The 57671-nt window shown below is 35.8% G+C and carries 51 protein-coding genes and 1 tRNA gene (1 of these 52 only partly in view); 33 read left to right on the top strand and 19 right to left on the bottom strand.

Going from position 1 to position 57671, the window contains the following annotated elements; genetic code table 11:
- Window positions 1-595, top strand: the 3' portion of a protein-coding gene (locus tag C1634_RS10125) for an AraC family transcriptional regulator (RefSeq protein ID WP_109738355.1). The gene continues 311 nt to the left of window position 1, outside the view; 595 of the gene's 906 nt are visible here — the last part of the coding sequence; its start codon lies beyond the left edge, outside the window; the stop codon is at window positions 593-595.
- Window positions 596-696: 101 nt separating this feature from the next.
- On the opposite strand, the gene C1634_RS10120 is transcribed toward C1634_RS10125, so the two are convergent.
- Window positions 697-1251 carry a thioredoxin family protein gene (locus C1634_RS10120; protein WP_103235496.1) on the bottom strand — a complete coding sequence of 185 codons (555 nt, stop codon included), beginning with the start codon at window positions 1249-1251 and terminating at the stop codon, window positions 697-699.
- A gap of 319 nt (window positions 1252-1570) precedes the next feature.
- On the opposite strand from C1634_RS10120, the gene C1634_RS10115 reads away from it, so the two are divergent.
- From C1634_RS10115 to C1634_RS10100, 4 genes are all read left to right on the top strand, one after another.
- The gene (locus C1634_RS10115; RefSeq protein ID WP_103235497.1) at window positions 1571-2167 is read left to right on the top strand and encodes a TetR/AcrR family transcriptional regulator; all 597 of its coding nucleotides are present in this window, start codon (window positions 1571-1573) and stop codon (window positions 2165-2167) included.
- A 365-nt stretch (window positions 2168-2532) separates the two neighbouring features.
- Window positions 2533-3693 (top strand): efflux RND transporter periplasmic adaptor subunit, encoded by a 1161-nt coding sequence (locus tag C1634_RS10110; protein WP_109738354.1) that lies wholly within the window; start codon window positions 2533-2535, stop codon window positions 3691-3693.
- 40 nt (window positions 3694-3733) lie between these two features.
- Entirely contained in the window at window positions 3734-6916 is a 3183-nt protein-coding gene (locus tag C1634_RS10105) for an efflux RND transporter permease subunit (RefSeq protein WP_103233145.1), read from the top strand.
- A 172-nt stretch (window positions 6917-7088) separates the two neighbouring features.
- Window positions 7089-8501, top strand: coding sequence for an efflux transporter outer membrane subunit (locus C1634_RS10100; RefSeq protein ID WP_103233144.1), 1413 nt, complete (start codon window positions 7089-7091; stop codon window positions 8499-8501).
- Window positions 8502-8817: 316 nt separating this feature from the next.
- Here C1634_RS10100 and miaA read toward each other — a convergent pair whose 3' ends face one another.
- Entirely contained in the window at window positions 8818-9738 is a 921-nt protein-coding gene (miaA, locus tag C1634_RS10095; protein WP_109738353.1) for a tRNA (adenosine(37)-N6)-dimethylallyltransferase MiaA, read from the bottom strand.
- A gap of 311 nt (window positions 9739-10049) precedes the next feature.
- On the opposite strand from miaA, the gene C1634_RS10090 reads away from it, so the two are divergent.
- The 4 genes from C1634_RS10090 to C1634_RS25990 all read left to right on the top strand — a co-directional run bounded on the left by C1634_RS10090 (window position 10050) and on the right by C1634_RS25990 (window position 12905).
- The gene (locus C1634_RS10090) at window positions 10050-10907 is read left to right on the top strand and encodes a YicC family protein (RefSeq protein ID WP_109738352.1); all 858 of its coding nucleotides are present in this window, start codon (window positions 10050-10052) and stop codon (window positions 10905-10907) included.
- 96 nt (window positions 10908-11003) lie between these two features.
- Entirely contained in the window at window positions 11004-11567 is a 564-nt protein-coding gene (gene gmk, locus C1634_RS10085) for a guanylate kinase (protein ID WP_103233141.1), read from the top strand.
- A gap of 104 nt (window positions 11568-11671) precedes the next feature.
- A complete protein-coding gene (gene nadA, locus C1634_RS10080; protein WP_103233140.1) occupies window positions 11672-12691 on the top strand; it encodes a quinolinate synthase NadA in 1020 nt (339 codons plus the stop codon).
- Between the two features lie 52 nt (window positions 12692-12743).
- A complete protein-coding gene (locus tag C1634_RS25990) occupies window positions 12744-12905 on the top strand; it encodes a bacteriocin-like protein (RefSeq protein WP_153816329.1) in 162 nt (53 codons plus the stop codon).
- A gap of 36 nt (window positions 12906-12941) precedes the next feature.
- Here C1634_RS25990 and C1634_RS25805 read toward each other — a convergent pair whose 3' ends face one another.
- From C1634_RS25805 to C1634_RS26560, 5 genes are all read right to left on the bottom strand, one after another.
- Window positions 12942-13151, bottom strand: coding sequence for a bacteriocin-like protein (locus tag C1634_RS25805; RefSeq protein ID WP_449397295.1), 210 nt, complete (start codon window positions 13149-13151; stop codon window positions 12942-12944).
- Between the two features lie 65 nt (window positions 13152-13216).
- Window positions 13217-13414, bottom strand: coding sequence for a hypothetical protein (locus C1634_RS10075; protein ID WP_103233139.1), 198 nt, complete (start codon window positions 13412-13414; stop codon window positions 13217-13219).
- A 63-nt stretch (window positions 13415-13477) separates the two neighbouring features.
- Entirely contained in the window at window positions 13478-13648 is a 171-nt protein-coding gene (locus C1634_RS25985; protein ID WP_153816328.1) for a bacteriocin-like protein, read from the bottom strand.
- Between the two features lie 58 nt (window positions 13649-13706).
- On the bottom strand, window positions 13707-13901 hold the full coding sequence (locus tag C1634_RS10070; RefSeq protein ID WP_103233138.1) for a bacteriocin-like protein: 195 nt from the start codon (window positions 13899-13901) through the stop codon (window positions 13707-13709).
- A 14-nt stretch (window positions 13902-13915) separates the two neighbouring features.
- Entirely contained in the window at window positions 13916-14116 is a 201-nt protein-coding gene (locus C1634_RS26560; protein ID WP_103233137.1) for a bacteriocin-like protein, read from the bottom strand.
- Window positions 14117-14451: 335 nt separating this feature from the next.
- On the opposite strand from C1634_RS26560, the gene thrA reads away from it, so the two are divergent.
- The 9 genes from thrA to C1634_RS10020 all read left to right on the top strand — a co-directional run bounded on the left by thrA (window position 14452) and on the right by C1634_RS10020 (window position 24223).
- Window positions 14452-16899: a bifunctional aspartate kinase/homoserine dehydrogenase I gene (gene thrA, locus C1634_RS10060; RefSeq protein ID WP_103233136.1), complete on the top strand. Its 2448-nt coding sequence runs from the start codon at window positions 14452-14454 to the stop codon at window positions 16897-16899.
- A gap of 10 nt (window positions 16900-16909) precedes the next feature.
- Window positions 16910-17836: a homoserine kinase gene (locus C1634_RS10055; RefSeq protein WP_109738351.1), complete on the top strand. Its 927-nt coding sequence runs from the start codon at window positions 16910-16912 to the stop codon at window positions 17834-17836.
- A gap of 16 nt (window positions 17837-17852) precedes the next feature.
- Window positions 17853-19157 (top strand): threonine synthase, encoded by a 1305-nt coding sequence (thrC, locus tag C1634_RS10050; RefSeq protein ID WP_103233147.1) that lies wholly within the window; start codon window positions 17853-17855, stop codon window positions 19155-19157.
- A gap of 4 nt (window positions 19158-19161) precedes the next feature.
- A complete protein-coding gene (gene folB / locus C1634_RS10045) occupies window positions 19162-19530 on the top strand; it encodes a dihydroneopterin aldolase (RefSeq protein WP_109738451.1) in 369 nt (122 codons plus the stop codon).
- Between the two features lie 35 nt (window positions 19531-19565).
- Window positions 19566-20930 (top strand): DUF4403 family protein, encoded by a 1365-nt coding sequence (locus C1634_RS10040; protein ID WP_103235380.1) that lies wholly within the window; start codon window positions 19566-19568, stop codon window positions 20928-20930.
- Between the two features lie 42 nt (window positions 20931-20972).
- Window positions 20973-21482, top strand: coding sequence for an RDD family protein (locus tag C1634_RS10035; protein ID WP_103235381.1), 510 nt, complete (start codon window positions 20973-20975; stop codon window positions 21480-21482).
- A gap of 58 nt (window positions 21483-21540) precedes the next feature.
- Window positions 21541-21611 (top strand) — tRNA-Cys (locus tag C1634_RS10030).
- 377 nt (window positions 21612-21988) lie between these two features.
- Window positions 21989-22258, top strand: coding sequence for a hypothetical protein (locus C1634_RS10025; RefSeq protein WP_103235382.1), 270 nt, complete (start codon window positions 21989-21991; stop codon window positions 22256-22258).
- Window positions 22259-23389: 1131 nt separating this feature from the next.
- Window positions 23390-24223, top strand: a complete 834-nt coding sequence (locus C1634_RS10020) for a glycosyltransferase family 2 protein (protein WP_103235295.1) — start codon at window positions 23390-23392, stop codon at window positions 24221-24223.
- 478 nt (window positions 24224-24701) lie between these two features.
- Here C1634_RS10020 and C1634_RS10015 read toward each other — a convergent pair whose 3' ends face one another.
- Window positions 24702-25142: a hypothetical protein gene (locus tag C1634_RS10015; RefSeq protein ID WP_103235294.1), complete on the bottom strand. Its 441-nt coding sequence runs from the start codon at window positions 25140-25142 to the stop codon at window positions 24702-24704.
- A 351-nt stretch (window positions 25143-25493) separates the two neighbouring features.
- Between C1634_RS10015 and C1634_RS10010 the strand changes: the two genes are divergently transcribed.
- The 8 genes from C1634_RS10010 to C1634_RS09975 all read left to right on the top strand — a co-directional run bounded on the left by C1634_RS10010 (window position 25494) and on the right by C1634_RS09975 (window position 34791).
- Entirely contained in the window at window positions 25494-26048 is a 555-nt protein-coding gene (locus tag C1634_RS10010) for a YMGG-like glycine zipper-containing protein (protein WP_103235293.1), read from the top strand.
- A gap of 55 nt (window positions 26049-26103) precedes the next feature.
- Complete coding sequence (locus C1634_RS10005) at window positions 26104-27738, top strand: LIC_10190 family membrane protein (RefSeq protein ID WP_165835304.1); 1635 nt, start codon at window positions 26104-26106, stop codon at window positions 27736-27738.
- A gap of 50 nt (window positions 27739-27788) precedes the next feature.
- Entirely contained in the window at window positions 27789-28859 is a 1071-nt protein-coding gene (aroC, locus tag C1634_RS10000; RefSeq protein ID WP_103232664.1) for a chorismate synthase, read from the top strand.
- A gap of 17 nt (window positions 28860-28876) precedes the next feature.
- Window positions 28877-29440 carry a thioredoxin family protein gene (locus C1634_RS09995; protein WP_103232663.1) on the top strand — a complete coding sequence of 188 codons (564 nt, stop codon included), beginning with the start codon at window positions 28877-28879 and terminating at the stop codon, window positions 29438-29440.
- A 9-nt stretch (window positions 29441-29449) separates the two neighbouring features.
- Window positions 29450-29989 (top strand): TlpA family protein disulfide reductase, encoded by a 540-nt coding sequence (locus tag C1634_RS09990; protein WP_103232662.1) that lies wholly within the window; start codon window positions 29450-29452, stop codon window positions 29987-29989.
- An 83-nt stretch (window positions 29990-30072) separates the two neighbouring features.
- Window positions 30073-30414: a YkvA family protein gene (locus C1634_RS09985; protein WP_103232661.1), complete on the top strand. Its 342-nt coding sequence runs from the start codon at window positions 30073-30075 to the stop codon at window positions 30412-30414.
- Between the two features lie 121 nt (window positions 30415-30535).
- Window positions 30536-31915, top strand: coding sequence for an orotidine-5'-phosphate decarboxylase (gene pyrF, locus C1634_RS09980; protein WP_103232660.1), 1380 nt, complete (start codon window positions 30536-30538; stop codon window positions 31913-31915).
- Window positions 31916-31968: 53 nt separating this feature from the next.
- Window positions 31969-34791 carry a gluzincin family metallopeptidase gene (locus tag C1634_RS09975; protein ID WP_228410051.1) on the top strand — a complete coding sequence of 941 codons (2823 nt, stop codon included), beginning with the start codon at window positions 31969-31971 and terminating at the stop codon, window positions 34789-34791.
- A 121-nt stretch (window positions 34792-34912) separates the two neighbouring features.
- Here C1634_RS09975 and C1634_RS09970 read toward each other — a convergent pair whose 3' ends face one another.
- The 3 genes from C1634_RS09970 to C1634_RS09960 form a co-directional block, all read right to left on the bottom strand.
- Complete coding sequence (locus C1634_RS09970; protein ID WP_103232659.1) at window positions 34913-35722, bottom strand: T9SS type A sorting domain-containing protein; 810 nt, start codon at window positions 35720-35722, stop codon at window positions 34913-34915.
- A gap of 156 nt (window positions 35723-35878) precedes the next feature.
- Entirely contained in the window at window positions 35879-36724 is an 846-nt protein-coding gene (locus C1634_RS09965) for a T9SS type A sorting domain-containing protein (protein WP_103232658.1), read from the bottom strand.
- A 97-nt stretch (window positions 36725-36821) separates the two neighbouring features.
- Window positions 36822-37607: a T9SS type A sorting domain-containing protein gene (locus C1634_RS09960; RefSeq protein WP_103232657.1), complete on the bottom strand. Its 786-nt coding sequence runs from the start codon at window positions 37605-37607 to the stop codon at window positions 36822-36824.
- A 152-nt stretch (window positions 37608-37759) separates the two neighbouring features.
- On the opposite strand from C1634_RS09960, the gene C1634_RS09955 reads away from it, so the two are divergent.
- Window positions 37760-40987, top strand: a complete 3228-nt coding sequence (locus C1634_RS09955; RefSeq protein ID WP_109738349.1) for a hypothetical protein — start codon at window positions 37760-37762, stop codon at window positions 40985-40987.
- Window positions 40988-41060: 73 nt separating this feature from the next.
- Here C1634_RS09955 and C1634_RS09950 read toward each other — a convergent pair whose 3' ends face one another.
- Window positions 41061-43031, bottom strand: coding sequence for a T9SS type A sorting domain-containing protein (locus C1634_RS09950; RefSeq protein ID WP_103232656.1), 1971 nt, complete (start codon window positions 43029-43031; stop codon window positions 41061-41063).
- A 198-nt stretch (window positions 43032-43229) separates the two neighbouring features.
- On the opposite strand from C1634_RS09950, the gene dusB reads away from it, so the two are divergent.
- A complete protein-coding gene (gene dusB, locus C1634_RS09945; protein WP_103232655.1) occupies window positions 43230-44225 on the top strand; it encodes a tRNA dihydrouridine synthase DusB in 996 nt (331 codons plus the stop codon).
- A 51-nt stretch (window positions 44226-44276) separates the two neighbouring features.
- Here dusB and deoC read toward each other — a convergent pair whose 3' ends face one another.
- The 5 genes from deoC to C1634_RS09920 form a co-directional block, all read right to left on the bottom strand.
- Window positions 44277-45020: a deoxyribose-phosphate aldolase gene (gene deoC / locus C1634_RS09940; protein ID WP_103232654.1), complete on the bottom strand. Its 744-nt coding sequence runs from the start codon at window positions 45018-45020 to the stop codon at window positions 44277-44279.
- Between the two features lie 4 nt (window positions 45021-45024).
- Window positions 45025-45495, bottom strand: a complete 471-nt coding sequence (locus tag C1634_RS09935) for an Lrp/AsnC ligand binding domain-containing protein (protein WP_103232653.1) — start codon at window positions 45493-45495, stop codon at window positions 45025-45027.
- 27 nt (window positions 45496-45522) lie between these two features.
- Window positions 45523-46458, bottom strand: a complete 936-nt coding sequence (locus C1634_RS09930) for an endonuclease/exonuclease/phosphatase family protein (RefSeq protein WP_109738348.1) — start codon at window positions 46456-46458, stop codon at window positions 45523-45525.
- A 382-nt stretch (window positions 46459-46840) separates the two neighbouring features.
- The gene (gene trmD, locus C1634_RS09925; protein ID WP_103235448.1) at window positions 46841-47512 is read right to left on the bottom strand and encodes a tRNA (guanosine(37)-N1)-methyltransferase TrmD; all 672 of its coding nucleotides are present in this window, start codon (window positions 47510-47512) and stop codon (window positions 46841-46843) included.
- Entirely contained in the window at window positions 47509-48771 is a 1263-nt protein-coding gene (locus C1634_RS09920; protein WP_109738347.1) for an NAD(P)/FAD-dependent oxidoreductase, read from the bottom strand. The genes trmD and C1634_RS09920 overlap by 4 nt, the downstream gene beginning before the upstream one ends.
- A gap of 66 nt (window positions 48772-48837) precedes the next feature.
- On the opposite strand from C1634_RS09920, the gene C1634_RS09915 reads away from it, so the two are divergent.
- Window positions 48838-49701, top strand: coding sequence for a glycoside hydrolase family 25 protein (locus tag C1634_RS09915; protein WP_185145123.1), 864 nt, complete (start codon window positions 48838-48840; stop codon window positions 49699-49701).
- Window positions 49702-49834: 133 nt separating this feature from the next.
- Here the strand turns inward: C1634_RS09915 and C1634_RS09910 are convergent, their stop codons facing one another.
- The gene (locus tag C1634_RS09910; protein ID WP_103235663.1) at window positions 49835-50347 is read right to left on the bottom strand and encodes a 5' nucleotidase, NT5C type; all 513 of its coding nucleotides are present in this window, start codon (window positions 50345-50347) and stop codon (window positions 49835-49837) included.
- A gap of 211 nt (window positions 50348-50558) precedes the next feature.
- Between C1634_RS09910 and C1634_RS09905 the strand changes: the two genes are divergently transcribed.
- Window positions 50559-52451: an ABC-F family ATP-binding cassette domain-containing protein gene (locus C1634_RS09905; protein WP_109738346.1), complete on the top strand. Its 1893-nt coding sequence runs from the start codon at window positions 50559-50561 to the stop codon at window positions 52449-52451.
- A 167-nt stretch (window positions 52452-52618) separates the two neighbouring features.
- Here the strand turns inward: C1634_RS09905 and C1634_RS09900 are convergent, their stop codons facing one another.
- On the bottom strand, window positions 52619-53674 hold the full coding sequence (locus tag C1634_RS09900; RefSeq protein ID WP_103233125.1) for a Gfo/Idh/MocA family oxidoreductase: 1056 nt from the start codon (window positions 53672-53674) through the stop codon (window positions 52619-52621).
- A 180-nt stretch (window positions 53675-53854) separates the two neighbouring features.
- Between C1634_RS09900 and C1634_RS09895 the strand changes: the two genes are divergently transcribed.
- The 3 genes from C1634_RS09895 (at window position 53855) to C1634_RS09885 (ending at window position 57589) form a co-directional block, all read left to right on the top strand.
- A complete protein-coding gene (locus C1634_RS09895; RefSeq protein WP_109738345.1) occupies window positions 53855-56128 on the top strand; it encodes a TonB-dependent siderophore receptor in 2274 nt (757 codons plus the stop codon).
- Window positions 56129-56222: 94 nt separating this feature from the next.
- Window positions 56223-56738 (top strand): hypothetical protein, encoded by a 516-nt coding sequence (locus C1634_RS09890; RefSeq protein ID WP_103233122.1) that lies wholly within the window; start codon window positions 56223-56225, stop codon window positions 56736-56738.
- A 257-nt stretch (window positions 56739-56995) separates the two neighbouring features.
- Complete coding sequence (locus C1634_RS09885) at window positions 56996-57589, top strand: hypothetical protein (RefSeq protein ID WP_103233121.1); 594 nt, start codon at window positions 56996-56998, stop codon at window positions 57587-57589.
- The last annotated feature ends 82 nt before the right edge of the window (window positions 57590-57671 follow it).

The raw sequence follows: 57671 nt of genomic DNA, 5'->3' as shown, positions 1-57671 counted from the left end.
AGCCCGATCTATCAAAAATCTGCTGGAGCTTTCAAAATATGGGATTCATTTTCATCACAAAGTAAAAAAAGTAATGCTCCCCAAATTGAAACTGATGTTGGAATCGGAAGGCTATAAAAGATATTTGCTGCTGCTGGAAATTCTTTTTGAACTTTCAAAATGTCACGATTATGATCTCTTAAATAACGAAATCATGCCTTATACCATTATTTCAAAAAATAAAACCCGGCTGGAAAACATTTTCACTTATGTAGAGCATCATTATGATAAGGAAATTGACATTGAAGAAGTCGCGAAATTAGCCAATCTCACTTTACCGGCTTTCTGTAATTTCTTTAAAAAAGCCACTCAGATTACTTTCACAGAGTTTGTGAACCGATATAGAATCAATAAGGCATGCCTGCTGATGGTACAGGACAGGTCTATTTCAGAATGCAGCTATCAATGCGGATTCAATAATGTAACGTACTTCAACAGGATGTTTAAGAAATATACAGGGAAAACGCCTTCTGAGTTTATAAAAAATTACTCTCACAATAAAGTCAATGTCGATTTGAAGGTTGAGAAAGAAGTTAAAACCAAGGTGAGTTTTTAATAGTATGTTTTAAGCTTCAAAAAAGTTCTAAAAATAAAAAAGCCACTCTAAAAAGAGCGGCTTTATAATATAATGAGTAAGAATCAGCAACTGATCATTACTTATTTCCATTTGATATTGCATCCCATGCTAGGTCTTTGAATCTCTTCCTGTGGTTCTCCAAGCAGGAGATTTTCAAATGCAATAATAAGGTCTTCACCTGTTACATCTTTATTATTTCCAGGTCTTGAATCATCCATCTGACCTCTGTATACAAGATCAAGCTTATCATCAAAGAAATAAAAGTCTGGTGTACATGCAGCTTCATAAGCTCTGGCCACCGCCTGGCTTTCATCGAATAAATAAGGGAAGTCAAATCCTCTTTCAATCTGAAATTCGATCATTTTTTCCGGAGAATCTGCCGGATATTTTTCAATATCATTGGAGTTTACAGCGATAAATTCAATTCCTCGCTCGTTATAATCTTCATACAGTTCATTGATCTTATCGATCACGTGAAGAACAAACGGGCAATGGTTGCACATAAAGATTACCAATGTTCCTTTTTCTCCTTTCAGCTCTTCCAAAGACTGAAGTTCATTCGTTTTTGATGGGTTAGGAAGTTCAAAAAACGGAGCTTTTGTTCCTAATGCCAGCATATTTGAGGGAGTATTCATATCCTTTTTTCTTTAGTGGCAAAGATAGATATTTCTTTTTATTAATAAACTGGGTTCTGAATAAGACATTTTTATTTAGTATTGTAAGGAGGTTGGAAGCTGGAGGAGGGAAGATATTACCCCCTCAAAAATAGTTATAGTCAAATTCTATTATTGCATTATTCAACCCTAAAAATAACCTCCAGCTCCCATTCTTCCAGCTTACAGCCTTTGATTTATTTTTCTTTAAATAGTCGCCCAATCTATAAAACTCATAATATCCTTTGGAAGTTATGTTAAAAAGTTTGTAGTTTTGCTAACGCTGTTAGTAAAGAATATAATGGGCCTACATGAACGTCGTCAAAGAGAAAAAGAATCTATCCGTGCAAACATTTTGCAGGCTGCATTCACTTTGGCTAAAACTGAAGGCTGGGGTTCGCTTTCTATGCGTAAGATAGCAGATGCTATTGAGTATAGTGCTCCCGTAGTATATGATTATTTTGAAAATAAAGAAGCTATTCTATTTGAAATTTCTTTAGATGGCTTTCACAAGTTGCATATAGAATTATTAAAAGCTCAGCAGAAACACAGTACCCCGGAAGAGCAGCTTGTTGCCATTGTGGATGCTTACTGGAGCTTTGCTTTTAAAAATAAGGAATATTACCAGCTTATGTTTGGTCTTGGTATGCAGTGCTGCGGAAAAGGCCAGATGAAAAAAGAATTCTCATCATTCCAGGAGCTTATCTATGAATGTACTCATGAGATTATTATGAAAAACGGATCAAATCCCGACAATGCCTGCCATATGTCTCATGCTCTGTTTTCGGCCGTTCACGGAATGATCTCAATTATGATGATGCGTACTGCTGATATCCCTTCAACGATGAACAAAACGTCTTTGGACGAAACTGTTTCGGCTTTCATTAAGTCATTATAAATTTTTTTTGAATTAAAAATTAACACCGTTAGGAAACTTAACACTGAATTAATTGAAAAATTTAGTTCAGACTAATTAAAAAACTAAAATAATTTATGTAAAATCTTACAATTTTAATAATTAAAGATAAGCATTTTTATCACATCAATTAACACTGTTAGTAAAATTAACACGAATACACCTCATTCTTATCATATATAAATCAACATTAAAAATTTTCAATTATGGAAACTATCGACCCCATTGCACATTAAAAATTCTGTAATTTTTTTTGAACTAATTATTAACACTGTTAGGAAAAAACACAGCATTTATCAAAACACATTACTTACCTCTAACACTTCATTAAAAAAATTAAACCAACAATGAAATTACCTGGAAAAACAAGGTTTATTGTACTTATTGCAAGTATAATTCTTTTACAGAGCTGCACCAAAGCCGCAGAAGGAACCAATGCCGCGCCTCCAGCTCCAGAACTTCCGGTTTATACCGTTATTACATCACCCGCCACTACATATCAGGAATTCCCAACCGCTTTGGAAGGGAAAAACAACGTAGAAATCAGATCTCAGGTAGACGGATATCTGGATAGAATCTATGTAGAAGAAGGATCTTACGTAAGAGCGGGACAACCGTTATTTAAAATAGATTCAAGAAGCTACGGCGAGCAAATGAATATGGCTCAGGCTAATCTTCAGGTTGCCAATGCCAATATCCAAAAAGCAAGAGTAGAAGTAGACAGACTTCAGCCACTGGTTGCTGCCAAAGTAGTTTCTGATGTACAGCTTAAAACAGCGAAAGCCAATTATGAAGCTGCTGTTGCTGCTGCCTCACAAGCCAAAGCCTCTGTAGGAAGCGCCAGAATCAATGTAGGATTTACAACCATTACAGCTCCTGTAAGCGGTTATATCGGAAGAATCCCTTACAAAAAGGGAAGCCTGATCTCAAGAACAGATGTAAATCCATTGACATTATTATCTGATATCAGTGAAATCTATGCGTATTTCTCTTTAAGTGAACTGGACTTTATTGCTTTCCAAAATAAATACCCGGGAGCAAGTCTGGAAGAGAAACTGAAAAATATGCCAATGGTAGATCTTGTCATTGCTGATAACAGTACATATCCTGAAAAAGGAAGATTGAGTATTGTAGATGGACAGTTTGACAAAACTACCGGAGCAATCAGTGTACGTGCTATTTTCCCTAATACAAACGGAGCTTTAAGAACAGGAAATACAGGAAGAGTACGCATGCCGCAACTGATCTCGAATGCCGTAGTGATCCCACAGGAATCTACTTTCGAAATTCAGGATAAAACCTATGTATATGTAATGGGTAAAGATCAGAAGGTAACTGGAAGACCGATCAAAATATCAGGAAAAACGGATAGCTATTATTTTATTTCTGAAGGGCTTACACCTGGAGAAAAAATAGTATTCACAGGAATTGGAAGCTTAAAAGATGGTGCATCCATCAAACCTAAAAATATTTCTTCTGACAGCTTATTAAAAGCGAAACCATTATAGTCCATTCCGAATACAGAAGACTTAAAAAAATAAACTTCTTATGTTAAAACAATTTATAGAAAGACCGGTCCTTTCAACGGTCATCTCCATAATACTCTTATTATTGGGAGCCTTGTCTCTCTTTAATTTACCGATTGCCCTCTTTCCGGATATCGCTCCACCGAGTGTTCAGGTAACGGCTTTCTATCCTGGAGCTAATGCTGAGGTTGTAGCACGTTCGGTGGCCACGCCTATTGAGGAAGCCGTGAACGGGGTTGAGAATATGACCTATATGACTTCCAACTCCAGTAATGACGGTACCATGACACTTAGTGTTTACTTCAAGCAGGGAGCCGATGCTGATAATGCTGCTGTAAACGTACAGAACCGTGTATCGAAAGCGATGAGCCAGCTGCCTCAGGAAGTGGTACAAGCCGGAATTTCGACCCAAAAGGTTCAGAACAGTATGATCATGTTCATGGGATTGACCAGTGAAAATGAAAAGCAATATGATGAATTATTCCTTCAAAATTATCTGAAGATCAATGTAATTCCACAGATACAGCGTATCCCCGGAGTGGCTCAGGCTCAGGTATTCGGAACAAGGGATTACTCCATGAGAATCTGGCTGAAACCGGATCGTCTGGCTTCTAACAATCTTTCTCCTCAGGAAGTTTTAGCAGCCATTAAAGATCACAACCTTGAAGCAGCCCCTGGCCGTCTTGGACAAGGAAGTAAGGAAACTTACGAATATATCCTTAAATACAAAGGAAAACTGAATAAGAATGAAGACTATGAAAATATCGCTATCAAAGCGAACAGCGATGGTTCTTTCTTACGATTAAAAGATGTAGCACGAGTAGAGTTTGGGTCTTATACCTATACTGCAACCAACAGAGTAGACGGAAAACCGGTTGCCGGATTTGCAATCTTACAGACTGCTGGTTCCAATGCCAATGAAATCCTGACTGAAATTGAAAATCAGGTGAAGGTGATGGAAACGACCTTACCAAAAGGAGTAAAGCCAATTATCATGTATAATTCTAAAGACTTCCTGGATGCTTCTATCCATCAGGTTGTAGAAACACTTGTTATTGCTTTCGTATTGGTATTTATTGTAGTATATATCTTCCTTCAGGATTTCAGATCTACATTGATCCCGGCTATTGCCGTACCGGTAGCGATTATCGGAACATTCTTCTTCCTTCAGTTATTTGGTTTCAGTATCAACATGCTTACGCTATTCGCATTGGTACTCGCCATTGGTATTGTAGTGGATGATGCCATTGTAGTGGTAGAAGCCGTCCATTCTAAAATGGAACAGACAGGAATGCCTGTAGAACAAGCTACCATGAACTCAATGAGCGAAATTTCAGGAGCCATCATTTCCATTACATTGGTAATGTGTGCCGTGTTTATTCCGGTTGGCTTCATGCAGGGACCTGCAGGGGTATTCTACAGACAGTTTGCTTTCACATTGGCCATTGCGATTTTAATCTCAGCAGTAAATGCATTGACATTGAGCCCTGCATTATGTGCAATGTTCTTAAATGATCCTCAGGGAGAACATGGTGAACACGGTCATAAAAAAGGTTTTGGAGCAAGATTTTTCAATGCTTTCAATGCCAGCTTCAACAGCATGACCAGAAAATATATCTATAGCCTTAAATTTTTAATTAAAAATAAATGGGTAGCTATAGGAGGCCTTGTTCTCATTACAGCAGCCAGTGTATTTCTGATCAAAAAAGCGCCGTCAGGATTTATTCCTACTGAAGACCAGGGATTCGTATTATATGCAGTGAATACTCCTCCGGGAAGTTCATTGGAAAGAACGCACAGAGCTACAGCACAAATTGATAAAATTATCAATGCTGAAAAAGCAACCAACCACCTTTGGGTAGCAGATGGAATGAATTTCATCAGTAATGCTAACGCTTCTCCATATTCCGCAGGGTTTATTAAGCTTAAAGATTATGACAAGCGTGGTGAGATGAAAGATCCTGACCAGATTGCAGCAATGCTTACAGGAAAGGTAAGCCAGGTAAAAGATGCGAATGCATTCTTCTTCAACTTCCCTACTGTACAAGGTTTCGGTAACGTTTCCGGATTTGAATTCATGCTTCAGGATAAGACGAATGGTTCTTTTGAACAGTTGGGAACAACCACTCAACAGTTCATTGGAGAGTTGATGAAAAGACCTGAAATTGCATTTGCCTTTACCACTTACGCGGCAGGAAACCCTCAGTACACCATTGATGTGGATACTGATAAGGCCAACCAGCTGGGTGTTTCTGTAACAGAGCTGATGCAGACGATGCAGATTTATTTCGGAAGTAGCTTTGTATCGGATTTTAACAGATTCGGGAAATATTACAGAGTAATGGCTCAGGCAGATATTCCTTACCGTACAGATGTCAATTCACTGGAAGGAATTTATGTGAAAAATAAATCAGGAGAAATGGTTCCTGCAAAAACATTGGTAACGTTAAAAAGATCTTTCGGTCCTGAAACGGTAACAAGAAATAACCTCTTCAATGCAGTTACCATCAACGGAACTCCAAAACCTGGATACAGTACTGGTGACGCTATCAAAGCGGTAGAAGAAGTTGCTCAACAATCATTACCAAGAGGATATGGATATGAGTGGACAGGGATTACCCGTGAAGAGATCAAAACAAGTGGACAGACTTCATTTATCTTCTTCCTAAGTATCCTATTTGTTTACTTCTTATTAGCCGCACAATATGAAAGCTATATTCTTCCGTTTGCCGTTATTCTTACCATTCCTACAGGGATTTTCGGAGTATTTGCCTTCACAGGATTAGCAGGAATAGATAACAACATTTACGTACAGGTAGGATTGATCATGCTGGTCGGGTTATTGGCCAAAAATGCCATCCTGATTGTAGAATTTGCCGTACAGAGAAGAAAAGCAGGTAAAACCTTGATAGAATCTGCACTTCAGGCATCAAGATTACGTTTGAGACCGATCTTAATGACCTCTTTTGCCTTTATCGTGGGAATGCTTCCGTTGGTATGGACACAGGGTGCTTCTTCAAAAGGAAACCACTCTATCGGTTATAGTACCGTAGGAGGAATGCTTACAGGAGTAATATTCGGGATTTTCATTATTCCGGTAATGTATGTCGTGTTCCAGTATCTGCATGAAAAAATGCCAAGCAGAAAAAAGAAAAGACTTCTGAAAAAACAAATGGAGGAAGAACTTTTAGCTGCTAGTCACTAATAAAAAAATGAATTACAAAAACTTAGAGAAATTTTAAGATCACAAAGGGTTAACTATTCTCCTACCTGTTCTTAATGGTTTAAAAAAGCTAACTATTTTCTCCTACTAAAGACAATTTTTGCATCAACAGAAACCTCTCTAAGTTTTGTATTCAATTAAAAGTTTAAAAACTATGAAAAGAGTAAAAAATATTATTCTAACATTTGCGCTGGCTATAGGCTCTGTTTCGTGTGTGTCCAAACTGGCATACACGGAACCCGAGCTTCCTCTTCCGGAAAAGTTCCAGTACACCGCAACTGCAGATACTGCCAGTATAGCCAATCTGGAGTGGAAACAGTTTTTCAGCGATCCTATTTTACAGGGATTGATTGAAAAAGGAATTAAAAATAATTATGACCTTCAGATTGCCTTAAAGCAGGTGGCTGCTTCACAGGAAAAACTGAAACAGGCAAAATATATGCAATATCCGGATGTTGGTTTCGGAGTGAGCGGACAGATTTCAAAACCTTCCAAAAACAGCATGAATGGGCAAAGCTTAAATTTATTTTTAGGACAAAGCCATGTTGAAGACTACAATGCAGCTTTCAACCTTTCATGGGAAGCTGATATTTGGGGGAAAATCAAAAACCAGCGGGAAGTTTCAAGAATGCAGTATCTTCAAACCTATGAAGGTTCAAAAGCTGTTCAAACTCAGGTGGTAGCAGCTATAGCACAGGGATATTACAACCTGTTGATGCTTGACAGACAATTGGCCATTGCAAAATCCAATCTTGAATTGAGCAGCAATACCCTGATGATTACACAAAAAATGTGGGAAAGTGGTGATAACACTTCTTTAGGGGTTCAGCAGGCAGCAGCACAGAAACAGGCAACTGAACTTCTGATTGCTCAACTTGAACAGAATATTGCCATTCAGGAAAATGCATTGAGCATTCTGACAGGAGAACTTCCTAACAAAGTAAACAGAACGATTGAAATGTCTGATACTTCATTACCTCAAAATATTACTGCAGGACTTCCGGCAGCTATGGTAAGCCGTAGACCGGATGTACGTCAGCAGGAGTTGGTTTTATTAGAATCCAATGCTATGGTAGGAGTGGCGCAGGCCAATATGTACCCGGCATTGAAGATTACAGCCAACGGTGGTGTAAATTCATTCAAAATTGATAACTGGTTTCAGATTCCGGCCTCACTGTTCGGATCAGTTTTAGGAGGAATTACCCAGCCTATTTTTCAGAAAAGACAATTGAAAACAGACCTTGCAGTAGCAAAAATTCAGAGAGAAAAAAATGTTCTGGCTTTCCGTCAATCGGTATTGAATGCTGTAGGAGAGATTTCTGATGCGTTGGTTTCCAATGAAAATTTAAAAGTTCAGGAACAAAAAGCAACAGAACAAACGACTACATTGAAAGATGGAATTAAAAGTGCACAACTTCTTTACAAAGGAGGTTCAGCCAATTACCTGGAAGTGATTACAGCACAGGGAAATTCCCTACAGGCAGAGTTGAATCTTGCTTCCATTAAAAGACAGAGATTAAGCAGCATTGTAGATCTATACAGAGCGCTAGGTGGCGGTTGGAAGTAGTAAATTAAATTATATTTGTTGAAGTGCGGTTCTTTTTAGGACCGCATTTTTTTCAATATTAAAATCTCCTCATTCATTATCTCTGTACTGTCATTCTGAATGGAACAAAGTGGAATGAAGAATCTTTAAAAACAATCAATAAGATTCTTCCTTCGTCAGAATGAAAGGAGAACCATTAAGAACATATAAGTTGTTAAGCTTAATTAAGAAAAAAAATCTGATTGATTTTTAAGACAATACTTCATAAGGCAAAGCTTTCTTAATATTCTTAACACCTTAATAGCTCCTTCATGGTTTAAAATAATTCAGGTAAAATTTACTTCTGAAACTGCTCTGCAATCCATTGAAGCAAGTCTTCAAAATCATTTTGAGAATATCCCAACTGTAAATAATGAATATCATCTGCCTTTCTATACCATGTCAACTGACGTTTTGCATACCTGCGGCTGTTTTTCTTAATTTCTGAAACCGCGAAATCAAGATCCCATTCTCCATCAAAATACTTGAACAATTCAGCATATCCTACTGTATTCAAAGCCGTCAGACTTTTAAATTGTTCAAGACCTTTCACCTCATCAAGCAGTCCATTTTCCATCATGATATCCACTCTTCGGTTGATTCTCTCATACAGTTCTTCCCTTGGAGCTTCTATTCCGATTCTGATCACATTAAAATCTCTGCCATTTTGGGAAACAGCAATATGTTCAGAATATTTTTGATCCGTTTGCCAGATGATATCTATGGCACGCAAAAGCCTGCGGTGATTGTGAATATCTACCACACTGAAATATTCGGGATCCAGTTCCTGCAAAATTTCCTGAAGTTTTTCAATACCTTCCTGCTCCATAATGGATTGAAGCTTCTCCTGGTTTTCGGTATTGGCTTCCGGCAGATCATGCAGTCCTTCTATCACCGCTTTTTCATACATCATACTTCCGCCGACAAGAATGACGGTGTCATGAGTTTTAAAAAGTTCATTCAGTTGTTGAAGGGCGTCTTCTTCGTATTGACCGATAGAATAATATTCTTCCACTGAAAGATTTCCGATAAAATGATGAGGTGCTCCAGCCAACTCTTCTTCAGAAGGTGCAGCCGTTCCTATTTTCATTTCCTTAAAAAACTGGCGGGAATCACAGGAAATAATTTCCGTATTGAAATGCTGAGCCAAATCAATAGCCAGTCTCGTTTTACCAATTCCAGTGGGTCCTACTACAGAAATCAAATTTTTCTTTTTCACAGCGCTAATTTACGAAAATGAGCTCATTTCAATTTTTATTTTTAAACACGAATTGCACAAAAGAAAAGTACCGCTTATTTTAAACCATTAAGATTTTAATGAAGAATTTGAGAATATTAAGAGGAGCTTCGCTTTTAGCATACTATTTATAAAAATCTATCAGATTTTTTTTCTTAATTAAACTTAACAACTGATATGTTCTTAATGGTTCAAAATAAATTTGAAATTAAATAATCAGATCATGTACGTTGAAGGTTCATCGTATTATATTATAGACTTAAATGTTTATCTTTGTAGAACAATAAAAAACTATGATTTTATCAATGACCGGATTCGGTAGAGCCGAAGATGTTTTTGAAGGAAAAAAAATTACAATAGATATTAAATCATTGAACAGCAAGAGCTTTGATTTAAATATCAAAATTCCTTTACGTTATAAAGAAAAAGAATTTGAAATCAGAAAAATTCTTAATGATAGAATTATCCGTGGAAAAGTAGACTGCTATGTCAATATTGAGAATCTTGAAGAGTCCAATGATGTAAAAATTAATAAAAACTTAATTGAATCTTACATCAACGAACTTAAAAACATAGCTTCAGACGGACCCAATTTCGAATATCTTAAAATGGCGGTAAGACTTCCTGATGCCATCACATCAAGACCTGATGAACTGACGGAAGGTGAATGGGAATCTTTGGCAAAAATTGTCAATAATGCCGTTGACCGATTCGAAGAATTCAGAAGGACTGAAGGCAGTATCTTACACGAAGAATTAAACAGGAATATTCAGAATATTGACAAATATCTTGGAGCAGTAATTCCTTTTGAAGAAGAAAGAATTGTCAGCGTGAAAGAGCGTTATCAGAAATCTTTGAAAGAGTTTGAAAACGTTGATGAAACACGTTTTTACCAGGAAATGGCCTATTTCACTGAAAAACTTGATATCTCTGAAGAAAAGGTAAGACTTACCCAGCACTTAAAATATTATAAAGAAGTAATGGATAATGAATCTTTCAATGGGAAAAAGCTAGGCTTTATTTCTCAGGAAATCGGAAGAGAGATCAATACTTTAGGTTCTAAAGCCAATCATTCAGAAATCCAGAAACTGGTTGTAATGATGAAAGATGACCTGGAAAAAATTAAAGAACAAACATTAAACGTATTATAAGTTGCGGGGTTCGAGATGCGAGGTAATAATTCCGAGTGCAAATACTAAGGAATCACTACCCGAAACTCACAATCCCGAAACCCGAAACCCATAGAAATGGATAAAGTAATTATATTTTCAGCACCATCAGGGAGCGGAAAAACTACATTGGTAAAGCATTCTCTGGAAACATTTCCTGAACTGAAATTTTCTATCTCATGTACCACAAGACAGCCGAGAGGAAGTGAAGTTCATACAGTAGATTATCATTTTCTGACCCCGGAAGAGTTCAGACAGAAAATTTCTGAAGAGGCTTTTGTAGAATATGAAGAAGTATATACTGATAAATATTATGGTACTTTAAAATCTGAAGTAGAAAAAATCTGGAATCAGGGAAAAGTTGTTATTTTTGATGTAGATGTAAAAGGAGGAATTTCTTTAAAAAAATATTTTGGAGAAAAAGCGCTGTCTATTTTTATAGAACCGCCTTCCATTGAAGAGTTGGAACGAAGATTGATTTCAAGAAATACAGATGATGCAGAAACCATCAAAACCCGTGTGGCAAAGGCAGAAGAAGAAATGACCTACGCCAGCGAGTTTGACAAGATTGTGATTAATGAAGATCTTGATGCAGCTAAAGAAGAAATAGAAAGTTTAATAAAAAGTTTTATCAGTAATTAATGGCTGGAAGATGGAAGCAGGAGGATGGGAGTAAAATACTACACTCAAAATCTAACTTCTAATTTCTAACCTCTAGCTTCTGATAATAAAAAATTGAGGTTGATATGAGTACCGAAACATTAGAAAAAGCTAAATCTGCAATTCCTGTCAGAGGATTTTTGGATATAAAAGATATTGCCATCCCTCAGGGAGAAGAACTGGTAAAAGCCATTCTTAAACTTAAAGAGGAAAAAAATGCTGTCATTCTTGCCCATTATTACCAACCGGGGGAGATTCAGGATATTGCTGATTTCCTGGGTGATTCTTTACAGCTGGCAAGACAGGCAAAAGAAACGAATGCTGACATGATTGTATTCTGTGGAGTACACTTCATGGCGGAAGCTGCAAAAATTTTGAACCCAACTAAAAAAGTAGTTCTTCCTGACACCATGGCCGGATGCTCTCTGGCAGACGGTTGTTCCGGAGAAGGATTAAGAAAAATGCGTGAACAGCACCCGAATGCTTTAATTGCTACTTACATCAACTGTAATGCAGAAACTAAAGCAGAAAGTGATATTATCGTAACAAGTTCAAATGCTGAAACAGTCATTGAAGCACTTCCGAAAGACAGACCTATTATTTTCGCACCGGATAAAAACCTGGGAAGATATTTATCTAAAAAAACAGGACGTGATATGATTCTTTGGGATGGAAGCTGCATTGTACACGAAGCTTTTTCAATGGAAAGAATTGCTCAGCAGCTGGCTGACAATCCGGATTCAAAAATGATTGCTCACCCTGAAAGTGAAGAAGCTGTACTGAAACTTGCTCACTTTATTGGTTCCACTTCTGCCCTATTAGATTACGTAGAAAAAGACGACTGTCAGAAGTTTATCATTGCCACTGAAGAAGGAATTCTGCACGAAATGAGAAAACGTGCTCCTCACAAGGAATTGATCCCTGCCCTGGTTTTTGATGAAAGCTGTAACTGTTCAGAATGTTTCTATATGAAGCGTAATACAATGGAAAAATTGTATTTATGTATGAAATACGAGCTTCCTGAAATTCTTATCGAAGAAGAATTAAGATTAAAAGCATTGAAACCGATTGAGGCAATGCTTGATCTTTCAAAAAGCATAAAATAATTTTTTTGTTATTCAATATTTATTATATTTAGTATTCAAACTAATAATAAATATGAAAAATCTAAAAAAATTAGACAGAAGAAGTCTTAAAAATGTAAACGGAGGCAGTGGTATATGTAACCTAAACTGCGAAATACATGAAACCTGTGGTTCAGGATGTAATGGAGAATTGATCTGCGTACCAAGAGGAATGTATATTCCCGATAACTGTTAAAAAAATAAAGCACTGTTTTCACAGTGCTTTTTTATTTTAGTCAGCAGTAATCGCAACAAAGCAATCTACACTTACCATCACACACATTCTGCAGTTTTCTGACAGATGCCAATAGGCCTCACACGAAGGATCATTGGATGAACCCGGCCCAAAAACAAGGTGGGTAGGGCAACCGTCACAACGAGAAACGCCAGCGCCTTTCACTTGTTCTAAATTCCTTCTGTTCAATTTCTTTAAATTTTTCATAGTAGTTTTAATTAAATTCTGATTTTGATATTTTTTACAACAAATTGATACTCTTTACTATTTTTCTAGCTCTCAAGAACCGGACAGCTGCCAGGAATAGATGGATCATAAGGAAAAAAGTAAAAACAAACTTTACTCCCTTTCAAATCCGTACATACTGCACAACCTCTTGGCCCGCAATCAAGGTCTACAGCACAGGTATCTCCTCCACCTCCAATAATAGCTCTTAAATTTGCTCTGTTTAGTTTTTTTGAATTTCTCATGGTCGTTTTAATTTTTAAATTAAGTTTTGATTTTTTCCATTGGATAGTACAAGCAGCCAATACTTACAGCATTGGTGCATAGCAGGTTCCTCCCGGTTTCAGCCAGCATCCCCATTTTCCTCCTCCACGGAAACATACAAATTGTTCTCCTCCACATGCTTCAATCTGAACATCAGTGAAGCCACCCTTGATACTTTTTTTATCCTCTCTTGATAGTTTTTTGATTGTTTTCATATTGTAATAATTTTAGTATTTGGTAATAAAAGAACAACACCCTTTTTGTCGTTAAAAATTAATAAGGACCGGAGCATTCAAAGCTCACCAACACCCTTCCTTTACAACATGCCGGTAATGCATTATAATCATCACATGATCTCGGCTCACCTGGTCCGTAAGGTCCGGCAGGACAATTTTCAAAACAGTTATTCACATCTCCCCCACTCACTGATTTCAGATTTTGGCGGTTTAATTTTTTTAAATTTTTCATATTATTTTTTTTGATTAGCCTTCAGGATAGATACATTGTGAACTTACGAATACACAGGATTTGCAGCGTCCCGGTAATGCATCATATTCTTCGCAAGAATGCGCAAAGTTAGGTCCTGGGCCATACCCTCCTCCAGTAGGACATCCATCACATCTGAATGCTGCTCCACTGATTTGCCCTAACTCTTTTCGAGAAATTTTCTTTAAATTTTTCATGGTTATTTCGTTATTAGTTAATCTGATAAATATAACATTTTTAATCAATTACAACAAATATATCTCCAAAAAAAGGAAATATATTTTATGATGCTAATAAGTTGGCTGTTCCAAAATAATTTGTACATTTGTTCCGTAACAATGAGTTTATTAAGAAACATATCTGATATTCCTGCCCTGAAATCACCTATTTCAGGCGGATCTTCTGTTTCTACATTCACAACTACAACAACTACCCCATAACGGGGTAAATTTTCACATATTATTTCCGGTACCTGTACTCTTTTTTTAAAAGAGGCAACATTTCCTTTTACCCAACTTCAAAAAAATAATTGATGAAAGTTTTAAAATTCGGCGGAACATCAGTCGCCCATTCTCAGAATATATTACTGGTAGAAAATATCATAAAAAGTGAATCTTTAAAAAGCAGGGTCGTTGTAATCGTATCAGCTCTTCATGGTGTTACCGACCAGCTGATCAAAGCAGCAGAAAATGCTTCCATTAAAGATGAAAGTTATATACAGATTGTTCAGAATCTTGAAGAAAAACATATCAACCTCGTCAAAGAACTGTTCTCAATTACAGAACAAAGCTCCTGGCTAAGCTTTGTTAAAAAGCATTTCAATGACATCGAAGATCTTTACAATGGAATTTTTGTTCTTGGTGAACTTACGGACAGGATCAAAGATAAAGTGGCATCCTATGGAGAATTTCTTTCTTCAAAAATTATAGCAGCAAGACTTCAGCACAAAGGATTAGATTGTGTCTGGATGAACTCTGCAGATCTGATCAAAACAGACAGCAATTTTACCAATGCAAAAGTAGATTTTGAATGCACAGAAAGTAATATCGTCAGGTTTCTTAATGAAAATCAAAATCGTATCATTGTGGGACCTGGTTTTATAGCCTGCGACGAAAAAAACAATGCAACAACATTAGGAAGAGGCGGTTCTGATTATTCAGCATCCATTATAGCGGCATCTATACAAGCAGAAGAACTTCAGATCTGGACAGATGTAAGCGGAATGATGACCGCTGATCCCCGTCTTGCTTCCAATGCTAAACCTATTGCAGAAATATCTTATCATGAAGCGATGGAACTTTCTCATTTCGGAGCTAAGGTACTTTATCCCCCTTCCATTCAGCCTGTCATGATTAAGAATATAGATTTGATCATTAAAAATACTTTTGATCCTGCCGCTCCGGGAACTTTAATTTCTCCCCATCTGAAATCATCCGATCATGAAAAACAGATTGCGGTAGGTATCTCCAATATGAACAGCGTTGCCCTGCTCACACTGGAAGGCAGTGGAATGGTAGGAATTCCGGGGATTTCTGCCAAACTTTTTCAGTGTTTGAGTCATGAAAAAATTAATGTAATCCTCATTACACAAGGATCTTCAGAACATTCTATCACCATTGCTATTGATGAGAAAGAAGCATTACGCGCTGAAAATGCAATAAATTCTTCTTTTGCCGATGATATTAATCTGAAAAGAGTATATCCTATAAAAATTGAAACCACCCTTTCCATTGTAGCGCTGGTGGGAGAAAGTATGAAAAGTAAAAGTGGTGTAAGTGCAAAAATGTTCGGATGTCTGGGAAATAACGGGATCAATATAAGAGCGATTGCACAGGGATCTTCAGAGAGAAATATCAGTATTGTTATTTCAGAAAAAGACAGCAAAAAAGCAGTGAATGTCCTTCATGAAGAGTTTTTTGAATCTGAAATTAAACAAATCCATGTCTATATCTGCGGAACTGGAAATGTAGGATCAAAACTGATCCAGCAGATTTATGACCAGAATGCTTTTTTAAAAGAAAACTTCTTGATCAATCTGAGAATTGCTGGGATTTCCAACAGCCGTCATATGCTATTTTCGGATAATGGAATATCTTATGAACAGTACCTTATATGGAATCAACAGGGCGAAAAAGCCTCTCCATCGAAATTTGCTGAGGAAATTATACGCAGGAATCTCAGAAACTCAGTTTTCGTTGATGTGACTGCAAGTTCTGACCTACCGGAAATCTATGAAAGCCTCTTAAAAAGAAGTGTTAATATCGTGGCCTGTAATAAAATTGCAGCTTCTTCAGATATAAAAAAATATAAATCTTTAAAAAACACAGCAAGAAACCACAACTGCAATTTTTATTTTGAAACCAATGTAGGAGCCGGACTTCCGGTCATAGGAACGATCAACGATCTTATCAAAAGCGGAGATAAAATTCAATCTATCCAGGCTGTTTTAAGTGGAACATTGAATTTTGTTTTTAATGAGTATGACGGCAGCAGAACATTTTCCGAAGTAGTAGCTCAGGCTCAGCAAGAAGGATATACAGAACCGGATCCAAGACTTGATCTTTCGGGAACTGATGTGGCAAGAAAAATTTTAATCCTTGCAAGAGAAGCCGGATATCCGCTTCAGTTTGAAGAGATTGAAAATATAGGTTTTCTGCCGGAAGAATGTATGCAGGGAAGCGTTGCTGACTTTTATGAAAAGCTTACAGTATATGAAGATCATTTTAAAAACTTATTGAATCATGCTAAAAATGAAGGCAAAATATTAAAATACGTCGCAGAGTTTGAAGAGGGAAAAGCAAAAGTAGGCTTACAGCATATCGCTCCGGGCAGTGATCTATTTCATCTTTATGGCAAGGACAATATCGTCATTTTTAAAACTCTCAGATATTCCGAACAGCCTTTGGTGGTCAAAGGAGCCGGAGCCGGAGCTGACGTAACGGCAAGTGGAGTTTTCGCAGATATTATTCGTTCTATTTAAAAATACAATTATGAAAAAAGTAAAATTAAAAGTACCCGCTACTGTTGCCAATCTGGTCTGTGGATTTGATATCTTAGGAATGGCAGTTCATGAGCCATACGATGAGATGGAATTCAGATTATTGGAAACCCCGGAAATTATTATAAAACATACTGACTCTTTTGGACTTCCTGAAGAACCTTCAAGGAATGTTGCCGGTATTGTCTTATTAAAAATTCAGGAATATTTTAATCTGAAAAACGGTTTTGAAGTCATTATCCATAAACATATAAAACCCGGCAGCGGGCTCGGCTCCAGCGCGGCAAGTGCCGCAGGAGCCGCTCTTGGAGCCAATCTATTATTAGGAAATAAGCTGTCAAAGGATGAAATGATTCATTTTGCCATGTTTGGTGAAGAGCTGGCTTCAGGAGTACGTCATGCAGATAATATAGCACCGTGCATCTATGGCGGAATTACATTGGTAAAATCAACGAATCCAATTGATATTATTCCCCTGAATAGTCCTGATTTATTTGTAACCGCAGTACACCCGCAGGTGGAAGTGAAAACTTCGGATGCAAGACAGATTTTAAAGAAAAATATCACATTGAAAAGTGCTGTTGAACAATGGGGAAATATAGCCGGACTGGTGGCAGGGATTCAGAAAAATGATTTTCCGTTGATTGGCAGAAGTCTCCACGATGTCATCATTGAGCCTATCCGCAGTATTCTGATTCCAAAGTTCGACGAAATTAAAGAAAAAAGTCTGCAATTGGGAGCTCTAGGAGGCGGAATATCCGGATCAGGACCTTCCATTTTCATGTTAGCAGAGAAAAAGGAAACCGCAGAAAAAATCTCCCAAATGATGAAATCAGTGTATGATGAGATTGAAATAGAAAGTCTAGTCTATGTTTCAAAAATAAATCCTGCAGGCATTGAAATCGTTGAAGAAGCTTAACCCTAAAAAAACAAAAATGAAATATTATAATTTAAAAGATTCCTTGGAAAAAGTAGATTTCAGAGAAGCAACTATAAAAGGTCAGGGAAAAGAAAAAGGATTATTTTTTCCTGAAAACATTCCTCAGTTTGACGATGAATTTATTCAAAACCTCCATCAGTATTCCAACGAAGAAATTGCGTACCAATGCATGAAAGATTTTGTGGGAGATGAAATTCCTTCAGAAATATTAAAAGAAATTGTTGCAGAAACCGTTAGTTTTGAAATTCCGCTGGTAAAAATCAGTGAGCAGATATCTATTCTGGAACTGTTTCATGGCCCTACGTTAGCCTTTAAAGATATTGGAGCGAGATTCATGAGCCGCTGCCTATCTTATTTTCTGAAAGATCAGCAAAAAAAAGTTACTGTTCTTGTCGCAACTTCGGGAGATACCGGAGGTGCTGTCGCCCATGGGTTTTATAAAACGCCGCAGATCAATGTGGTTATTCTGTATCCCAAAAACAGGGTAAGCCCGGTTCAGGAAAAACAACTGACCGCATTAGGAGAAAATATTTCTGCACTGGAAGTAAACGGCAGTTTTGATGACTGTCAGAATCTTGTAAAACAGGCTTTTTCGGATGAAGAAATCAACAGTCGATTGTTTCTTACTTCTGCCAATTCTATTAATGTTGCGAGATGGCTTCCTCAACAGATTTATTATTTGATCGCCTTAAAACAATGGATCCAGCATTATAAAGAACAGCCTGTCATCTGTGTCCCAAGTGGAAATTTTGGAAATATCTGTGCCGGGCTTCTAACACATTTCAGAGGTTTGCCGGCCAGCCATTTTATCGCAGCCTGTAATGCCAACCATGTGGTTCCTGATTATTTTAAAACCGAAAACTATCAGCCACAAAAAGCAGTTCCTACCCTATCCAATGCTATGGATGTGGGCAATCCAAGCAATTTCGTAAGGATTTTGGAGCTTTTCGGGCACCAGTTTGAAGTCTTAAAAAATAAAATATCAGCCTACTCCATTGATGATCACAAAACAATGAATACCATCACAGAAGTCTATGGGAAATACGGACATATTCTGGAGCCTCACAGTGCCGTTGCATTTGCTGCAATGGAAGAATATCTGCAAGAAAATCCTGACCAAAAAGGGTTTATTCTGGGTACTGCTCATCCGGTGAAATTCCCCGATGCAGTGGAAAAAGCAATTCATACCCAGATTAGAATTCCGGGATCATTGAATGAACTGATGAAAAAGCAGAAAAAAACTGTTGAAATAAATTCAGATTTTGAAGAATTAAGACGATTTTTGCTTGATAAAATATGAAGCAATGAGCAAAATATATCTTGAAGATGTACGAATATATGCATACCATGGTGTACTCCCTGAAGAAAACATTATCGGAACGTATTATATCCTGAACGTAGAACTTCATACCGATCTATGGAAAGCGGCAGAATCTGATGATCTGAATGATACGATAAGCTATGCAGATATCAATTATATTCTCCATAAGGAAATGAAAATAAAATCCCAACTACTGGAACATGTAGCCGGAAGAATGATTTCAAAAATTCGCGACAGCTTTCCACAGATCGATTATATAAAATTAAAAATCACGAAAACAGCCCCACCCATGGAGGGAGAAATGAAAGGCGCCAGCATTGAGCTTGAAAAAAGCTTTAAACCGGAAAATTAAAATTCTTATTTTCGTTCATTAAAAAAACATACAAATTGAAATTCGTTAAAATATTATTTTTAGTAGCAGGAATCAGCACTTTCGGGCAGAACAGCGTTGATAATCAGCTGGCAAGTTATAACTTTCCAAAGATAAAGTCCAGTATTACCATGCCTGTGACCATTCCTCTTTCGGAACTCAGTAATATGATCAATGCTTCTGTGAAAGATCTTGTTTATCAGGATGATTCTTATACAGACAACAACAATGATCAGTTTAAGGTGAAAGTCTGGAAAACCAGACCTATTCGTCTGGTAGGTGGAACCAGTCAGAATCTCTTAATTGAAGTTCCCTTAAAAATATGGGCAGAAAAAGGGATTGGTACTTTGGGCGTATATACGTATCAGAATACCACTTTTGAAACGGTAATGTCATTCAATACCACCGTTACATTTAAAAATAACTGGACCATTATCACCAATACACAACCCAACGGCTTCAGATGGGTAACCAAACCTGTTCTGGATTATGGAAGAATTCAGATTCCTATTACTTCTATCGTTGAAAAAAGCTTAAAAGAACAGCAGGAAAAATTCTGTAAAACAATAGACCAGCAAATGGCAACGCAATTGAATTTCCAGCAATATGCCTTAATGGCCTGGAATACTTTTCTGCAGCCTTTTAATATCTCGGAAGAATATAATACATGGTTGAAGGTAAGCCCCATGACGGTCAATATTACACCTTTGAAATTCTACGGAAATGAGATCAGTGCGATTCTTGGTGTGGATATTTATTCCGAAACTTTTACAGGAAGTAAGCCTGCAGCATCTTTACCGGTGACCAATGTTGCTAACTTTAATACCACTCCTACTGTTGCGGATAAGTTTATCTTACAAACCACCGCCAATATTCCTTTCACGGAAGCTAGTAATATGGCCAGAAAAACCTTTCTGAACAAGGAATTTGATATCCGTGATTCTAAAGTGAAAGTAACGGATATCAGAGTATATGGCGTTGATAACAGAGTAGTCATTGAGGCTCAGACCGATGGTTATATAAAAGGAACGTCCATTATTTCCGGAATTCCGGTGTATGATGAAATGAAACGAAAAATTGTTTTATCGGAAACCAAATTCAAACTGAAAACCACCAATATTCTGCAGAAAACAGCCTCTCTCCTATTCCAGGGGAAGATCGTAAAAATGATTGAAGAAGAATATGGTATTCCAACTCAGGAAATGGAAGAGGCTTCCAGAAAAAGTATTGAACAAGCCTTTAACAAAGAATATTATAAAGGTTTAAAGATGAACGGAAAAGTGTTCAATCTTAAGCCAAGCAAAATTCTTCTCAGTAATACAGGAATCACCGCCGTTATTGATACCAATGCTTCGTTGAAACTATTGGTGAACGGATTTTAAAATTTTAAATAAAAAACAAAACTAAAAAACTAATAACCAACCATGAGAAAATATTTAGTCGTTGTAGATCGAAACAGATCTCAGAAATGGGCAAGGTTTGCCAATCTTCTTATTGACAGACTTGTAATCGTTCTTATCTTCCTTGTTTACGGATTTATTTCATCCATAATATATGAACTTACAGGCAATTACTTTTTCGTAAATATCGCTTATAAAATGTCGGAAGTCGATAGGTTGACCGATATACTGATAACCTCTACCGTTTATTTCATCTATACCCTTCTCATCGAATATTTTACTAAAGGTCGATCTATAGGGAAGTATATTACAGGAAGTAAAGTTATTTGTATTGATGGTACCGAGCCTACTTTTAATGATTATCTTATCAGAAATATTTCCAGAATTGTCCCTTTTGATGTGCTGTCTTTCTTAGGTGAAAATGGCTGGCATGACAAATGGAGCGAAACAAGAGTTATTAACATTAAAAATTATCAGGCTGAAATTCAAGCAAAAAGCGATATAGACGATCTTGGAAAGAAACAAATTGCTTAAAAATTTTTGTTCATAAAGAAATTTTGCTATATTTGCACACCTCAAAAATGGTAAAAATGGTACTTTGGCCGAGCGGCTAGGCAGTGGTCTGCAACACCATCTACAGCGGTTCGAATCCGCTAGGTACCTCATAAGAAACCTCTAATTTATTTAGAGGTTTTTTTGTTTTCTATTTTTCCAATATCCGACAAAAAAGTGCAGGCATTTATTTCTTTTTTTAGATTACTATAAGCTAATCACCTGTATATTTTTATATTTGCGAAAAATCATATTCATATCTAAATAAAATATAACCATGTTTTTATTATTATCATCAACTCATATTATAATTTTGGCCATCATATTACTACTAATTGCCTTTTGTAGCATGTATGGCTTTTACATGTTAATAAAGACCGCAGTTAAAAAAGGGATTAAAGAATCCAAAGAAAAATAATAGTGTCCTCCGGATTTTTAAATAACGCTTTAAAATAATCGTATATTGGTAAGACTAAAATCAAATATTGATGATACACTTTACCCCTGAAGAAAAAAGCTTATTATTAGCAGCAATGCAATATGAAAAAGAAATACAAGACAGGTCAGATGATGAAGAACTTGAATATGTAGAAGAAATAGAAGAGGAAATTCAAAGAGAAAATGTTTTTATTTCAAGAAGACAAATTGACTCACTCATCATTTATTTAGGATCCCTACTTGACAAGAAAGATCAATATAACAGCGGTGAAGTTCTGGCTTTAGAAAGCAAATTAGACGATTTATCCAACCTACCATAATCAATATCCTCACTATCCGGTGGGGATTTTTATTTTCAATATACATCTATCGTCACAAATATTACATCGAACTCTCGCAAAAACATTCTTTAAAACAAATTCTTCTACTCCCAAAAAGACATGAATACATACTATAAAATGTGATGAGCTAGGAAATTATCCTATTCAAAAATTAGATGGATCAGTTTGCATTTAGAAGCTGCATCATGTTGGGACAAAAAAAAATCCTCGGAAATTCCGAGGATAAAAACTAATAACCATGAAAACTCAAATTAAACATGAGTTACATTTCTATATTGAAAAATCGTGCCAAGAATATTAATTTTTGGAAAAAAAATTAATTTATTCTTGCAGCAGCAATTTCACCAATTCAGTATTTTAAACCGATTTTACTGATACTTTAAAAACCCCTTCATAATTACCTATAATAGTTTCAGATAAATCTAACACTCCGGCAAAAGTATTAAAAATAAATTAATTTACATTTTAATAAAATAAAATTAATATTCAGAGTATAAAGTTTTTTTTAATATTCACTCTGACAATAAGAAATAGGATAAACTACAAACTGACATACTTTCTTACTTACATTCATCCCCAAAATTAAATATCATGGCAGCAATGGAAAGGAATATCAGCCGGAATAAAACTAAATAAAATTTGAAACATTCTATGATATAAGACCCCCTTTTGAAGTATGAAATTATTTTCAAGGTTCATTATTTCAAAAAAAAGCCTCCAATAAATGGAGGCCTCAAAAAACACAAATGATGAAAAAAATTTTATATCAGAGATAAAAATCATTTTATCTATTAATTTCTACCCAAATATATACCACTCTTTCTTCTTATTTTATGAGTATAATCATAAAATTGTTATTTCTTTTCAATGAGTTCTTTCAGCCTATTGATAGCAATTCTCAAAAAAAGACAATAAACAGCATATGCAAATCATTAACTATATAATTATTCGTCAATATATTACCTCTCTTACATCAATAAACAATAATTAATATATAGTTCATATCCATAATCTCCAAAATATAATAAAAAAATATCAGATACACGATGATCAAGGGTATGTTTTTCATGTATATTATTTTATAATTTTACATCATTAATTCAAAATAACGTGATAAATTTTTCTGTACTTATAGCCAACTATAATAATGGAAAGTATTTCAAGGAATGCTATCATTCTTTAATTAATCAATCCTATAAAAATTGGGAGGTGATCATTATTGATGATGCTTCTACAGATGATTCAGTCGAGATTATAGAATCTTTGATCAAAAATGATTCCCGTTTTAAACTCTACCATAATACAATCAATAAAGGCTGCGGCTTTACAAAAGCCGCATGCATGACCTATGCTCAGGGAGATTTGTGTGCTTTTCTGGATCCGGATGATGCTCTTTATCCGGAAGCCCTGGAAAAAGCAACTCAGGAATTCGTCAGCAGAGATGATCTTGTAGCCGTTTATTCTCAGATGATGCTTTGTGATGAAAAACTTGTTCCTGAAAGAGTGTATGCCGGCACCAAGCAGATTTATAATAATCGATATTTCTTTAACTGCCCTACTCAGTTTGCTCATTTTTTTATATTTAAGAAAGAAACTTATATAAGAACTTCGGGGATTAATCCTAATTTGAAAAATGCAGTAGATCAGGATCTATATCTAAAAATACTGGAACAGGGAGAGATAAAATACATCAAAGAACCTTTATATTTATACAGACTTCATTCTAATGGAATTTCTCAGCAAACAGCAAAACAAAGTGCAAAAGAATCATTTGCCAGAGTGATACATGATACAATGACAAGGCGGGGAATCAAAAAAATCAACAATCAGATTGTTCCGGAGATTTTTACCAGTTCAGATGAGATTTTTGAACTTCTTAATTACCAAATCAACAGAAAACACCGCATAATCAGTAAAATAAAGGCTACATTAGATAGTATATAATAAAAGGCTTCTCATCATGGGAAGTCTTTTTGGTAAAATAAGGAAGGGAAATGTTTTTAGTATAAAAGTTACCCGTATCCAAAAATCTATTATATCTGTAGACTCATAAAGCTTGGAGTAAAAGAAACGGCCTCCGTTAGGAGGCCTAAAAAACACAAATGATGAAAAAAATCTATTTAGAAAAATCTAAACAGAATATTGTAGAATCATTCAATATGAACCTTATTCTCCTATTTCTTTAAGTAGAAATTAGGAAACACCATCGGAACAAAAGAATGAATATTCTTTATAAGAATAAAGCCGCATCCTGAAGATTAAATTAATGTGAATAATTTCAATTAATATATAGACATATTAGTTTTTATTTAATATAAAAAATATTTAATCAAAATAAAAACCACAAACAATCACCTATTGACTAAAAAATCTTCATTTTTGGAAAGCGTAAATGTAGCTAATTATTTTTGGGCTCACAAGCCTATTCCTCCCAAATGATCGGAATATAGACGGTAATATATCCATCAGAATCTACCTGTGCATCAGAAACTGTAGCAACTACCGTTCCATAACCTACCCAGCCTCCCTGACCCTGCATAGCAGAAAAGGTGTAAGTTCCTGCCGGAAGACCATCGTAATATTGCGGAACCGTCTGAAATCCACCGCCATAATAAGTATCATACACTTCTCCGGCAGCCATGTTTTCAGCAAGAAAACTTCCTACATCATAATTTCCTGAAAGAATTTTTGTTCCACTTTTTGAAAGAAGTCCATAACGGATCTTATAAGTCTGAGCTTTTGGGGTAATATCAGATATTCCTGAACATGCTTTATTGGTTTCTACAACTTCCTTTGAGGAAAATGATGTTGCAACAGCCAGCAATCCAATAAATGCTGATACTGTAAAAATTGATTTTTTCATATTAAAAGTATTTGGCACTCAAAATTAATCAACTTATATGAATTTGATAAAAATTATTCATGAATTAAAACTTACAAATGTTCCTGATAAATTTCCTGAACAGTAAAAAACCAATGAAAGATTTTGCTTAAAGAATCAATTTTTCCTTTCTGACGAATTATTTAACATAAAACCAATTTTCAATACGAAACACATAGAATCCCCATCAACAATACAAAATTGACCGGCATTTAAAATTAATTCACTTTTCCTTTACCAAATTTAACACTCATTAACTAAAATTTGGCTTCATAATTGGAAATAAAACTAAAATCAAAGTCGTTTTGGCTTTATCTTATTAAAATTTGAATTATGAGAAAGATAGTATTAGCAGGATTTTTATCCGTCTTATTAATGACAGCCTGCAAGAAAGATGACAGAACTGCCGAGAAATCACTGGAAGTACAGAAACTTGAGTTTCAAGCTAAACAACTTGAAATAGAGAAGCAAAAACTAGCCATTGAAAAAGAAAAACTGGTATATGAAGCCCAGAAAAAAGCAGATAGTATATCAGAAAGCAAAAAAGCAAAAGCTGTTGCTGAGAATAATTCAAAACCACAGGTGATCAGAGAAACACGAACAGTATACAGAGACAGAAGCTCCAATTCCAATTCAGGAGGAAGCAGCAATGGAACTTATGCCAATAACGGAAGCGGTACTTCACAAGGAACCACTAAGAAAAAAGGATGGAGTAAAGCTGCCAAAGGAACCGTAATTGGTACTGTAGGTGGGGCCGCTGCCGGAGCGCTTATCGCTAAGAAAAACAGAGGTCTTGGAGCTGTAATTGGTGGTGTTGTAGGTGGTGCAACCGGTTATACCATTGGTAGATCACAGGATAGAAAAGACGGAAGGGTACAACCTCATTAATAAATATTTTCCCAATACAATATAAAGATTGCTTATTTTTAAGCAATCTTTTTTTATGCTATTGATTCTGCTTTCTTCCATTTTCATCATTCCAGTCTTAATAGGCTGGGGAGAAATCATGGGAAATTTTTCCGGAATACTATATAAAGGAATCACTGGAAAAATCCTATTAGGAATACTGGGAATAAGCCTGATATGGACTGTTATCTCTTTTTTTATTCCTTTAAACATCTATATTGAAATACCTTCTATCGTATTGGGATTATTCTTTTTCTTTAAAAATAAACTCTATCAGGAATTCTATGCGTTTTCAAAGAAAGATTTCATATTAATGAGTGCTGTAAATCTTATTATCTTATTTGCAGGTTCATTTTACCCTTACATATTAGATCATTTCGGATACTATATCCCCACTATTCAATGGCTTACAGAATACGGACTCATAAGAGGAATTTCTAATGTAGATCTCACCTTAGGGCAGATGTCTATTTGGCATATTTTTCAGGCTGGATTTTCAAATTTTTCAGACCCATTTTTAAGAATCAATGCTGTATTACTGATGATCTATACTTTTTATAGTATTGAAAGAAAAAATTGGATACACCTTTGTTTCATCCCGATATTACTATTGTTTTCACAATCACCAAGTCCCGACCTTCCCGTTATTATCTTCTCCCTAATTATTTTAAATGAAATTATAGCCGGAAATAACAAAACACCACTTTTTTTTGCTTTCTCAATTTTCGTTTTTACCATAAAGCCAACCATGATTTGGCTGCCCATATTGGTTTTCCTAAACGCCATTTTTATTTTAAAAGTAAATTTTAAACAATTGCTTTTTGGAGGTTCAATTTTATTATTGTTCTTCATTAAAAACATTTGGACATTCGGTTATCCTGTCTTTCCTGTAGCAATAGGTGATCTAGGAATGTTCTGGAAGCCCAGCCATAAAGCTTTAGAAACTTCTTCACAATTTGCAATCATGAAAACATATGACATGCAATATTCTTATGAGGAAATTCAGAAATTTTCAACTGCCGATCATATTAAAAACTGGTTTTTTCTTGACGGAATCAAATCAAAAATCAATATTCTTTTTATTCTGAGCTTAGGCATTTTTTCAATATTTGCATGGATCAAAAAAAGAAGACTCATTACCCTCATCTGTATTTCATTGTTGATAAAAAGCATATTGATCCTGGCTTTTTCAGCCCAATACAGATTTTTTATAGATGTTTTTTTCGTGATATTCTTTGTCCTGTTTCACGAATATTTTAATCAAAAAAAATCTATTCTTGTTTTTTCGGCGCTCAGTGTATTTTTTATTTCAATGATATCTTTTCCTGGGCTTATCCAAAAATATATTCCAAGTTTCCGGGTGGGAAGCTTTATGACAGGATTTGAAAAAGAACAGCTTTACCAGCCTTCAACGTACAAATTTCAACAGTTCGACACATTCAAAGTAGGAAACTTTACATTTAATGTTTCCCATAATTACCCTTATAGTTTTGACACTCCTCTTCCCGCTATCACCCCTTTCTATATTTTTGATGATGCTAAAGCAGGAATTTTCCCACAGCTTTTTGACAAAAATGATATCAAAAAAGGATTTATCTGGAAAAAAATGACTTCTGAGGAAAAAAAGGAAGCGGAAAAAGTTATTAATAATATCAAAAACATTGATAAATAGAACAAATCCAGAAACTTTATTATCTGAAGAAAAATAGGTAATTTTGTATTATGTTCAACACATTAGGTAATCTTCTTAGTCTTACAACATTTGGAGAAAGTCACGGAGTGGCTTACGGCGGTATCATCAATAATTTTCCGGCAGGTTTAACGGTAGATCTCGATAAGGTTCAATATGAACTGAACCGAAGAAAGCCTGGCCAGTCGGCAATCGTTACACAAAGAAAAGAAAGTGACACAGTAAAGTTTCTTTCCGGAATCTTTGATGGAAAAACAACGGGTACCCCCATCGGTTTTATCATTGAAAACGAAAATCAGAAATCAAAAGATTATGACCATATTGCAGGCGCATATCGTCCGAGTCATGCTGATTTTACTTATGACCAGAAGTTTGGTTTCAGAGATCATCGCGGCGGCGGAAAATCTTCTGCAAGGGAAACAATGAACTGGGTAGTGGCAGGAGCTCTTGCCAAGCAGCTTTTATCAGACATTGAGATCAATGCTTACGTTTCTTCTGTAGGTGATATTTTCTGTGAAAAACCTTACCAGGCTTTAGATTTTTCTCAAACAGAAAGCAATGACGTGCGTTGTCCTGATGCTGAAACAGCTGAAAAGATGATTTCAAGAATCAAGGAGATCAAAAAAGAAGGGAATACGATCGGAGGAACAATCACCTGTGTGATTAAAAATGTTCCTGTAGGAATTGGTGAACCTATTTTTTCAAAACTTCAGGCCGAACTGGCAAAAGCAATGCTGAATATCAATGCCTGCAAAGGTTTTGAATATGGAAGCGGTTTCTGTGGTGCCAAAATGACAGGAAAAGAGCATAATGATGCTTTCAATACAGATTTTACCACAAAATCTAATCTTTCAGGAGGTATACAAGGTGGTATTTCCAACGGAATGGATATCTATTTCCGTGTAGCTTTCAAGCCTGTGGCCACTATTCTGAGACCTCAGGACAGTATTGACAAGGAGGGAAATCCTGTGATCGTAGAAGGAAAAGGACGTCATGACCCTTGTGTAGTTCCGAGAGCAGTTCCTGTAGTGGAAAGTCTTGCTGCATTTGTATTGGCAGACCTGTTTTTGATCAACAAAACAAGAAATATCAATAATTTTTAACATAAATATTTTTGGTAATGAAAAATTACTGGGATAAAGGAATTTCCTTTGAAGAATATCTTCAAATTGCAAAAAAAAGATTAGAGACCCCTGCCAACCAGCAGGAGGCTGATTATAAACAATATTATGAACTGGGTCTTCAGCGAATGGACAGAACGGTAAAAAAATACGTTCCGGATGAAGATCAGTTGAAAGAACTTGCTGCCAAAAATTTTGATGGAAAGATTTTAATTATTTCTGAAGCATGGTGTGGAGATGCAAGCGCTACAGTACCTGCACTTTTCAGATTCTTTGAAGGAAATAATGAAGTAAGAGTTTTCCTGAGAGATAGCGACAAAAGCCTAATCAATCAGTTTCTGACCAACGGTACGGAATCTATTCCTAAAGTACTTATTCTCGACAAAGACCTGAATGTAAAAAATTCATGGGGACCACGTCCGAAATATGGATATGAGCTCCTGATGAAATATAAAGCAGATCCTGAAGCCTATCCAAAAGATATGTTCTATAATGATCTGCAGATATATTATGCCAAAAACAGAGGGAAAGATGCTGTTCAGGAAATTTTAGATCTGCTATAAAAAAGAGATATGAAAAAAAATATCATTTATCTTGTATTAATTGTTGTTATCGGTATCGTTGCTTTCGTTCCGGGAATAAGGAATTTCCTGAAGGATACTTTTTTACCGGTCGCAACCATTGAAAATGCTGTTCATATCAGTGAAGAGGATTACGATATAGAGCTTAAAGGAATCAATGTTCCCAGTACGAATCTTAAAAACTTTAAGGACAAAGGAGTTTTTCTTAACTTCTGGGGAACCTGGTGCCCTCCGTGCAGAAAAGAATGGCCATCTATTCAAAAACTGTATGATTCCCGAAAAGACAATGTAGATTTTGTCCTGATTGCGATGAATGATAAGGAAGAGGATGTAAGAAAATTCTTGAAGGAGAATAATTACAGCGTTCCTGTATATATTGCTCAAAGTCCGATTTCTGAGAAAATTCTTCCCAAAGTATTTCCTACGACTTTCCTTTTGGATAAGAACGGCAGAATCCTCATTAAAGAAGATGCTACAAAGGATTGGAACACAGAGACTGTACATCAGTTCATTGACAATATCATCAAATAATATTTTAACTAAATTTTATAATTTGTTGGTACAGGATTTGTGAAATTAATAGCGTTGAAAAGTTTATTAAATCCAAACACAAAATGAAATATTCAAAATTAAATCTTGCAAAAGAAGCCATCAATCACAAGGGCTTTATAAAAAAGATCCCTGATATTTTCAGAATGGTCAAAATGTGGAGAAAAGGAGTTTATCCCATGAAATCCATAGACATTATTCTTCCTTTACTGGGAATTTTATATGTACTCTCTCCTATTGACCTGCTTCCTGAATTTGTTATCCCCGTACTTGGAGTCATGGACGACCTGGCAGTATTGTCACTGACAATTCCTAAGCTCATCAAAGAGGTTGACAAATTTTTATTATGGGAAGCCGAAAGAAGATACAGCGGTGCTCAAGTCATTGATGCAGAAATCGTAAAATAACAGTTTATTATATTTTTCACACCATCCTGGTCAATCCGGGGTGGTTTTTTATTTACAAATGAGCGATAAATTTTTAAGCCTTATTTCAATTCCTTAAATTTGCAATATCTAATAAAAAATAATGGAAAGTAAAAAAGAATTCTTTTTAGAGTGCTACAAACTAGGCATCATCAAATTTGGAAGGTTCACTTTAAAAAGTGGTATCGAAAGTCCTTTTTATGTAGACTTAAGACCTTTGGCTTCTGATCCTAAAATTTTAAAAAATCTTGCTAATTATTTATTGGAAATGCTTCCATTGGATAATTTTGATTTAATCTGTGGAGTTCCTTATGCTGCTCTTCCTATGGCTACTGCCATGTCTCTGGAAAGCTACATTCCATTAATTATTAAAAGAAAAGAAGCGAAAAGCTACGGTACGAAAAAACTGATTGAAGGAATTTACCAGAAAGGGCAGAACTGTCTTTTGGTAGAAGATGTGATCACATCAGGAAAATCTTTGCTGGAAACCATTCCGGAAATAGAACAGGAAGATCTTAAGGTTTCTGACATTGTGGTGGTATTGGACAGAGAGCAAGGAGGAAAACAGTTGTTAGAAAGCAAAGGTTATAGAGTACACACTCTTTTCAATATTTCAGAAGTGTGTGATATTCTTCAGGAAACTGGTGAATTGTCAGATGAAGAAGTAAAAAGAATCCAGGATTTCCTTCAGGGGAACCATATTCAGTTTGAAGAAGAAACAAGATCTTCTTATGAGCAAAAACTTCAAAATGCACAGCACTCAGTTTCAAAAAAGTTGCTGGAAGCAGCGTTAGCAAAAAAATCAAACCTTATTGCTTCTGCAGATGTAACCACTACTCAGGAATTGCTGGAACTGGCTGAAAAAGTAGGTCCACATATCGTTGCTTTAAAAACACATATTGATATTATTTCTGATTTTGAATACGAAAAAACAATCACTCCTTTAAAAGCAATTGCTGCAAAACACCAGTTCTTATTGATGGAAGACAGAAAATTTGCTGATATTGGAAACACTCAGGAACTTCAGTTCACAAGCGGAGTTTTCAAAATTACAGATTGGGCAGATTTCGTAACATCTCAGGTGATCGGAGGTTTTGAATCGTTAGACTGTTTCAATAATGTAGGGGTAGTAGCGATCGTTGGAATGTCTTCTAAGGGAGCATTAACAACTGCAAGCTATCGTGAGGAAGCTTTAAAAATAGCTTTATCTCATCCTAATGTAATTGGTGGTGTATCTCAGAATAAAATTCCTGAAGAGCTTTTATTATTCACTCCAGGGGTAAACATTGCAGATTCCGGAGATGGTAAAGGACAGCAGTACAATACACCGGAACATGTTTTCAAGACACTTCATACAGATTTTATTATTGTAGGAAGAGGAATCTATAAATCTGATAATCCAGAAGCCTCTGCAATCACTTACAAGACAGAGGGATGGAATGCGTATATTAATTCTTTGGAAAAAAAAGCAATTCAGGGTTAAAATCCTATAAAGTGTATACAAAATAAGTTATATTTGGTCTTTATCACGGATATTTGAAAAAGATCAGCATTTGCCTTATTTTGTTCTTGGGAGTTGTACAGGTTTCTGCACAGACAGACAGTATATATATTGAAGCTAAACTGTCTCCTGACAAAAAGAACCTTGATGTCAGTCAGGAAATTGTTTATTACAATCATTCTGAAAAAGACCTGCAAACCATAAAACTCTTGAATTGGGTTTCCGCTTACAATAAACGCGGAACTTCTTTAGTCTACAGAAAACTGGAAGACCGAAATAACGATTTGCACTTTGCAAAAAGTAATCAATTGGGGAAACTTCTTGAACTGAATATTAAAAATTCTGAAAACGAAGTGGTTCCTGTTAATACCCTCTCAGATGAAAATCTTTTTATTCCTCTGAAAAATGTATTAAAACCTGGCGAAAGCGTTACTTTACAGTTGCAATACCGGATGCAGCTTCCCGATAAAACATTTACGGGATACGGCACATCCGCTCAGAATACGGTATTAAAATATTTCTTTATTGTTCCGGATCATTTTGATCCGGACAATATTTCCAAGAGAAACTACCACGACATTGAAGAGCAGGTAAGTTTCAATACTTTCTGGACTGTAAACTTTGATGTCCCTGTCAATAATTTTGTTGAAGGTAATCTTCCACAGACCCAGATGAATTCATTCAGGGGTTCGCTGGATTCAGATCCTGAGTTTTTGATTTCGGCCACTGGCTACCCTTCCATAAAAACCAATGTTGATGGTTCTGAAACTGAAATTAAGTTTGGATACAATCTGAAGCCAGAAGAAAAACAAAATCTGGAATTTTATCTTCCTTTGCACTTAAAGTTCCTCAAAGAGAGACTCGGTTTTCTTCCGAAGAGTATTTTTATTTCTGATAAATTCAGGGCTAAAGAAGACTTTTTCGGAAATAACGATATTACTTTCTTGAAATTCAGATTCCAGTTATTTACGAATGCTGAAAAAACCGATCTGGATTATTTTGGAATCATTGCCAAGAAAATTCTTGATGAAAACGTTATCGCCGATAAGGAAAAAGATCATTGGTTCAAAAATGGTTTAAAATCCTACCTGGAAATTCAGTATCTGAAAAAATTCTATGCCGAAACGAAACTTTTAGGTACGCTTCCTGAGACTAAAATATTCGGGCTCAAACCGCTGAAATTATTCCACGCATCCAAAGTAAAACTGTTGGACCGCTATGGACTCTCCTATCAGTATATCATGCTGCAAAACCTCGATCAGAAGATTGATGAGCACTTTCCTGTTTTGAGTAACTTCAATGACATGGCGATCAGCAGCTTTGAAACAGGAAGCCTTTTTAATTATTCGGCAGATAAAATAGGATATGATCACTTCAATGATATTGTAAAAAATTATATTTCTCAGAATTCCGGAAAAAAAATTAATCCTGATGAATTTCTGATGGCTCTTTCTGAAAAGAATAAGTCAACGGCTTATCTTTCCAACTTTTTCAACCAGAAAAACAGGGTTGATTTTAGACTCAAGAATATTAGAAAAGAAAACGATTCTCTACAAATAAGAATTGCGAAAAATACCGATGTTTCCATTCCTGTAAAATTGGAAACGGAAACTAAAGAAGGAGAAAAGAAGGCGTATTGGATAGATACTGAAGAAAACCAGCACATCACCACTGTATCTCTTCCTGCTTCAGATAACATTTATAAAGTCACGTTAAACAGTGGTTACATTTTCCCTGAATCCAATTACAGGGACAACTTTTTGTATGCGAAAGGAATATTTTCCAATGCAAAAAAAATTAAACTTAAATTAATAAAAGACATTCCGAATCCGGAATACAATGAAATTTATATCAGTCCAAGAGTACGTTTCAACAATACATATGATAAATTTCTCTTGGGAGTTAATTTAAAAAATCAATCTTTCTTTGACCAAAAATTCCTGTATTCGGTTACCCCCACTTATAGTACGGGAACAGGAAAGCTGACGGGTTCGGGAGCCGTTTCCTACTCTTTTCTTCCCGCTGAAAGTATTATCAGAAGCCTAACATTTGGTGTTTCCGGTTCTTATTTTCATTACGATTATGGGCTAGCCTACAGAAAAAGTTCTATTGCCTCAAGTATCAATTTCAGAAAAAATCCGAGAAGTACGGTAAGCAGAAGCGTAGGTATTTCATATAATTATTTTGAAAGAGACCTGAGCCCTTTGATGATTGCTAATAACGATTACAGCAAATATAATCTCTGGAGTATCGGGTATGGCTACAGTGACAGTCAGATGATCCATGAAAAAAGTTTCAGCCTGAGCGCTCAGGGAATGGAAGACTTCAACAAAATAACAGCTGAAGGCTTCTACAGATGGGAATTTGCCCCTAAACAAAAGCTGAGCTTACGTTTATTTGCCGGATATTTTATGAGAAACGATACCCGAAACAATCTTTTCGATTATGGTATTTCCAGGGTTTCAAACTACTCATTCTCTTATACGCTTTTGGGAGAAAGTGCCAGCAGCGGACTTCTTTCACAACAGTTTATATTAGCAGATGGTGGTTTCAAATCTTTTCTCCCGGGAACTGTCAACCAATGGATTACTTCCGCAAATGTAGATTCCAGTATCTGGAAAATATTCCATGTGTATGCTGATGCCGGAGTGTATAAAAATAAAGATCTTCCTGCCAAATTCATATGGGATACTGGAGTTAAGGTAAGAATTATCCCGGATTTCCTGGAAGTTTATTTCCCGATACAGTCTTCTTTAGGATTTGAACCTTCCTTTAAAGATTATGGAAAACGGATCAGATATACCCTGATTCTTAATCTTGGGTCAATTATCAATGCAGCAAGAAGAGGCTGGTATTAAGCTTTATTAAAAGTAAAAAGACTATTGTGGATATCTTTGTGGATTAAATTTCAACGATTAATATCTTGTATTAAAATAAAAGAACAGCTTGTGAATACAGGCTGTTCTTTATTATTAAAAACTAATCTTTTATAATTTTCTGTGAAATCGGAATATTATTAATCGTTCCGGTCACAATATAAGTTCCTTTGGGAAGCTCTGCAATGTCAAGACTTGAGGCGAGTTTCGTAGGTGATTTTTTGACAACCTGCCTGAATGTATCGTATACTTTCGCATCTTTCACCTCTGTTCCGAAAACAATTCTACTATCTTTTATAAAGGGATTTTGTACAAACCCAGATTTCACACTGCCTTCCAGGGAAAAGTCAGCCATATTATTATCACTTCCCACTAATGTTCTTTTTATAGCGGTGGTTGTGGTTGGAGAGGGAGCAGGTCCATCTCCCTTAAATTGATCTGCATTGGATCCATATCCCACAAAATCCAGTACATTGGATGCAGAAGGCCCTGCTACCTGCACTATATTTCCGGCTAAAGCTATTTTTCCTGATATACTGGAGATTCTTAGCCCGGAAGATTTGTTAGGAGTTCCGTCAAAATTAGTGATTGTCGTCGCAATAAAATCTGGTGTAGGTAGATTTTCAGTACCTCCATCAATTGCTGACTCCTGAATCAAATAGGTTTCTTCAGGTCCCAGAGTAAAATCCGGCAGTGTATGATATTCGGTAAAAGCACCTATCGCTGGTGCATATTGTATGCTCGCCCCTGTCAAAGAAACCAAATTAGTTCCGATATTTTTAAGGACAATATAATTATTTTTCAACACAGCCCCTGAATTGGTATTACCGCCATAGATCTCATTGATCACAATTTGAGCATTTGAAAAAGAGGTTAACAAAAGAAGTCCGGCAAGAGTAAAGATTTTTTTCATCGTATTAATTTTTAGAAATGGATTTGTAATAAAAATATCAAAAACAATACCACCAAATTAAGAAATAAAGGCCATACAAAAATCTAAAATCAACAAATAATCACATAAAAAAGCCGCTTCTGTGAAGCGGCTCCTTATATTTTTATCTAAAAGAGATTAGTCTTTAAGAACTTTTTGAGAAACCGGTTGGTTATTTACTGTACCTGTTACGATATAGTTCCCTTTTGCTAACTCAGCAACGCTTACAGTTCCGTTTTGTTTTACAGAAGCTTCTTTTACAAGCTGTCCGAACATATTGAAAACTTTTACGTCTTTTACATCAGATCCGAAAACGATCTCGTTGCTTTTAACGAAAGAGTTCTTTACGAAACTTCCTGATTTTGCATTTTTAGCATCTATTATAGCTAAAGAACTTGACGTTCCTGAAATTGTAACATTATCTACTCTTGACGTCCCTGCAGCCGCATAACTAGCACCTCCGTTGGGTGTATAAGTAGCATTGTTGGCCGGATCAAATACGGATAATACTCTAAATCCGAAGTTAGCATTGTTATCTGCGCTAGCTGGCAAAGTATTTGTCAGAGTAACCCATGTAGTAGGTGATCCTGTTTGCCCGATTGCAGTTGCAGCTCCAATATTTGTCCAAGAAGTACCATCTGTTGTATACTGCATTTGAAAATACTTAGAACCTGTACCTGAACCTGTAATATCTACAGAAACACTAATATTAGTATAGTTGGCAGTACTGCTCGTAAACTGAAAACCTGCTGTGCCAGAACCTGTACCTTGCGCTGGAAAACCAGCAGTACTCCATGCTTTTCCTGAACCAGGATTACCTCCAGGAAAAGAAGGCGTTCCTGTAGCAACTAAAATGCTCGCTGTACCTGCACCTGTTGTAGCAGCATTTGTGCTTCCGTCAAAATTCCACTGAGTTATTGTTGTTTGTGCAAACATAACCGTTGATGTTGCTAAAGCAACAAATAGAGAATAAATCTTTTTCATGAAAATAATTTTTTTTTTAATACTTCGTAAAACTACAAAAAAAACGCTATTCAATTTGAATAGCGTTATATATTTAACAATTAGTTAATTAGCCGTGTTATTTTTTAATAACTTTCTCTGAAACAAATTTACCATTTACAGTTCCCGTTACAATGTAAGTTCCTTCTTTAAGGTCAGAAACATTCAAAGATTGGTTTTCAGAAACAGTAGTCGTTTTTACAACCTGACCTGCCATATTAAAGATTTTAACATCAGATTTAGCTCCGAAAGTAATATCATTATTTACAACAGTATTTTTAACGAAAACGTTTTTAGATATGTTTAAGTTGGAAGTTCCTAATGAAGCAGCAGTACCTACTACTTTTACATCATCAATTCTGTAGTTTCCGTTATTATTGGTAACAGAAGACCATCTAAGGCTTAAGCTAGCTGCATTCTCTGTCTGTACTGGTAACTGAATCGCTACCCCACCATTTACAAGAGCCCAGCTATTAGCATTTTTGCTATACGTATAGGTTACATTATTCCAAGTAGTACCATCTGTACTCCATTGAAAAGTAATATTCTGAGCAAAAGTACTAGTTCCCTTGCCAGCCCAGATAATATTAACATTGCTGTATCCAACTGTAGATAAAGAGTAAGTTAGTGTATGGGTAATTCCGTTAGAACCATTTCCAATGAATACAGCGTTCGTTCCTCCTGAAGCTCCTGAATTATTTGATTGATTAGTTGTATTTCCATTCCATCCATTACTGGTACTTGTGCTTACCCAGCCAGCTGGTAGTGTATTGGTAGTTCCAAAATCTTCTGATAAAAGAGTGGTTTGTCCAAAGGCAGTAGCAGCAAACATAGCAGCCGCTACAAACGAATAAAGTTTTTTCATGATTTAAAAATTTTCTGTTATTAATAATTTCGGGGGCTAAATTACGTTGATTTTTCGCGACTTCACAATATTTGGATTAAATTTCTGTTAATAATTCTAAACCTCTTAGTATTAACATTTTTTAGCTATTTTTACCAATTATTTTTCAAAACTTGCGGAATTTTATTCTTCTATTCGTTTTATTTTTTTTAGGCATATTTTCAGGAAATGCTCAGGTATTTTCATGGAAAAACCCCAACATTCCTGAAGACAGCATTAAAAGAGACAGCATTCTCGCTGCAAGGTTGGAACAGGACATCTTCGCAAAAGATACTCTTGATTTCATAAGAACTCACAACAAGATCATTATTGATGAAGCTGTATTAGCAAAAAATGATAAAAAGAGATTTTTAGGAGAACTTAATTCAAAAGGTTCTATTATCCGTGGGATCACTTTTGGAAATAACCAGGGACAGTCTGTGCAGAGTTCTATGGACCTTCAAATCTCAGGGCGATTATCAAAAGATGTTACCATTTTAGCCAGTATTTCAGATCATAACCTTCCCATTCAGGCTGATGGGTATACCCAAACTTTGGAAGAATTTGACAAGATCTATATGCAGCTTAATATTAAGGAAAAATCTATCCTTAGAGCAGGACATCTTGATCTTGTAGAAGCTAAAAATTATTTCGCAAAATACCAGAGAAGAAGTATGGGGCTTCAGTTCCAGACAGAATTTGGGAAAGAAAATAAAACATTTGTAGATATTTCTGCCGGTGTTGCACGAAGTGAATTCCACCGAATTCGTTTTCAAGGGGTTGAAGGTAACCAGGGACCTTATCGTCTGACGGGTAAGAATGGAGAACAGTTCATTACGCTGATCTCAGGTTCTGAACAGGTTTTCATTGACGGGATCTTAATGAAACGTGGAGAAAACCAGGATTATATCATCAACTATAATACGGGTGAAGTTACCTTTACCAGTTTCCGTCCTATTTTCCAGCAGAATTTTATTACGATTTCTTATAACTACGCCAATAGAAATTATTCAAGATATTTATTTACAGGAAAGCTTGAGCACCAGAGAGAAAGATTCAAAGTAGGACTTAACTGGTTCATGGAAAATGACAACAAAAATGCACCGCTTTCTTTAAGTCTTTCCAAAGAAGATGAGCAGATCCTTGCTGATGCAGGAAACAATCCTGATCTCATGTATGCACCATCGGGAGTGGTCACCGAGTATGACGTCAATAAAATTTTATATAAATTAAACACAGCCGGAAATTTCTACGAATTTTCTACTGATCCTAGTTTAACCCTTTATCAGGTTTCTTTTACTTATTTTGGGGCTAATCTTGGAGATTACAAAATAGCACAGACGACCAATAACGGACGTGTTTTCCAATATGTTGGACCCAATGCGGGAGACTACAGAGCAGTAAGAAAACTTCCTTCCCCTCAGAAATCACAGGTATATTCAGTGAATTCTGAGTATTTATTGAATGAAGGTAAGATAGGAGCTGATATCTCCCTGAGTAATTATGATGTCAATTTATTTTCGTCAAAAGATTCTGATCAGAATATGGGATATGCATGGCGTATCTTCGGGAATAAAAGTTTTACAAAAAACACATGGAAAGGAACTCCAAGTTTTGAATATCAATACATCGACAAACAGTTTCATATTCTGGACCGTATCAACGATGTAGAATTCTCCAGAGATTTCAACCTTGCACAGGAATTTAACAAAAAGACTCAAAACAGATTTATTTTCAGCTTCCTGAATAAGTGGAATAATAAATCTACTTTAAATTATCGTGTCAATTATTTGAACGAGCAAAATTCTTACAAAGGACTTAAAAATGACCTGGACTTCGGCTGGATTACAGGAAAGTTCTTTACCAAAGGGAATTTATCTTACCTGAGTACCAATGCAACCTTACAGGACACTAAATTCATCCGTGGAGGGGCTTCAACTGAGTTTACCGGTAAAAAAGGAAGCTGGACTATCGGTGGAAGTATGGAGCATAACGAGAAAAAATACAATGACACTCAACTTATGGATGTCACCAGTTTCAGCTGGAAAGAGCTCTTTTTGCAAAAGAAAATCGGTGACAGTACAAGAACAAAGTTATTGGCAAAAGTATACATGCGAGATAACGACTCTGTGCGTGACAACAGACTTCAGAATATGAACAATATTTTGGGAATCATGGCGGAAAGCCAGATCATCAAAACAGAAAGAACTACTTTAAATGCTTTAATCCATTACAGAAAATTCTTCTACTCTGGTCCGGAAGGTAATGTAACCCGAAATAATGACTTCGTTGTTGGAAATATACTTTACAATCAACAGCTTTTTAGAAACGGGATGCGTCTTCAGGCTTTCTATGAGCTTGGAAACGGACAGGAAGCACAAAGGGAATTCCAGTACATCAAAGTTACTGATGGACAGGGAGTTTATAAATGGACAGATTATAACGGTGATGGTATTCAGCAGCTGGACGAATTTGAAATTGCCGAATATTCCGATCTTGCCCAATATATCCGTGTTTACACCAATTCTGTAAGGTATATTCCTTCCAATAAAAATAAAATACAGCTCGCTTTATTTGTAAATCCAGCTATTGTTTTCAATTCAGAAAATGGATTTCTAAAACGCTGGAATTTCAATATTTCATTAAATTCTCAAAACTCGTTCTATAAAAAAGATAAAGTTCTTGTGTTGAATCCTTTTGAAAAGAACAGTGATCAAATTCTTAAAAATCAGAATATTCTGGCTTCCGTACAGTTCAATCCGACTGATAAATCAGGATGGAACGGAAACTACAGACTCATCACGAATGATAACCTTATTAATGCCAATTTCAGTAATGAAGAGCGTGAGCAGGTTTCTCATTTTCTGAATGTCGGATATTGGTTCAATAAAGAATTCAGGGTCGACTGGGAAAATTCTGTTCATGATATCAAAAACTCTTCACAATTATTTGCGACAAGAGATTATCGTCTTAATAATTTTGAAACCAAACCTAAGGCGACATACAAATTTACAGATGCTATTCAGGCAGAATTATCTTCTGCTTTCCGCCAGAAACAAAGATTAGATGGTGAAGAACTTCTTAAAGCTTTTGATGTTACAGGAACAATCCAATGGGAGCGTAGAAAGACTTCCATCCGTGGAAACTTCTCATTCATCAGTAACAATTTCACAGGAAATAATTTCAGTATTGTAGGAAACCAGATGCTGGATGGTCTGAAGCCTGGAAAAAACCAGGTATGGAGTGTATTTATTCAACAGGCAATCAACTCGTTTATCCAATTGAATCTTAATTACGAAGGAAGAAATTCAGGTGAACGGACAATTCACATTGGAAGTATGCAGGTAAAGGCAAGTTTCTAACATTAATGGTTACTTTTAAATAAAAAATCCCCAATATCGCTATTGGGGATTCTTTTTGGCTATTAGTTACATTTTATTTTTTAATAATTTTCAGTGACTGTGAACCTTTTTCTGCATTTACTTTTAAGATATAAACTCCAGCAGGAGCACGTCTCATATCTACAGAACCTTTTTCAGCATTGATTGTTTCATTAAGAATTCTCTGTCCTGAAACATTATATACTTCAACATCTTTGATTCTACTGTCATTATTGATATAAAGATAATCTACCACTGGATTCGGGTAGAAGCTTACCGTATTCTTTTTAGCAGCGTCATTTACCGCCAGTACAGCAACTGTAAATTCAAAACTTCCAAGATCCGGAGTAAGAACATTTCGGAGATTACCATCTGCATCCAAGGTTACTTCTGCCACGGGAGTTCCCTTATTATCAAGAGCTGCATTTCCGGTAGCAGACACATGGAAATCAGTAGCAGATACAAACACAGGCATAACGTTCAAAGAGTTTGCATTTCCACCAAATCCTAACTGAATATCAGCAAGTGTCGCTTTTGCAAGACCTCCGATATATCCCAGATTTGTCCCGGAAGAATAGAAATTATTATAATTAATAGTAGAAAAAACAGTACTGAGTGCCCCTGCATAAATAGTATACCTATCTCCTGCCTGGGTTTGGGTATTCACAAAAAGATTATTTCTCACATCAATACCTCCCAAGCCGGTTACTCCGCTGGTAATATTAAACGCAGAAGGTCTTCCTGCAACAGTCTGGTTGACATCCATGACAACTGTATTATAATATACTTTATATCCTCCCCCTGCGGCAATAACAATTCCGTTTCCGTTATCATTCACTCCACCAGTCGTTGCATATCCATAACCAGCTATACCATTCACTATATTATTAGAAACCAGTGTATTTGAGGTAAGACTTGTTGTTGCTAGATAAATTCCCTGAGCTCCATATCCGGTGGTATTGGTGTTTTTTATACCATTTATCTTATTATTATCAATGGTCACCCCGGATGTCAGCGCACCCCCCGCATAAATTCCCGCAAACAGAGTCCCTGTTCCACTGGAAGTAAAATTCGAAATAGTATTTCCTCTTACTATAATATTAGCTACAGCAGATGCTCCTGTATTTCCAGATGTAACGGTAATCCCGGAAGCGCCACCCGTAGATGTTCCGGTATATCCGAGATTAGTAATGGTATTTGAAATAATTGAAGAGTTTACAGTAGCAGTAGCAAACCATACCCCTCTTTTGATTTCGGTACTAGCAGTTTCAAAATTACCAATAATATTATTGCTGACGGTCACTCCATCTGCACCCTGTACATAAACTCCTCCAAGACGATTGGCATCTGTTCCGGAAGCGCTTATATCATTACCCGTAACCAAAGTATTTGCTCCATTTCCTGCTGCTATAGCTGCAAATAAATAAATCCCCATATAGGCTTTCTTTATAGAATTATTCTGGATGGTAACATTATTAAAAAAGCCTCCGACAGGGGTTGTAGCTCCGTCATACATGACTAAAGCTGAAGAACTATTGATACCATTTATAATATTCAGGTTTTTAACCATAATATTGCTATTTGCCACCGCCGCAGAAGCTGCAATAAATGTAAGTACCTGCGGTGCAGTAACAGAGGTATTGGTAAGGGTAAGGTTTCTTGTTGTTCCTGAAGCAACATTGCTTCCATCCAAAGTAATATTACTACCCTGGATTCTCACTAAAGGGGCACTGGCAAGATCACCAGAAATTGTAGCTGTAACTCCTACCGCCGGTTTTATTGCAACCGAGGTGTAAATGGTTGCCCCGCCACTGGCATTCAAACTGGCAGTTGCTGTTTCTGTTGTACTAGCTGTGATACTGATTGAAATTGCTCCCTGATGTGTTCCCGCATTAATAGCGTCAAATGCTCCCTTTAACGTAGTATAGGTTCCTGTAGCTGTTCCTGCTGTAGCAGAAACACTCACTTGTGAATAAAAATTTGATGAAGCTAAAATTGCCATCAAATAAAATAGAATTTTTTTCATATCATTAATTTTTATTACACTAAATATAAAAAATAATTTTCAATAAATCAATAAAAACATTGAAAATCAGATAAATATATTCGAATAAAATTAAACAAAATATCTTAAAGTTCCTTAAATAAGCAAGCAAACGTGAAACACCAATTAACATAATGAATAGTAAAATATTGTTTTTTCAGAATTTCGTAAATTTGCATCATGATAAAAATAGGCAACATAGAACTGCCGGAATTTCCACTTTTGCTGGCTCCGATGGAAGACGTAAGTGATCCTCCGTTCAGACGTTTGTGTAAAATGCATGGTGCAGATCTAATGTATTCGGAATTTATTTCTTCCGAAGGATTGATTCGTGACGCTATTAAGAGCCGTAAAAAGCTTGATATCTTCGATTATGAAAGACCAGTTGGTATACAGATTTTTGGTGGAGACGAAGAAGCTATGGCCATGTCTGCCAGAATTGTTGAAACGGTAAATCCGGATCTGGTAGATATCAATTTTGGGTGTCCTGTAAAAAAAGTTGTCTGCAAGGGAGCTGGAGCTGGAGTTTTGAAAGACATTGACCTTATGGTTCGTCTTACGAAAGCTGTTGTAAGCTCTACCCATCTGCCTGTAACCGTTAAAACACGTCTAGGATGGGACAGCACCAGCATCAATATTGATGAAGTAGCAGAACGTCTTCAGGAAACAGGAATCAAAGCTCTTACAATACATGCCAGAACCCGTGGTCAAATGTACAAGGGGGAAGCAGATTGGGAACATATTTCAAGAATTAAACAAAATCCTAATATTGAAATTCCAATTTTTGGAAATGGTGATATAGATTCTGCTGAAAAAGCATTAGCCTATAAGCAAAAGTACGCATGTGACGGTATTATGATTGGACGTGCTGCTATTGGCTATCCATGGATATTTAATGAAATCAAGCATTTCTTTAAAACAGGAGAACATTTACCTGCTCCTACCATATCAGACCGATTACTGGCAGTCCGCCAACATGCGGAGTGGAGTGCAGAATGGAAAGGAGAAAAATTAGGACTGATTGAAATGAGACAGCATTACAGCAACTATTTCAGAGGAATTCCTCATTTCAAGGATTTCAGAAAAAAGTTCCTGGAAGTTTTCACATTGGAAGAAATGAACAGCCTAATCAAAGAAACCCAACAGTTCTACGAAGAATATCAGGCACAGATATAAAACAAAAACCATCAGTTAAACTGATGGTTTTTTATATTTTAAATTTTATATTTAATATCCTTCTGATGAAGCTTCATCTTTAATTAATGCTAAAGCCGAAGAGGTTCCTATCCTTTTAACACCCATACTGATCATTTTCTCAGCATCTTCAGGAGTTCTTACACCTCCTGCTGCTTTTACAGGAAGTTTCCCTGCGTTATTAAGCATAATGGTGACCCCTTCAAAGGTTGCCCCGTTAGGTTTACCATCAGCAGTTTTGAAGAATCCTGTCGAAGATTTAACAAAAATTTTCGACCAGTCATTTTCGGAGAAGTTTTCTTCTGCCCAGGTAGATATATTTTTAGTAAGATCAGCAATTTGCTCATCAGTCAATGCTGCAATTTCAATAATCCATTTTACAACTTTATGATGTTCAAGGGACAATGCAGTACATTTTACAAATTCTTCTTTTACCAATTCTATATTTCCCTGCAGATAAGCAGTATAATTAATTACAAAATCCAATTCATCTGCACCATCTTCAATGGCTTTTGAGGCTTCTGCAAGCTTCTCATCAATTGAATATGTACCTTCGTGAAAGCCTATCACAGTTCCTACTGCAACATTTGAATTTCTTTCCTGAATATATTTCTTGATCTCAGATACATAATCCGGACGAATCATCACGGCAAAAATATCATTCTCAATAGCTTCTTGGGCAAGCTCTTTATCTTTTTGAAGTGTTTCTTGGTGGGAAATACCTGATTGTTCTGGTGTTTTCAAGTAAGTTGAATCCAAATATTGGGCTATGTTCATATCGTTATACTTTCAATTGTCTGTAAATACCTTGTTCCAAAGATATAAAAGTTTCTGTTCGTGTTACTCCTTTCAGCTTTTGAATCTTGCTAAGAATCTGCATCAAGTGGTCATTATCTTTGCAAAGAACCTTCAGAAATATAGTGTAATTTCCTGTAGTATAATGGGCTTCTACTACTTCATTTACGTCATGTAAAGATTTTACCACATCTGGATAATGGCTTGGCTGATCCAGAAATACACCAATGTAGGAAGTCACCTTATATCCAATTTTTTTAGGATTAAGGAATGATATTGAATTCTCAATAACTCCCGCATGCTCAAGTTTCTTGATTCTTTGGTGTACCGCAGTGGTTGAAATACCAACATGCTTTGAAATGTGGGCTAAGGAAGTTTTGGCATTATCCATCAACATGTAGATAATTTCTTTGTCAATAGAATCCAAATGATAGCTTGTGTTGCTCGAATTTTTCATTTTCTACTTTTTTATTATTTATGTTTTTTACTGTAAATTCTTAAATTTTACAAAAACCGGAAAGTGGTCGCTATATCCTCCCAGATACCGTGTACCGGCATAAGTTCGGAAAGGACGTCCTTCAAAATTCCTGGCCCTGCTGCGGATATTTTCAGAATTGAATATATGTGCATCCTGAAAAGCCAGCGTCTTATTATCAAGCAAAGATCTTGACATAATGATCTGATCATACAGCAATCCAGATTTATAATGAAAAGTAGAATAATTTCTAGTAGAAAACAATTCTTGAAAAGGATTCATTAAAACCTTCTCATGTTGATTGTCATAGAGAATCTGCACTAAATTTTCATCATCCGGGTTTTCGTTAAAATCACCACACAATATGACATGCTCTTTATCAGCATTTACTAATTTCAAAATCCGTTCCCGGACTTCATTCAATATAAAGGCTCTTTTGGGTTTATTGACATCTTTTTCGCGTTTAGAGGGAAGATGCGCGATAAAGACATTAATAATTTCTCCTTTATATTTAATTTTCGAAAAAAGTACGTCTCTGGTTGTATCGTAATATTCTGTGTTTTTATTCACTATTTCAAAAAAGAAAGTAATGGTTTCTGAATCTATCACCTCTACTTTACTTTTATCATATAACATGGCTACATCCACTTTTCTTTCGTCCATAGAATTGTAATGTACAATTCCATATTGCGAATTAAAGGGGTCCATCTCCACGAGATCTTCCAAAACTTTCCTTCCGGAAACTTCAGACAGCCCTATTACAAATGGCATCGCACCATTTTCCTCCTTCATCAACTGAAATACATGGGAGATTTTGAAAAGCTTGTTATTATATCTCTTTTCATCCCAATTCCTTAATCCTGACCGGGTAGGATCTAATTTGTGGACAGGTTTCGGATCGGGCAAAAATAAATTTTCAACATTATAAAAAGAGAACAACTCCATCTACACTAATTTCTATACTTTTTTAATTTATTATATTCTTTTCACTTCAAGAGGCAAATCTATTATTTTTTCAAATCTCATCGATTCACCGCCTATAAGAATAAATAAATTTCAATAAAAAACAATTCAAATATAATAAAAATACCAATGAAATAAGCTAAAATAAATTAATTTTCCAATTATTCGAGAGTTTTAACAGATTAATCAAAATTGAGACAATATATTAAATCAAGAATAACAGAAATAAAATATTAATTTAAAATTAGAAATATTAATATTTTTCGTTCGTATTAAATTTACAACAAATATTATTCCATTTGCCGTAATAGCAAACGGGGTTAAATAGGTTGGCCAGAATTAAATAAATGCCGGCAAATTTGATCTAAAGTAAATCGGGACGTTTTTCTTTGGTAATTCTCACAGCTTCATCGTGACGCCATTCTTCAATTTTTCCAGAATTCCCGCTCAGTAAAATTTTAGGAACATCAAGTCCTTTATAACTTTCGGGTCTGGTATAAATTGGTGGTGAAAGAAGATCATCCTGAAAACTGTCTGTTAAAGCACTCTGTTCATCATTCAAAACGCCGGGAAGCAATCGTATGATAGAGTCTGCAAGAACGCAGGCTGCAAGTTCTCCTCCTGTAAGAACGTAGTCACCAATTGAAATTTCTTTTGTAATATGAAGGTCTCTTACTCTTTGATCTATCCCTTTGTAATGTCCGCAAAGAAAGATCAGATTTTCTTTTATGGAAAGCGAATTGGCTATTTTTTGATTCAAAGTGACTCCATCTGGGGTAAGATATATCACTTCATCATAATTTCTTTGAGATTTAAGCTCTGAAATACATTTATCCAGCGGTTCAATCATCATCACCATTCCTGCTCCACCTCCGTAAGGTTCATCATCAATCTGCCTGTGTTTATTGATTGCCCAGTCTCTCAGTTGATGAAAATGTACTTCCGCCAGCCCTTTATCCATCGCTCTCTTCAAAATAGAGGTTTTAAACGGACTTTCCATCAGTTCAGGAAGTACGCTTATTATGTCAATTCTCATTGTAATGTTCCGTTTTTCTTAGTAGGTATAATAATTAATCTTAAAGACGAATCTTTGTTGATATAGCTCCACATCCAGTTGAAGAATATGGCCAGTTTATTTCTAACGCTCAAAATTAGCATTAAATGGAGAAACATCCAGAAGTACCAAGCCAGAAATCCCTGAAACTTGATAAATGGCAGATCAACAACGGCTCTGTGCTTCCCTATGGTCGCCAGTGAGCCTTTATCATCATACTCATATTCTTTCCATTCGTCCTGATTCTTCTTTAATAGATTTTTACCTAAATTTTTTGCCTGATTAATGGCTACGTTAGCAACCTGAGGGTGCCCTTGTGGATACTTTGGTGTTTCCATATAGGCAATATCTCCGATAGCATAAATATTGTCGTACCCTTTTATTTTATTATATCGATCTACAATATATCTGTTTCGCATTAAATTTTCTTCCGGGAAACCTCCTACAACATTGCCGGTAACTCCAGCAGCCCAGATTACATTATTGGACGAAATTTCTTTTCCACTTTTAAGGTGTACTTTATCCCCATCATAGTCTGTTACCACTTCTCCACTCAGAAAAGTAACCCCAAGATCTTTAAGATACTTCTCCGATTTTTCTTGCGCTTCACTGCTCATGACAGCAAGTGGTTTTTCGGTAGAGCTCACCAGAATAATCTTCAGATGGTCAAAGTTCATATAAGGGTAATCTCTTGGAAGAATATCTTTTTTCATCTCAGCAAAAGCTCCCGCAAGTTCCACTCCGGTGGGCCCGCTTCCTACAATCACGATATTCCAGTTTCCGTCATCGCTTCTGCTTTTTTCAATGATGAGTTTTTCAAAGGTCATCAGCACATGATTTCTGATACTGATGGCTTCCTGGGTATTTTTCATCCCAAAAGCTCTTCCTTCTAATTCTTTGTTTCCGAAAAAATTGGTTTTACAGCCCGTTGCAATGATAAGTTTATCATATGTAAATTCGGCTTCGTCGGTAATGACTTTATTGCTGGCAGGGTCTATTTCTTTCACCTCTGTCATCCGAAACTGTGTGTTTCTGGATTGCTGAAAAATCTTTCTGAAGGGGAAAGAAATGTTGGAAGGTTCTATCCTTCCTGAGGCTACCTGATAAAAAAGCGGCTGAAACATATGGTGGTTCATCCGATCCAGAACAATAACCTTTTTGTTCTTGTTATTCAATGTTTTTGCAAGCTGCAGCCCCGCAAATCCTCCTCCTATAATGATGATTTTTTCGCGTGTTTCCATAATACACAAATTTACTGATTTTATTTTAGCATTTAGCAGTGAAAAAAGTTAGTTTTGCAAAACTTTATGACACCAAAAAAGTACACCAAAAAAACTGCCAAACAGGTCCATAAATCAAGACGGAAGAAGTATTTTTTCCGAAGATGGGTAATATTGGGGATATTGATCGTAGCATTGATAGGAACCGGATTTTATTTAAAGCAGTCTGTAATCTATTATTATGCGTTGTACTTTAATAAGTTTAAGCACAAAAAACTTCACAACAGTGAAAAGGAAGCTGCAAGAATTCAGAGAATATTGAGCAGTAATCTGGATAAGACGTATGGTTTTGATGTTTCACATTATCAAAACAGGGAAGATATCAAATGGGACAGTCTCAGTATTGGCAATAAAACAATCCCATTAGAGTTTGTCGTGATGCGTGCTACGATGGGAAACAGAAGTGCTGATAAGCATTTTGATGAATTTTGGGAAAGTGCTAAAAAACATGATCTTATCCGCGGTGCCTATCATTTTTACAGAGCCGATGAAGATCCCGTTATTCAGGCTAATAACTTTTTAAACAATGTAAAACTGGAAAGCGGTGACCTGCCTCCTATTTTAGATATTGAAAAAATTCCAAAGCGTAAGACCAATAAAAAATTGATTGAAGACCTGAAAGTATGGTGTAAAATCGTGGAGGATACGTATGGTCAAAAACCTATCATTTATACGTATTATCATTATTATAAAGATTTTCTGAAAGGTGAGTTCGAAGGGTATCCTTTGTGGCTAGCCAATTACAATGATGTCCCCTCTCCTTCTCCGGATGACCAGTGGGATTTCTGGCAGTTCACAGAAAACGGTATTGTTCATGGCATCAACGCCAAAGTGGATATTGATATTTATAATGGAAATTCCTGGTCGTTAAAAAGACTGACACTGGATTAAAAATACGAAATGAAGCGAGAAGCAGGAAGATGGAAATTAGTACTGACCGCATAATTCATATCGGCCTTCAGAAATAATCTGTCTTCTATAACTTCCAGCCTCCATCTTCGCCCTTCCAGCCTTTAAGGTAATTTTAAAGGATATCCATCACTTCTTCCCAGGAATGCACTCTTTTATAAGTGTCATTTTCTATCAGCTCATTATGAGGCTGCGTGAATATTAATCTTTCGCCTGAAAAATGATCCAGATTTTTTGGGTAATCATCAATCATTACATCTCCAGCAACTACTTTTTTACTTCCGCAAAGAACAATCTGCTCCCAGGTGATGAATGGAAAATGCTCTGCCAGCCAGTCGTATTTTTCCCTTAAGCTATTGGGAAACTCCATTCCTGCAGATACAATATAGAGATCGTATTTGTTATTCAGATATTCCATCGCTTCGCGGCTTCCTTTCATTACAGGTAAGGTTCTGAAAAATCCAACTTCATTAACGTGTTTTTTTCCATTGGGAAAAGACTCTATTTCAGGTTTACCCGTCAAATCGCTGATTGGAATTTCTCTTCCTGTATCTCTTTTTTCAAATTGTACCAGCTGATGATATACATCCGCCATTACCCCATCCATGTCGACAATTACTTTTTTCATTACTTCAATCAGATTTTTTGTATTAATATTTTTTCTGTGTTAATTAAATTATAGGCTATCAAATTTACTGAATAGTTTTTTCAGACAATGGACACAGTCTATTAAAAAATTATAAATATTCATTTTATAAAAGAGGTTCAGGAAAATTTTAGGCTACATTTTCGTACTTTTGCGGTTCAATTCAAAATCAATATCAAACCATTACATTCCAATGAATTACGTTTCTGTAGAAAACCTTACTAAATCTTATGGCATCAAAGTTTTGTTCGAAAATATCTCTTTTCATGTCAATGAAGGTGACAAAATAGCCATTGTTGCCAAAAACGGAAGCGGAAAATCTACCCTTCTTAAAATATTAATGGGGAAAGAAATTGCAGACAGTGGCAATGTGATGATCAATAAGGATATTCAGGTAGTCTTATTTGACCAGGAAATCGATTTTGATTCTCATCTCACTATTGACGAATTTATGATGACACTTGATTCTGCGCCCATTCAGGCCTTAAAAAATTATCATAAATCATTACTTTCAACAGATTATGATTTCATTGAAAAAGCTCTGGCTGAAATGGAAATTCATAAAGCCTGGGATCTGGAGAATGATATGAAACAAATTCTCTCTCAGTTGAAAATCACAGATCTGGAAGCTAAAATGGGAACACTTTCCGGAGGACAGATCAAACGTGTGGCTTTAGCAAAATTGTTAACTGAAACAAGAGCCGAGCATCGTCATACTCTTTTGATCATGGATGAGCCAACCAACCACCTTGATGTAGAAATGGTAGAATGGCTTGAAAGCTACCTAAGCAAAGCCAAAATAACATTAATTCTGGTTACTCACGACAGGTATTTCCTTGACAGCGTTTGTGACATTATCTGGGAAATGGAAGATAAAAATCTATATTTCCACAATGGTTCGTATGCGACTTATCTTGAGAACAAAATGATTCGTGAGGACAATATGAATTCCACAATCGACAAGGCGAATAATCTTTACAGAAAAGAACTGGAATGGATGCGAAGACAGCCTAAGGCCAGAACTACAAAATCAAAGTCTAGACAAGAAGACTTTTACGAAACTGAAAAAATAGCTAAAACCGATACCCGAAAAGAGTCTCTGGAACTCGATTTTGAAATGAAAAGACTCGGAAATAAAATTTTGGAACTTCGAGATATTTCTAAAAGTTATGACGAGAAATTATTGATAAAAGATTTCAGTTATCAGTTTCAAAGAGGTGAGAAAGTAGGAATTGTAGGAAAAAATGGTGCTGGAAAATCTACATTACTGAATATCATCCAAGGTCTTGAGCCAAAGGATTCCGGAGAAATTGAAACCGGAGAAACCATCAAATTCGGATATTTTTCACAAAAAGGACTGAAATATAAAGAAGATGAAAGAGTAATTGACTTTATCAAAGAAATTTCCGAAAACTTCCCTTTAGCTAACGGAAGAACGATCTCTGCATCGCAGTTTTTGAGGTTGTTCTTATTTGATGACCAAACGCAATACTCACCTATTTCCAAACTTTCGGGAGGTGAAAAAAGAAGGCTCCACCTGATGTATATTTTGTATCAGAATCCAAACTTTCTGATATTTGACGAACCTACCAATGATTTGGATCTTCCAACTTTGACTGTTCTGGAAAATTTCTTGCTCAACTTTCAGGGTAGTTTGATTATTGTTTCCCACGACAGATATTTCATGGACAGAATCGTAGGTCATGTTCTTGCCTTTGAAGGAGATGGAAAAATCAGAAATTTTGTTGGAACTTTCTCCGAATACAGAGAAGCTAAAAGCCGTGAGGATGCCTTAGAAAAAAATACAGTATCAAAGCCAGAACCTGTAAAAGAAATTGAGGCAGTAAAAGAGGTTTCTGAACCTGTTTCTAAAAAAAGAAAAATGTCTTTTAAGGAACAACGTGAACTGGAAACCATAGAAAAAGAAATGCCAGAACTTGAACAAAAACGTGCTAAAATAATGGATCAGCTTAATAATGAAACGGAATATGAAAAAGTTGCAAAACTATCTGCCGAGCTGGAAACTATTTCTGAAAAGCTAGAAGAGTATGAAATGAAGTGGCTGGAACTTCAGGAAATCCTTTAATAATGATACATTAAAAGTTATGAATTATGAACGAATTTAAAGAGTTGGAGAGTTTCAGTGTTTGAGTGTAAACGAGTTGAAAATTTCTAATCACGACTATTATCAACTTTGAACTTTAAACGTTGAACCTAAAACTTTGAATTCATTCATAATTCATAAATCATAATTTATAATTCAATTACTCTTTCTTCATTTGCACTTTTCAGGGAAGCATCGATGATTTTCATATTCTGAATGACTTCTTTTCCCGGAGATGGCAGCGCATATCCAAAAACGATGTGCTCATAAATCTGCTGGTAATAATTCATGTAATTTCCGACTTCACTGGAGGTCAGTATTCTTTCTGTTTCAGAATTTTCATGTAAGACATTTAAAATTCCGTCTGTTCCTTTTAACGGCTCAGCCCACTCTTTACCATATTCGGGAATCGCTCCTGCTACCAGTTCGTTTTCCTGATTATCGGTTCTTTCCTGTAAGAAAGTTCCTTTGTCACCATGAATAGTATAGGCATAATGTGCTTCTTTACTGAAAACCGAGGATTTTAGTCTTACTCTCAGATCATTTTTATAAAATAGCAGGATCTCGAAATAATCATTTGCAAACTCCTTCCCTTTCATAGAAAATACATCGGCAAACAATTTTTCAGGATATCCGAAATACTGTACTGCCTGGTCTACAAGATGCGACCCCAGATCATGAAGCGATCCTGAACCTACCTGATCCGGGCTTTCCTTATGCTGTTTTCCACTGGGTGTCGTACGGAATCTGTCGAAACGGATTTCAGCTTCTTTAATATTCCCTATTTTCTGATCATTTAAAATCTTTTGTACCTGTAAAAAATCACGGTCAAATCTTCGGTTTTGGTATACACTTAAGAACAATCCTTTTTCTTCTGCCAGCTGCACCAGCTCTTCAGCCTCGGAAACATTGACTGTAAAAGGTTTTTCTACAATGATATTTTTCCCGGCTTCCAATGCTTTTTTTGCATATTCATAGTGTGTCTGAACCGGAGTATTGATGATGACCAGCTCTATATCTGCTTGCTGAAGCATTTCTTCAACAGAGCGGTAAATGGTTGCTTCAGGATATTTTTCTTTTGACTCTTCTTTACTTCTTTCTACCACTGCAGAAATAGAAAATCCCGGATGTTCCTTTAAAAAGGGTGCATGGAAAACTTTCCCGCTCATTCCAAAGGCACAAAGCCCTGCTTTTACCAATTGCATATTATAATTTTCAACAAATATATTCATAAAAAATTCTCTATCCCTTCCTATAAAGTAGCTATAGAAATAATCCATGCCATTATTAATAGAACATGATTTAAATCATAAAATTATTTTTATCTATTCTAAACAAATACTTACATTTGCGCCTTATTTAAAACTGTTCTACATAAAAATAATATGAAAAGACAACTACTTTCTTTAGGTCTTCTATTTATCGCTGTTTCAGCGAGTTCGCAGATGAAAAATGCTGAAGCAGATACCATCAGAACTCAGACCATTGAGGATATTAATCTTCATAAAACAGGAAATCCAAACCAGGCAAAGCCATTTTCAACAAAATCTAATTTGACGGTAATGGAAACCCCTCAGCCTATTGCTATTGTTACTCATGAAATTATTGAGCAGCAGCAGGCAAAACAGTTGAGCGATGTTCTTCAGAATATAAACGGAATGTACATTACTTCATCCAGAGGTAATTCTCAGGACAGTTTTGGTGGACGTGGTTTTATCTTAGGAAATGACAATATTTTCAAAAACGGATCAAGGATAAATAGTGGAGTTTTCCCTGAAGTAAGTGGTCTTGAAAGAGTGGAAGTATTAAAAGGAGCCAACGCAATGCTTTATGGAAATACTGCTGCCGGAGGTATTATTAATATGATTACGAAAAAGCCTAAATTCAATTTTGGCGGAAGTGTAGGATTAAATGGCGGAAGCTGGAATTCTTACAAGCCAACAGTTGATATTTATGGACCACTATCTAAGAATGTTGCTTTCAGAATCAATGGAACTTACGAATATGCTGAAAGTTTCAGAGATGTTGTACAATCTGAAAAATACTACTTCAATCCTTCATTTTTATTTAATTTAAGTGAAAAATCTCAATTAATTGTTGAGGCAGATTATCTTAAAAATAATTTCACCCCGGATTTCGGGATTGGATCTATTACTGAAAAAGACCAAAGCTATAGATTGAATGATGTTGTTTCCAGAAACGCTTTCTTCGGAACCGACTGGCAATATCAAAATGTGCAGCAAGCTTCTACGAATGTAACTTTTAACCATCAATTTAACGAAAGATGGTCTTTGAATGCTACAGCTTCTTACCAAAACTATACTAAAGATTATTTTTCTTCTGAAAGAGTACAATGGGGCTACAGCTCACCTACTGCTACCAGACTTTCATGGAACAGACCTTTTGGTAAAACATACAATGAACAAAACTATACTTCTGCACAAGTAAACCTAAACGGTGAATTCAATACAGGAAAAATCAACCATAAAGTTTTGATTGGTGCTGATGCAGATTACAGCCAGGCAGATGCTTATACCTATACTTTAGGTGCTACTTCTAATGTTTTATTTTTAGATGATCCTTCAACATGGGGAAGTGTTGACATGCCAAATTCTACCCTTAATACAAGAAATAGAATTAACACAAGAAGAATCGGGGTATATGCACAAGATTTCATTAGCTTAACAAAACAACTTAAAGTAATTGCAGGTTTAAGATGGTCTTATGTAGAAAATATGCCTACATTGACTACTCGTTTTACGGCAAATGAAAAATTTGAAGTATCCAATTCCTCAACTGCTGACAATGCATTTTCTCCAAAAGTAGGGTTGGTGTATGCTCCTAATGAAAACCTTTCAGTATTTGCAACGTATACTAATTCATTTGCTTCAAATGCAGGATATACTTCAGATCAATTTAATACAGTAAATACCAATCAACCGGTTGCGCAAGTTCAAAATCAGTTAGCTACTTTATCTAGACAAAGCATAAAACCATCAACAGTTGATCAATACGAAATTGGTGTTAAAAAGAATTTCTGGAACAATGCTTTAGCTGTTAATTTAACGGCTTACCAGATTATGTACAATAATTATTACCAAACCTATTGGTTCGCTTCTACTCCAAACGGAGCTCCGGTAAATTCAACAGATACAAATCTTAAAGAATTTGCAGGAAATATGAGAAGCCGTGGTGTGGAATTAGATATTACCGGAAATCCGACAGAAAACTTATCTATAATCGGAGGTTTCTCTTATAACAATTCCGTTTATACAGACACACCTGAAAAGGGATATGTTGAAAACCAAAGATTGGTAAGAACACCAGCTACAACAGCGAATGCTTCCGTTTTCTATAAATTTACAAACTATGTAAAAGGATTAAAAATTGGAGCTGGAGTTTACTTCATTGGAGATAGAATCGCTGGATGGAATGACACAAAATCTACAAACACAAGCAGAAACAACGTGAGTAGAATGTTTGATCTAAAAGACTACACTACAGTTTCTGTATCAGTTGGCTACGAGTGGAAGAAGTTCTCTATCCAAGGAAGAGTGGGAAATTTGTTTGATGTTGTAAACTACAATGTTCACGAAAATTATTCTGTGAACCCAATCACTCCGAGAAACTATTATTTTACTTTGACGTACAAACTTTAGAATTCTTTATATAATAATTCTTTCATTAAAAGTGGAAATTGCATTTTTGCAGTTTCCACTTTTGAAATTTAAAAACAAAAACAAACAATAAGATATGGACAAGATTAAAGACACAAGAAGTTTTATGAGAATCACCCACCGTTATCTGGGATATTTCCTTGCAGGTATTATGGCAGTGTATGCATTAAGCGGAATTCTTCTGGTTTACAGAGACACAGATTTTCTTAAGAACGAAAAGAAATATGAAAAAAACATCGCAGCCAACCTTTCAGAGAAAGAACTGAAAAAAGAGCTGAAGATGAAAGGTCTTGAAGTAGAAAAAACAGAAGGAAGTGTTCTTTATTTTAAGCAGGGAACGTATGACAGTGCAACCGGAAAGGCAAAGTATACTAAGAAAGAATTACCTTTCGTACTAGACAAAATGGTTTCTCTTCACAAATCTCAGTCTAAAGATGCGATCTCTCCCTTAAGTGTGTTCTTCGGAGTTTCTCTTTTCTTTTTTGTCATTTCAAGCTTCTGGATGTTCAATCCTAAGACCAAAGCATTCAAGCGTGGAATCAAATTTACTATTGCTGGTCTTATTATTTCTATCATTCTTTTATTTATATAACAATATTAAAAATCCAAAAGAAGGAAAAAGCAAGCATTTTCATTACTAAATTTTTATCATAAAATTTTATCATTTTTATCTCAAAGAATATTTATTATTACGATATCACCATTAAATATGTTAAAAAAATAAAATAAATTCACCTTACAATATTAACGTTTATTTAGAAAAATTACGTAAAATTAAGAGTCTGGCACATTTATTGTTTTTTCTATAATTCGTGAATAATAAACATTTAATTATTAAAATAATAAATTATGAAAAAACTTATTTTAACAGGGATATTAGCCGTAGCAGGCTTAACAGCAACTGCAAACGCTCAGATTCAGAAAGGTAATTGGATGGTAGGAAGCAGCTTGGCAACAAGTAATTTTGGTTTGAATACAGGTGGTGGATACCAAATTAACCTACAGCCAAAAGGAGCTTATTTTATCGAAGATAACGTAGCTGTTGGGGGATATGTTAATTTAGGCATTGGCAAATCTTCTAATACCTCTAATACTAGATTTGATTATGGCGTAGGAGCTTTAGGACGTTATTATCTTTCTCCTGGAGAACAAGGAGTAAATAACTTATTACACCACGGAAGATGGTTTTTCGAAGGTAACTTAGGTGTTGGTGGTTATTCTATCAGCAAAGGAGGTAACTCTACAACAGGTCTTGACTTCGGTGCAGGACCAGGGTATTCTTACTTTATCACTCCAAATATTGGTCTAGAAGGTTTAGTAAAATATGCTGGTGTTACAGGTTTCGGAAATCAAGGGTTAACATCTAACATTACTTTTAACCTAGGGTTTAGTATTTATTTACCAACCTCTAAAGCTAAGCAAGTTGTAAATGAAGTAAAGTAATCAAACACTTTACTATACATACATAAGTATACATTGAAATCGCCTCGAAAAATTTTTCGAGGCGATTTTCGTACAAATTAAA

The organism is Chryseobacterium viscerum, assembly GCF_002899945.2.
Taxonomy (GTDB): domain Bacteria; phylum Bacteroidota; class Bacteroidia; order Flavobacteriales; family Weeksellaceae; genus Chryseobacterium; species Chryseobacterium viscerum.
The sequence above is the reverse complement of the archived record's forward strand: the minus strand, read 5'-3'. Positions and strand labels throughout refer to the sequence as shown.

Coding starts and splice junctions, on each gene's coding strand:
- C1634_RS10120 (WP_103235496.1), bottom strand. CDS start 1,251: ATGAATACTCCCTCAAATATGCTGGCATTAGGAACAAAAGCTCCGTTT.
- C1634_RS10115 (WP_103235497.1), top strand. CDS start 1,571: ATGGGCCTACATGAACGTCGTCAAAGAGAAAAAGAATCTATCCGTGCA.
- C1634_RS10110 (WP_109738354.1), top strand. CDS start 2,533: ATGAAATTACCTGGAAAAACAAGGTTTATTGTACTTATTGCAAGTATA.
- C1634_RS10105 (WP_103233145.1), top strand. CDS start 3,734: ATGTTAAAACAATTTATAGAAAGACCGGTCCTTTCAACGGTCATCTCC.
- C1634_RS10100 (WP_103233144.1), top strand. CDS start 7,089: ATGAAAAGAGTAAAAAATATTATTCTAACATTTGCGCTGGCTATAGGC.
- C1634_RS10090 (WP_109738352.1), top strand. CDS start 10,050: ATGATTTTATCAATGACCGGATTCGGTAGAGCCGAAGATGTTTTTGAA.
- gmk (WP_103233141.1), top strand. CDS start 11,004: ATGGATAAAGTAATTATATTTTCAGCACCATCAGGGAGCGGAAAAACT.
- nadA (WP_103233140.1), top strand. CDS start 11,672: ATGAGTACCGAAACATTAGAAAAAGCTAAATCTGCAATTCCTGTCAGA.
- C1634_RS25990 (WP_153816329.1), top strand. CDS start 12,744: ATGAAAAATCTAAAAAAATTAGACAGAAGAAGTCTTAAAAATGTAAAC.
- C1634_RS25805 (WP_449397295.1), bottom strand. CDS start 13,151: ATGAAAAATTTAAAGAAATTGAACAGAAGGAATTTAGAACAAGTGAAA.
- C1634_RS10075 (WP_103233139.1), bottom strand. CDS start 13,414: ATGAGAAATTCAAAAAAACTAAACAGAGCAAATTTAAGAGCTATTATT.
- C1634_RS25985 (WP_153816328.1), bottom strand. CDS start 13,648: ATGAAAACAATCAAAAAACTATCAAGAGAGGATAAAAAAAGTATCAAG.
- C1634_RS10070 (WP_103233138.1), bottom strand. CDS start 13,901: ATGAAAAATTTAAAAAAATTAAACCGCCAAAATCTGAAATCAGTGAGT.
- C1634_RS26560 (WP_103233137.1), bottom strand. CDS start 14,116: ATGAAAAATTTAAAGAAAATTTCTCGAAAAGAGTTAGGGCAAATCAGT.
- thrA (WP_103233136.1), top strand. CDS start 14,452: ATGAAAGTTTTAAAATTCGGCGGAACATCAGTCGCCCATTCTCAGAAT.
- C1634_RS10055 (WP_109738351.1), top strand. CDS start 16,910: ATGAAAAAAGTAAAATTAAAAGTACCCGCTACTGTTGCCAATCTGGTC.
- thrC (WP_103233147.1), top strand. CDS start 17,853: ATGAAATATTATAATTTAAAAGATTCCTTGGAAAAAGTAGATTTCAGA.
- folB (WP_109738451.1), top strand. CDS start 19,162: ATGAGCAAAATATATCTTGAAGATGTACGAATATATGCATACCATGGT.
- C1634_RS10035 (WP_103235381.1), top strand. CDS start 20,973: ATGAGAAAATATTTAGTCGTTGTAGATCGAAACAGATCTCAGAAATGG.
- C1634_RS10025 (WP_103235382.1), top strand. CDS start 21,989: ATGATACACTTTACCCCTGAAGAAAAAAGCTTATTATTAGCAGCAATG.
- C1634_RS10015 (WP_103235294.1), bottom strand. CDS start 25,142: ATGAAAAAATCAATTTTTACAGTATCAGCATTTATTGGATTGCTGGCT.
- C1634_RS10010 (WP_103235293.1), top strand. CDS start 25,494: ATGAGAAAGATAGTATTAGCAGGATTTTTATCCGTCTTATTAATGACA.
- C1634_RS10005 (WP_165835304.1), top strand. CDS start 26,104: ATGCTATTGATTCTGCTTTCTTCCATTTTCATCATTCCAGTCTTAATA.
- aroC (WP_103232664.1), top strand. CDS start 27,789: ATGTTCAACACATTAGGTAATCTTCTTAGTCTTACAACATTTGGAGAA.
- C1634_RS09995 (WP_103232663.1), top strand. CDS start 28,877: ATGAAAAATTACTGGGATAAAGGAATTTCCTTTGAAGAATATCTTCAA.
- C1634_RS09990 (WP_103232662.1), top strand. CDS start 29,450: ATGAAAAAAAATATCATTTATCTTGTATTAATTGTTGTTATCGGTATC.
- C1634_RS09985 (WP_103232661.1), top strand. CDS start 30,073: ATGAAATATTCAAAATTAAATCTTGCAAAAGAAGCCATCAATCACAAG.
- pyrF (WP_103232660.1), top strand. CDS start 30,536: ATGGAAAGTAAAAAAGAATTCTTTTTAGAGTGCTACAAACTAGGCATC.
- C1634_RS09970 (WP_103232659.1), bottom strand. CDS start 35,722: ATGAAAAAAATCTTTACTCTTGCCGGACTTCTTTTGTTAACCTCTTTT.
- C1634_RS09965 (WP_103232658.1), bottom strand. CDS start 36,724: ATGAAAAAGATTTATTCTCTATTTGTTGCTTTAGCAACATCAACGGTT.
- C1634_RS09960 (WP_103232657.1), bottom strand. CDS start 37,607: ATGAAAAAACTTTATTCGTTTGTAGCGGCTGCTATGTTTGCTGCTACT.
- C1634_RS09950 (WP_103232656.1), bottom strand. CDS start 43,031: ATGAAAAAAATTCTATTTTATTTGATGGCAATTTTAGCTTCATCAAAT.
- dusB (WP_103232655.1), top strand. CDS start 43,230: ATGATAAAAATAGGCAACATAGAACTGCCGGAATTTCCACTTTTGCTG.
- deoC (WP_103232654.1), bottom strand. CDS start 45,020: ATGAACATAGCCCAATATTTGGATTCAACTTACTTGAAAACACCAGAA.
- C1634_RS09935 (WP_103232653.1), bottom strand. CDS start 45,495: ATGAAAAATTCGAGCAACACAAGCTATCATTTGGATTCTATTGACAAA.
- C1634_RS09930 (WP_109738348.1), bottom strand. CDS start 46,458: ATGGAGTTGTTCTCTTTTTATAATGTTGAAAATTTATTTTTGCCCGAT.
- trmD (WP_103235448.1), bottom strand. CDS start 47,512: ATGAGAATTGACATAATAAGCGTACTTCCTGAACTGATGGAAAGTCCG.
- C1634_RS09920 (WP_109738347.1), bottom strand. CDS start 48,771: ATGGAAACACGCGAAAAAATCATCATTATAGGAGGAGGATTTGCGGGG.
- C1634_RS09915 (WP_185145123.1), top strand. CDS start 48,838: ATGACACCAAAAAAGTACACCAAAAAAACTGCCAAACAGGTCCATAAA.
- C1634_RS09910 (WP_103235663.1), bottom strand. CDS start 50,347: ATGAAAAAAGTAATTGTCGACATGGATGGGGTAATGGCGGATGTATAT.
- C1634_RS09905 (WP_109738346.1), top strand. CDS start 50,559: ATGAATTACGTTTCTGTAGAAAACCTTACTAAATCTTATGGCATCAAA.
- C1634_RS09900 (WP_103233125.1), bottom strand. CDS start 53,674: ATGCAATTGGTAAAAGCAGGGCTTTGTGCCTTTGGAATGAGCGGGAAA.
- C1634_RS09895 (WP_109738345.1), top strand. CDS start 53,855: ATGAAAAGACAACTACTTTCTTTAGGTCTTCTATTTATCGCTGTTTCA.
- C1634_RS09890 (WP_103233122.1), top strand. CDS start 56,223: ATGGACAAGATTAAAGACACAAGAAGTTTTATGAGAATCACCCACCGT.
- C1634_RS09885 (WP_103233121.1), top strand. CDS start 56,996: ATGAAAAAACTTATTTTAACAGGGATATTAGCCGTAGCAGGCTTAACA.